Genomic DNA, 57,671 nt, shown 5'->3' with positions numbered 1-57,671 from the left:
TGGATACCACGATAAAAGACCTTAACCTCAATATGGAATCTTCCTACAAAGGATTTCAGACGCTGACCGGATCTTTAAAAGGTACCGCCCTTGAAGGACAGGGAACACGGGATATTTTCGAGGCGGTCGGAATTGCCGCCTCAGTAATGAATTTATCGGCAGAACAAAGTGAGGGCGCATTTTTGGCACTTTCTCAGATGGCTTCCAAAGGTAAAGTTTCAGCAGAGGAACTCAGGGGGCAATTAGGGGAAAGGATTCCGGGAGCACTCGGAATTGCAGCGCGGTCGATGGGGTTAACACAGGTGGAGTTTAACAAAATGCTAGACAGCGGCCAGATCATGGCAGAGGATTTCCTTCCAAAATTTGCAAAGGAGCTGAAGAGTACTTTTGAGGGCGGGTTACCGGCCGCGATGAATTCCATGCAGTCGGCGATCAACAGACAGGAAAACGCCTTAACACAGTTTAAACTCAAAACAGGAGAAACATTCCGACCGCTTATCATTGGGGTATTGGATGCCGGAAATTTCCTTTTCAGCTTCCTTTCTGATATGATGAATTATACCGAGCCGGTTAAAAATGCGCTCATGGGAGTGGCAGACGCTTTTCAGCCGGTTGTGGATGCGATCAAAAACAATGGTTTTATTCAGCTTTCCGGGGATACCAATCTCGCTAAACTCGCAATGGAAGGGATCGGTGGTGTTATTACCTTTTTAACCCCGCTTTTTGAGCTGATCGGAAAAATTCTTGGGGGGGTTACTCAGGCATTTAATTATGTCCGTATTGCACTCATGGAAAATATAATGGCCATGTATGAATCAGGAAATGTGGCTGGATTCCTTTCTAATGTCATCGGGATTTTAACATGGGCTTGGGAATTGATCTCACCGGCTATTGGCTATGCGGGACAAATACTGGGGGCAGTAATTGGCGTTGTTTTTAAAGCGGTTGATGCCATACTTGGCATTATTAACGCGGTGTTGGATTGGGGTAAAAAAACAATCTGGATACAGCGATTATTAAATTCCCTGGTGGGTGTAGTTCAGTCTGTATTTAAAAGTATCCGGAACATTGCCGTTAATATCCTTTCAGGGGTAGGCGATTTGTTGGTAGGAATTTTCACGCTTGATACGGATAAAATAAAGTCGGCTCTTTCCAAAGGTTTTAATGTGGTAAAAGACACCGCAAAACTGATACCGAATGCCGTGGGCGGGGCTTATGACGGCTGGAATAAGGAGCTTGAAAAACCCATTAAAAAAGCGGTTAAAATCACCACTAAAAACGAGGTCACTACTGCGGGCATTACGCCTCCGGCTGGTTTGGCACCGCCGGGCGGAAAACCCTCTGCGGGGTTAGCTCCTTCTGCGGGTGCAGATGCGAAAGCTAAAAAGGATAAGACAAAGAATTCCTTGTCAGGTTCGGGGGCCGGAGGCGATGGCAAAAAAATGATTTTCAATATTCAGTCTTTTGTAAAGGAGCTGACCATTAAAACCACCAATATCAAAGAAAACCCGCAGGAAATCAGAAAAATAATAGAAGAAATATTTAACGAGGCGATCGCCGACATAGAAATAAGAGCCAATGCCTAATAATAACGCACAGGAGTTTGACAGACTCAGAACAAAGTATAGGAATTTTCAAAGAACGATTCCGCAGAAAGCTGCCATTACTATGGTGAATTTCTTTAAAAGAAATTTTAAGGTGGGTGGCTTTGTAGACGTTCCCTTCCAACGATGGAAAAAAAGCACGTATCCCGGTGCACGTGCCACCATGGTAAGATCCGGAAACACGCGTCGGGAAATTAAAAAAATACAGGTTTCTCAGTCCCGTGTTACGGTGGGAATCGGAAATCACAACCATTATGCAAAGATCCATAATGAAGGCGGGAAAATCCTGATCACCCCCAAGATACGCCGGTTCTTTTGGGCAAAATATAAAGAGACCGGCAAAGAGTATTGGATGTGGCTCGCCCTTACCAAAAAAACGCATATAGAAATACCGCAAAGAAAATTCATCGGCGATTCAAAAGCTTTGGAAAAAACACTGGATCGTATGATCGTATCAGAACTTAAAAAAGCATTGTTATGAGTATAAAAGGAATTGTATTTAAAGAAATAACCGACCACCTGGAAATGCAGGTGGAGGAACTGATCTATATTGATAAAGACCGCGGACAGGCGGAAAAAGAAAATGTTCTGTTGATACCCAAACCGGCAGTTTTAATCGCTTTTATGCGCTTTGAGTGGTCAGACATCGGGAATGGAATTAAGGAGGGAAAAGGAGCCATTCGCGTGCGTGTCATTTGTGAGAATTATGCAGAAAGCTATACGGGAAGTATTGATCAGGATTTGGCGTTGGTTTTCTTTGATCTCAACGAAAAGGTAGATGCTGCGCTGGAGGGATTAAGCGGTACAAAATTCAGTGAAATGAAAAAAGTTGCCGACGAGGACGACCTGGATCATGGCAATGTTATTGTAACCGTTTATGAATATGAAACAACTATTATCGACGACACAAAAGCGAACTGCACTAAAATGATAAAGGTAGATGCTGAACCGATTATAAAATATATTACAAAAGAAAACCTGCCGGAAAGGCAGGTTAATATTGGGTCGGATTTTATTATTTAATACTAATGAGAACGGTATATTGGTCGTCTGACGAAAATAGTAAACAAAGATCATCCTTATAATTATCTTCTGTATAAAATGCCATAAATTCTTTTTGATCGCTAATTAATTGTGGGGCAATTATAAGTGTAGCGGCTGGCTGGCCTTCTTTTAATTCTCGTTCTGTTTCACGTTTTTCTGTTAAAGCTTCTTGGTACGTCATTGGTTTGTGTTTTTACTGGTTTTAAAAATTATTTATAATAGTCTTTTGCCGTAGTTACTACTATTTTTGACTGTCCATTAGTCCCCACTGACAACGAAGCCACATCAGATAAAAAACGTGTGGTAACTGTTTCCCCCGGCTTGGTGTCTTTAAAATTTAATGCACGGCTCCAAAAATTGATATAAAATTTGATAATATTTTCAGAGTCTCCCCAAATTTCCATCTTTGTAATAATAGGATATTTGTAACTAGGTGCCTTCTTATAACTTTCTTTAAAATAGATTAGCGATTGTTTCTCATTTCCAGATATTATACTTTTTAAATATCTTCTTTCCCAAAATTTCTCATTATGTAAATTAGCTTTATACTTATCATCATATATAAAACCCATTCGGGTTAAAAGCCCTTCATAACCAAGCCCTCCTTTATTTGAGGTGTCAACGTTTGTCATTAACCATTCAAAATCATTTCCGGCTGCGGCATAGATATCGTCATCCATTAATGATGTTTGAGAAAAGCATATGAAAGGAAATAATAAAAGGAATAGGAATTTTTTCATAATTAAAGATTTTTGTAGTGTCCGGTTCTTCTTATGATCAGCCAAATGGTCTCTCTTTCTAGTGGAAGATATTCGTCTGTTAACAAGTCTAAAGCGTAATCACTGTCATAATGTTTTGTGTCAGTATAAAAAGCGAAGCGTTTGCGAATACGATCGTTTCGCTTAATGATTTTGTCCTGTTTTGTTTGTTTTACTTCTGCCATAATACAAAAATAAAAAGTATTCTCATTGTGTGCAAGTTGGCGTTACCTATGTTCAATGAGTTCAATCATATAAAGTTACAGACAATTTAAAAAACACAATTGTGAATTACCGTAAAAATACGGTGATTTATATTCAAAAATAATTATTATTTTTGACCCATAATTTTAACGATAACACAAGCGTAAGCTATCGATTTGGACAAAGAAAACTGCGAATCTTCTAATGTATCCAAAAAAGATAGACTTACGCCCGTGCTCTAATAGGGCGTGGGCTGAGTCTTTCTGGATACAGGGTTCTTCGCAGTACCTCTTTGTCGGATTGTATTCAGTACCGCGCCTTTTGCATTCTATAATGTGATGGGTCTTGTCACTGAATTAAAATAGCTTATTTATTTTTTTGATATATCAAGTTTCATGGTTATGAAGTTTTGAAGTGTTTGGTGTGCCCCCTAATAAGGGGGAAATGGCAGAACTACCCAGTCAAGAATGATGAAAAAATGTCCGTATGGCTGACGGGTGGTTCTCCATTTTATCTTCACATGATAAATTTTATATGCCTAATCATAATGCTATAAAAAATAACTTAAGTTATTGTTATTCCGTATAACCCCCCTTGATAATATGGGTTTTTTACGGATTGCAGAAAAAATGAATAGGACTTAAGTTTACAAAAACATTGTAATGAGAAAAAAGAAATTATGTAACTCACGATACTTAATATCTTTACGTATGCACGATAAGATATTTTAACTTATTTCTTTCGTGTAGGGCTTTAAAAGCCTTAAGGTTTCAAAACTAACTGTACCAACTCCTGATTTTTTAATCAGCAAATATCACCATTTCTAAAAATAAAAGATATGTAACATTCTATCATTCGGGATATCCGTATCCTGTCGTCAAAAAAACGTGCCAATAGGCATTCTTTTTCCCTTTATTGGGACAACCAAATCTAATTTTAATATCAAAAACACATGGACCAAATTTATTGGGGTATACCTATTGAGTATACCACTCCGATCACCTTGATACGGAGGGCTCCTTTGCAAAAGGAGATAATATCATCAAAACAGGATTATACGATCCACCTATTCAATTTTTCACATGAGCACCAAGCTATTATAAGAAGGAAAAGCCTCCCCTTGTTATTTTTATTAATAGGATTTTGGGGATATTCCCAAACCGAAGTTTACTTTAAATATGACGAGGCAGGTAATCAAAGGTACCGGGGTCCCGATTCATTCGCTAAGCAGGCTTCTAACCAATCCAAAACCACTTTATTAGCAACTTCACAAGTGATGGATGAAAAAACATTTTGGAAACAGATCAGACTTTATCCTGTGCCCGTAAACGATGTTCTTACGATCGATTGGACTGAAGAGTCAGATAATCTTGTAGAATCCGTCTCGCTATATCAGCACAGTACGGCACACTGGAAATTCCAGCAACAGAATTTTCCAGGACTGAATCGTCAGATTAAAATTAATATGACAGGCTATGACTGGGGAGTATATGTGCTGCGTTTTACCTTAAAGGACGGACGAGTTTTCAGTAAAAACATCACAAAAAGATAATGCATCATGAAAAAGTATCACCATAAGAAAATACAATTTTTTTCATCCCTTATATTATCTTTTGTTTCTGTGTTTGGCTTTTCACAAACGACACCGAAATTTCACGATACTGAGGGCAATATTGAAGTCACACGGGGCGGAGAACTCCAGTTCTCATTACCCATCGACGTACCTCCGGGGATAAAAAGTGTAACTCCCAAAATTAATTTGGTTTACACAAGTGAATCTGGAAACGGCATTGCGGGATATGGATGGAGTATCTCCGGAATAACATCAATCAATAGAATTACGAAGAATTTAGAGACTGCCGAAGCTGTAAAGGGAATCCAACTGGACTACTCTGATTATTACAGTTTCAACGGGCAACGGTTGATTTTGAAATCCGGAGAATACGGCAGGGATGGAGCAGAATATGTGACGGAGAAATATTCCAATATCAAAATTAAATCGGTGGGATCCGTTATTGCTGCACAAGCCTGGCAAGGCCCGGATCACTGGGAAATTACTTTTGAGGATGGTTCCCAAGCCATATATGGCCAAGATTTGGCCGCAAAAACTTCACTTGAGTATAATATAAGCGAATGGAAAGATCCACAGGGAAACTATATTAGTTATAGTTATAGCATTGGAAATCAAATTACCATTCTGGATGCTATAAAATGGGGTGGAAATAAAAATCTAAATACGCCCCATATCAACGCAATTAAATTCAATTATACCGATAGGGATTTAAAAGAAGAATCTTATATCAAGGGAATTAAGTATTATCAAAGTAAAATTCTTTCTGAGATTAAGGTAACCACGAATAACAACCAATTCAAAAGATACAGTATAGGCTACACCAATAATGGAACAAGTTACCAGTTTGCTAATAAGATTACTGAGTACAATACCAATGATGAGCCGGCCAATGATGTTACTCTAAATTATCCAGCTATGGTAAGCTCTTCTTATGCAGAATATGCTGCCGAACCCGATCCTTTTGATAATGTAAAATTGGTAGGTGACTTTAATGGTGATTCTTATCTGGATTTCATAATGAATAACGGTACTATAAAGCTGGGGGCCTTCAATGAAACTTTTTCAAGCATTCCTACGGGTCAAGTGTTTGGCGCTAACGCTAAGGTGGCCAGCCCGCTAATAGATGAAGAAGGTCAGGTTTATAATGGTAATGGTGTTGTTGAATATAAAAACGGCAAAGTTTTAGGGTATATTTTTAGGAATAATGCTTTTGTAAAGGTATTTGAAAGAAATCTGAATATCCCCGGCTCCCCTTCAAATGATGACAGCTTCACTCTCGATGTTGGAGATATCAATGGTGATGGTATACCTGATCTTTTTATTAGAGATAATGCTCCCAACGGTTTCCAAACTGTATATCTGGTAGACCTTAAGTCTCCAAGTACACCATCTGGTTCTGTTGTTACAGCGATCAATGAGTTGTCATATCCTGATCAGAAATATACAGACATTGACGGAGACGGGAAAGTAGATATTATAAGTGTGTCGGGTTCTCAATATACCGTGTTTGAACTTGTTCCCTATGGTACTAACCAATATGAGAAGAAAATACGGTATTCCGGGAACCTGTTAGAAAATAAAGATCCTGAATTCCCAGTATTGTTTGGAGATTATAATGGCGATGGAAAACTTGATTTTAGCATTCCCATTACTGATTATGCCGTAGGAAAACCAGATGACTGGAGATTTTATATGGGAACAGATAACGGATTTGCTCCTTTCCTGAAAAAAGAATTTTTCACCTATAGAAAGTTTCAGAAAGAAATGACAGGTAATTATGCAAAATTTGCCAAACAATATTTCTTTTCTGTTACTGACATGAATAAAGATGGGAAATCTGATATAGTTCAGGTTTTCTCATACAATCAGATAAATCCTTTAAATGGAAATGGGTATAGAGATTTCGGATATATCGTAAGCGCTAAAATGGCCAACGGGTCTGAGTCTGACGGAACCCCAAATTTCACACCCAACTGGCTATTTCAAAGCCCAGTATATGGCACCCCGGATATGACAGACCTTACATTGTTTTCCCCTCTCACGAGTCCTATAAAATCAGGGAATAATTATTATAATGTCTTTTTATACTGGAAACAAAATCTAAAAAAAATAAAGGGTCCGACTCCGCTTTCCGAATTAGCCAGAGTGAGCTCAATTACCCAAGGTGGGGTCACCACTTCGGTAGACTATCAGGAGGTGATTCCCAATAATACCACTAATCCCAATTTTTACAATAAAGTAAAGAAAGAATTTTATCCTTATTATTCTTTAAGCAGAGTAGATCAGACCTATGCGGTATCACAGCTTCAGCAAGAAGGAAGGAAGCAGGACTTCCGCTACAGGGGACTGACTGGGACTTTACAAGGAAAAAGAGGGATTGGTTACCATCAGATCGCCCGTTCTTCATGGTATGCCAATGGATTTGAAAATACCAAAATCTGGTCGGGGTCAGAAATTGATCCTATTAATGAAGGACTTCCGGTAAAAGAATGGAGCATTAGAACGAACAATGAAAACAATATTTTCCCGTTAGATATTTCGGAGAACAATACCCAGCTATTAAGCTTTGAATCTGCCACATACAAGATAGATAAGCTGCTCAACGGGCAGGTAGTTGCATCTGTACCACAGGCATATAAAAGCAAAGTTGTTACTGCTGCTGTTCCTATAGCTACAAAAACAAAAGACTTTTTAACCGGAACTTTTACGCAGAAACTCACCACCTACGAAAACTATTATCTACCCTCCAAAACAGAAGTTAATACCAATTATGGGTATGGTGTCTCTACCACTGAGTTCGATTATGAGAACAATATAGGTGGTATAGGAGCAGATTACTATGTGGGAAGACCGGCAAACAAGCGTGAACAAATAGAGGCTTACGGTGACACTCAAAATAACTTTACGACATATGCCTATGAAAACAATCTTTTAAGTACCACTTCATTTTTTCCCGGATCTAATTCCGGCAATGCTATTGTAGAAAAATATTCTTATGATGGATTTGGAAATATTACAACAAAACAAACGACATCAGGATTCGATGGCAATTCAAAAACTGAGGTAGCTGAGTATGACCCACAGGGAAGATTTCTTGTTAAGAAAACGGATAACCTCGGGCTGCAAACTGGAATGACCTACAATACCTGGGGACAACTGCTAACCCAGACAGACCCTAATGGCAACACCATAACAAACACCTATGATGCATGGGGTAAGCTGTTGAGTGCTGCTTCCAGCCTGCTAGGCACTACTACCTATCAGTACGAAAAAGACAACCTGTATAATGTAACTCTTACCCGAAATGACTCCGATGGCGATGTCTCCAAGATTTTCACGAACAAACTGGGACAGGAATATAAAAGTTCTGCCAAAGCTTTTGGGCAGGGACAGTATGCATCTAAAGAAGTTCAGTATGATGTATTGGGCAGGAAAATTAAAGAATCGGAGCCCTATTTTGAAGGGCAGAGTGCCAGCCAGTGGAATACAATCACGTATGACGACAGCGTATTCCCTGCAAAAGTAAATGCCACAGCCTTTACCGGAAAGCAGACTGAGACTGTTGTTTCAGGTTTTACCACGACTCTAAAGGAAACAAATCCGGCAGACTATGGAAGAATAACCTCCCAGACGATGGACGCTTTAGGAAATACCATTTCATCTAAAGATAAAGGAGGAGAAGTGCAGTTCTCTTATAATGCGGCAGGCCAGCAGGTCAAAGCGCAGTATGAAGAAAATATTGTGACCACATTATATGATGAATGGGGAAATAAAGTACGGATGGAAGATCCTTCCAATGGAGTGTATGAGTACGAATACAAAGGCTATATGGGGACATTGTCCAAAATTATAAGCCCCAAGGGAGAAAAAAGATATGAGTATAATGCTCTGGGCCAGCTGATCTTCCAAGCTGAGAATTCTACAACTGGAAATGAAACTGAAAAAACAATAAACTTTTCTTATGACAATAATGGAAGGCTTATCCAGAAAATGGGAATCTCCAATGGGAAAAAATATAATAATACGAAAGGCTATGATCCTCAGGGAAGAGTTATTACCTCTACCCAGCAAACCCCTGAAGCTATCTTTTCCCACAAAAATGTAATTTATGACAACCAAGGAAGAGTAAGTTCTTATGAAAAAGAAATACAGTCTTCAGGGATAATAACGACAGTTTCTATTGAAAATCTTTATAACCCATGGAACGGTGAGCTCTATCAGGTGAAAGATCATAATTCAGGAAAAATTTTATGGGAACTTCAACAGACCAATGCCAGGGCTCAGGTACTGACATCACGACTGGGGAATACCGTGATAAATAATACCTATAATGATGCCACAGGGATGCTTCAGGAAATTAAGCATTTAACAGAGGGATCAATGCCTATGCTCAATATTCAGTATTCCTTTAATGCGATCAGAAATGAATTGAATTTTAGGAAAAACGTACTCTTTAACATAACTGAATCTTTTGATTATGATGATAATAACCGTCTGGTAAACTGGACCGACCCTGTAACAGGAATAAAACCACCTGTCAACAGAAATATCTATGATATCAAAGGAAGAATTATGGAAAATGATCAGGTAGGGGTTATTAAATATGATGATGCCAGCAAGATCTACCAACCTACCGGAATGACCCTAAATGCGGCAGGAACGCAGAACTACAATAATGATCTAATCCAGTCTGTTAATTACAATGAAAATAATGATCCTGTATTCATCGACGGTGAAAAAGGAGATGCCAGCTTCGAGTACGGGTTAACTGCCATGAGACAGAGAGCTACATATGGAGGGAATTTCAGCAGCGGAAGTGACGGAAAATTCACAAAATTATACAGTGAAGAAGGAACCTTTGAAGTAGTGAAAAACAATGCCACAGGCCAAGAAAAGCATATTATTTATATCGGGGATTCTCCATATGAATCTGATATTGTATATTTGAAAGACTTTACAGAAGCTACTGGTTCTTACAGGTTTTTGCATAAGGATTATTTAGGAAGTATTCTGGCTATTACTTCTGATAAGGGCAAGCCTATCGAGCGGAGGCATTACGATGCGTGGGGCAATTTGACGCACTTTCAGAAAACCAACGGGGCTATTGTAACAGATAAAAATATAATCAATAGTACGCTGCTATTAATAGACCGTGGATATACGGGTCATGAGTATTTTTCGGAAATAGGGATCATCCATATGAACGGAAGGCTCTACGATCCACTGCTCAGAAGGTTTTTAAATGCTGATGAGAACCTCCAAGCACCATTTAATACCCAAATTTACAACAGGTATGGGTATGTGATGAATAATCCGCTAATGTATAATGATCCGAACGGGGAGTTTTTCTGGATTGTTGCAGGAGCTGTTATAGGAGCCTATGTTACAGGTGTAAAAGCGAACGGATCATATAACCCTGCTAAATGGAACTGGGGAGCCACTTGGGGCAAAATTGCAATGGGTGGAGCCATTGGAGCATTTACCGGAGGTGTAGGTGCTGCTGTAGGTGCTTCTGCCGCCACCGCGGCAGCCGCTGCGGGAATACAAGGCGGTGTTTTAGGCGGGGCGATTGCCGGAGCGGCCGGAGGAGCCGCCGCTGGGGCAATCAACGGATTTGCAACCTCTGTAATGTTTGGTGAAGATGTAGTAGAAGGAACATTGGTAGGTGGCTTGTCAGGAGCAGTAGTGGGAGGTGTTGCAGGTGGAGTCGTTGGAGGAATTCAACAGGTTGCGGCCAATGTAAAAGCAGCTGCCACAGGCGCTCCACAAGGAACGATTTTAAAAAATGCGCCTATCCAAGCAGGAAGAAGTCAATGGACGCTGAACAATACTCCGAAAACGACCACTGTTGGGGTAACAGCGCCAAAGCCACAGATAGGGAATCTTATAATTGGAGATGTTAATGGTGGATATGCTGATGAAGTTATTGGTTACCAGCTTGCCGATGAAGGAGCAACCACAATACCAATCTATAAGGAAACACCTAAATTCAGCTATCAAGGTGAGTCTACGTTCACTAAATCATTAGTTCAATCTAATAGAGATGCTGGAAATGCCTTTAGAGATGAACTAGCCGCATCATTAAAAGCAGAAGGTAGAACTGTATCTACTGAAGTATACAAAAAAACGCCATATGGCAAACGTTTTATGGATATAGAAGTTAGAAATTCTGATGGAGAGGTTTTAGGTGGAATTGAAACTAAAGTTGGTAGTTCACGCTATCATACATTACAAAGATTGAAGGATGATTGGCTCAGAAACAATGGATACCCAGTACAAGTTGTTAGAAAAGCCACTAAATAATAAATATTATGGACATTTTAAAAGAAATTATAAAATCTATTACGCCATTTCTCAAGGAAAAAGGTTATAGTAAAAAAGGGAATAGTTTTCACTTAAAGTCAGATAACAATTTTGGAATTATAAATTTTCAAAAAAGCCAAGATGGTAATAAAGATGAAGTAAAACTCACAATTAATTTTGGTGTATATTCAGATCTTTTAGGAAAAGTTGTAGATTTTGATTATGATAATTCAAAAGTACCGGATGTATGGTCATCCCAATGGCAAGCTAGGATTGGAGATTTTCTGCCTGATGGTCATGATTTTTGGTGGAAGATTCAACCAGAAGGTAATTTATGTGAGATTATTTCAAATATAATAGATCTTATCCAAAATATTATTTTACCTGAAATTGATAAGCGCTTAACAGATGAAGGTCTTATGAAGAGTTTGATAAAAGGAGATTTTACTAGATCAACAGCTGTCGAAACATTTAAATATTTGACCATATTTTTGAAAGCTAAAGGAGATATTGAAGCCTTGAATGAAGTTGTTGAAAAATTTATGCAACAACCAGACGGTAAGAAATATCATAATATAGTTAAAGAACATTTGGAGGAAATAGAATACAGTAATTAAGTACTTAGCGATAGCACATTGATTTTTTCAATGTGCTATCCCTTTTTTTCTTATTTAAACTATTAAAAATTATAAAACCCATCTTATGAAAAAACAATTACTAAGCTTATGCATAGTCATCGGAACTATGACGTTTGCACAATCTACAGACGGACCAAGATTTGGCATTAAAGTCGGAGGTAACCTTTCTAGTATATCGGGAGGTGATACCAAATCTAAAGTCGGATTTTATGCCGGAGGATTTGTTAATGTCCCAATTTCTGACGCATTCAGTATTCAGCCTGAGGTGGTGTATAGCCAACAAGGAGCAAAAGCAAAAGGTGATTATGAATTGGCCACTTATGCAATAAAGAACATGCAGCAAAACCTTAGTTACATAAATATTCCTTTAATGGTGCAATACAATGCCACTCCTGAATTTTATCTGGAAGCAGGCCCCGAATTTGGGCTCCTTGTCAATGCCCAAGTGAAAGGTGATATTAATGGTCAAACTAATAAAGCAAATAATAAAGATTCATTAAAAAACTTTAATTTTGGAGCGGGGATTGGGCTAGGATACAGATTTACACAAAACATAGGAGTCAATGCTCGTTATATTGCCGGTATAACTGATACTTTAAAGTATGGACTGGGAGAAAATTCAAAAAACACTAATTTCCAATTAGGTATTAATTATCTTTTTTAGGTTCAGTGACCACAACATAGCTGTTAAAATTGACAACTTTTTTGAATGGACGAATTTATTACCCCAGATGTATAACTGGAGTTGCCTGAAAATTTAGGCAGCTCCTTTTAATTTCATGCAAAATATAAAAAGAATTTTTTATATTTGCTCTGATAGTTAGCAATATAACATTTTTAATATCAAAATCATCAGTTAGAAATGAAAACAGCAGTATATTTCAATCAAGCAAAAAAAGAAACTTACGAATTGGGAGGGATCACAAATATTCAACAGGCATACGATTTATATAAATTTGTTTGCAGTAGAAACAACTGGAACCCATCAATGTTTACTTATGATGTGATTGTAAGATTAAAATAAGAACATTCCGGATAAAAGTATAAAAAAAGAACTCCCTTATTAGTTTGAACTAATAAGGGAGTTTAATTTAAATCAACCATTATTTTTGTATTTAATTTATGGTATTTTTCATTTTGATAAATTCGGAATATTTCCGATAATAATAAACGTTAAAAATGTAGTACAATTACAGAGCCGAAAAATTAAGTTCTATTCGTTCAAATCTACCCTCAGGATTTTGTTTTTCGAAGTCGTATTGGTAACCCTTCAGAAAATTACTGTAACTCTGTTTTAAGAGCCTTAAACCCTCTTTCCATCTTGAGTCCTCGAAACGGGCTTCGTGGCTTAATAAATTCATTACACTGGCATAGTCCAGGTCACCCTTTTTGTTTTTAACTAAAAACCCGATCAACATTTCAAATAAATCTTTGTCGCGTTTTTTAACGGTATCATATAAAAATGAGTGGATCAATTCTAAAGCCTTTGTACTTCTTTCGTCCCATGTTGGCTGTGTATCCCTGCGGCGTTTAATTCTTATGGTTTTATCACTGTGCATTAGAGAAAATCCGCCTTTTGAGTTGCTTCGGATTTTTCCGTACTCATTTAATTTCTCCTGATGCTTTTCCATTTTGTCATGGGTAAGCTGCTTTAGTAAATTGGATTTATTTTCAATTTCCATCGCCAGTGCAATAAGTTCTCCCATATCGGTGTCGCGTTCCGCCTCATAAGCGCGTCTTTCTCTTTCCAGCTGGGCAGCTTCTAATTTTTTCTTGTGATTTGAAACGGCTTCTATTTCTCCCACCGTCAATTCGTTAATTGGTTTTCCCAAAAGGTCATCGATATTCATAATGTGTATTTTTAATTTTTTTGGATTAGGCTTTCTACTTTTTCTTTTTTACCATCTTTCTTGCCATCCCTATAACCATCATCACGGGATTTTTTTAATTCCCCAGACAGAAGTTCTATATTTTTTCGGTGCGCTTCTATTTGCATGGATATGGTATTGGCATTACTATAATTTTTTAAAATTTCGTCTAATATTTCTGTTACTTCCATTGTTAAAATTTTAGTTTGTTTAATTCCTCTTTATATTCCGGGAAATAGTTCAGATAATTTTCATTCTCCACCCACATATCCAGCTCAGGATCATGAAAATATTGAAATCGGTCTTCTCCGTAATGCATCACCGGTGGTTCCCAGCTTTCGTTGATTACCCACTCATACGCTGCCAGAATTTTTGGAGTTGTTGAGTTAAATATGCCTTCTCTGTACAAATGGATTCTTACCCGCTCGCCCCAGTCTAAAAACCTGACGAGACTGTCCAGTTGTAGAATTTTTAATAATATATCGTTGTTCATTTTAATTCTAATTTTTGTTATTTTCCGTTCCCCAATAAAGATTTGCTTTTTCTTCATTGATCATCAATGTTCCTCCGGGACATCTGCCGGAGATAATGGCTTTTAAGCCTTCCGCCTGTATAATGATTTTTGCCAGTTTCCTCCAAGTTGTTCCCAAAGCATTGTCCGGTAATCCTTTGGCCTCGTGACAAACCATTATAATTAATTTATTAGCGTGATTTTGCTTAAGTTCTGCAATCATCTTTCGGGTGATTTCGTCCCTGTAAACCGTTGAATTATCTATGAAGATAATTTTAGCGCATTTACGGGAGCTAAAACGAGCCTGAAGTTGTTCCCATGGCTCGTAATTCATAATGTTGAAATTTTTGTTTTTATCTGATATACCCGCAAATTTCATAGCGGCAATAATATCCTTTGATAATCCTTCTTCTGCGGATATATAAAGTACTTTTCCAAATGTGGTAAGGTATTTAGCCAGCATCATGGCAAAAGTTGATTTACCGTTCTTTTCTCCTCCTCCTAAGTACCAAAAACCGGTGATTTCCGGTTTTCCAAAAGCCTGAAGCCAAAGACCAGTAAATTCAAACAGTTTAAACACAATGGAAAACGCTTGTTTTACTGATAACGCTTTCATTATTTCCTTACTTTAACAATAGTTTTTAAATACCTCAGTGATTTTATTCTTCCGTCCTGCTGTCCTTGTGTGCTTTTGTATGGGGAGTCTACTTTCACCATACATCTTTTAACGATTTGGTTAACCTCTTTTTTATTTTCGAGATTAACAAAGGCCACATCCCCAAACAGCTTTACATAAAACTCTTTCCTTTCTTCAGGATTCCGGGGAACCAATGTCACAAAATCATCAGAAAAACGGCTGAATATTTCGGCAAAACCTACTTTGTGATTATTGATCCCTTTGGTAATCTTTGATCGTAAACCATCCGCACCAATCATAAACCATGCACAATTACCTTCTGTGGCATTGATAATTCCTTTAAGTTCCAAATAGGCATTATATTCCAAATCTCCGGCTTCATCAATGCAGATAAAAGGGTTTTCTAAAATGTTGATCGCATATTTTACGTTTTCCAGTACATCATAATATTTTCCGGTTGTATCACACCCCAAGACGGTGGCAAGTTGACGGATCAGTCGTATTTTAGTCTGAGATTGTGAGGCATCCAGATAAAAAGCATTTTTCATTTTACTGATTATAATTTTCGCGCAGAATGTTTTTCCGATACCACAGTCATCAACTAATATCATTGAGGTTTGATTTTGCTGGCAGAAATTGAAGTTGTCTTCCATTTCAATATAAACTTCTGTAATGGCTGCTTTCCACTCACTTTTATAGGTGCTCACCTGAAATTTACGGCCTATGTTGAGCCATTGCCCCGTAGAAATAACTTTTTCAATTTCTCCGTTTTCAATTTTGTTGTAAACCGATCCGTCAATGCCTAATGATCTTGCATAAGCAATATCGGAACCTCCGAAATTTTCTCTACCGCTAAGCATTGCGGTCCGTATATTTTCTTTTAATTCTTTTGTAATTTCCATCTTTTTGTATTGTGTTTTTTATCTAAAATTTGAACCCCAACGTCTTGATTTTGTGGAAGTCGTTGCATTATAATTATATTCTGTTTCCTCTATTTCCTGAACCACTTCTTTCGGGGTTTCCTTATTGGGAGTGTATCTTTTTCTTCCCGGAATCTGAAACTTGTTGTTAAGTGTTTTTTTGCGGTTATCGATAATGGTCACTTTTTCTATTTCACGCTTGCGAAGTCTCATAAAGTTGTTAACCGTATTTTCGTAGGCAGACATCAATTCCCTGTTATAATCTCCCTCTGCGTCTCTTTCGTGTATTGATCTTGAATATTTGGGGTGCGGTACCAGATCACAGAGCATTGTTTCATCATAATAAATCATTGCCTTTAAAACATTCCCGTCGTTTCCGTCAAGCCAGTAAATGGTAAATTCTTTTCCGTCAACATATTTCATCAATCTGATCAAGTCCTCGTCTAATGCAATCTCACCGTCTATTCCTAAAACAAATGTTGTATTCCTGAACTTGATAATTCCAGCTCTACAGCTTGAGGTCTCCACTTTTCCAATGTGAGGTAGAAAAGCCTCCCAGTTCGTTGGCTGTGTGTTTTTATTCTGCATTTCGCAAAATACTTCCCAGCGTGTTTTATCCGTATGTACTGAGTGAGGCATATTGTTCCATGTTTCAATATCACTTAAAGACTGATCTACAACTGCATCAAAAGGAATAACGACTTCTTTTTCTGCGCTTTTCTGATTATCTTCTTTTTTTGCGTGTGGTCTTGCCATCCACCCTAAGTGACTTTTTTCATGCCTGTATCTAAGCTCGCCGAATTTTCGCTCAACTACTTTTGATCTTGCCCGGTTGGCGTAAATATTCACATGGTCGAACATAGTCCCGTTACGCAGGAACGTATTTCTAAAACTGCTGTTCAATGAGCTTTCACATTCCAAGCCTAAAGGAAGGTTAAAGCCCCATTCCGTATAGTTTCTGACCATCTGACGGTAAAATTCGATGATGATCCCTTTTTTATCTTTGCCCCATACCCATGTAGTCCATGCCTCGCTTCCTACGTCAATACCCATATAAAACCAAACCCTACTCCTGTTTTCATCATATAAAAAAGGTGGTTGCCTATCGTCAATAGAGATTAGTGTTCCCGCTTCCTTAATTTTTTCCAGTTTATGCCAAGGAATAAATTCCTGCATTAACTTCTGACGGTCTCCAGATCTTTTAGCGTGAGTTCCGATCTTGTTTTCCCATTTGCCCAGCCACGCGATAATGGAACGGTCAGAAATGGCCCTAAATTTTGTCATTTCTGTGTGGTCGTATATTTCACCCGTTACATTAGAAATAACATCTAATTGACCACTTAAAAACGCTTTGTATTGCTGGGCAACCTCTGTACGTGTTGGCTTATGCTCCTGACCGGCAAACATATCGTTTAACAATGCGATCATATCATCCGTCATTACTTTTCGGTTCTGATTTTGAAGTCTTCTCGAAATAATACTTTCATAATTAAAACCTTCCTCAAATGAGTTAAAAAATGATTTCCACATAGTATCAAATCTTCTGTAGGAAGAAGGAATGGTATGTAAAGTATCAAACAACTTCGGCAGATATTCATTAAAAGTGGTGATGTCTACACAGATAGAGGGTAGCAGCCCGCGTCCATTGGTTTTATTTAGCTTTTTCCATTCCGTTAAGCGCGCAATCCTCAATTTTTCCGCGGCAATTAAGACACTGGCATTAATAATATACTCCTCTTTAAAATTTGTTTTCAGCGGGGTTCCATCCTCAAACCTATAATCTGTAAAATATCGAACTGCCTTAGGATCAAACTGGAAAAACTGAATTAAAGGATGGTGCATTTTTCGTGGATCACCGATACTGTCCTGTACATCTTTTGAAAGGCTATCAAAGTCAATATACATCTGTCTTCCGTTACCTCCCTTTTGAACTTTTTTGATTCCATAGGGTAAATCTTTATATCTATGGATTTCAGATTTTAAAGTACTCATGCAGTTATAATATCTTGGGATAAGTTCATCTTTTGTTACTACTAATATATTTCCCCAGTTGCGTGGCATAATCTTCTTTTTTTAACTCGTTAATACTCTCTTTAATGACCGGATTGTAAGCTTTTTCTGTAGCTTTCAATAAATTGTTTCCGGTTTTCTTGTATCATATACATTGCTTTTACTGCCTCACTTTCGTTTCGTTTGTATCTCTTACGTGCGGCATCTGAAGAGGCGCTTAACAACTCTCCAAGTAACTGGTAGTCGCCATAATTAATTTTTTCTTTTTCCTTATTTTCCATGATAAAATCAAATTTTTGTTATACTTTTGTTCAAATGTCCTGACAAATATATACAGATAATTCTGAATAAAAAAATTAAAATGGGAGAAAATACAAATATTTCTGAAAGATTACAGCAAATGATTGATTATTTGAATATTAAACCAAATGAATTTGCGAGAAGGCTGAAATACAATAGGTCACAGGCCATATATGATATTCTAAGCGGCAAATCCAAGCCAAGTTTTGATTTTTTTGATAAATTATACAATTCAGAATATTCTGAAATATTTAATTTTCGATGGATTATTGGAGGAGAGGAAGAAATGCTAAAACAGGAAAACTTAGTTATAACACCCTTGAATGTAAACAGGAAGACCAAAGATGGCATCATTGAAGATCAGGAAGTGCCTTATTATGATTTTTCAGCAGCGGCCGGGCTACAGGAACTATTTGACAGTGGTACTCCTCAAAAAGCCCTACAAACAATTAAAATTCCCAACTTACCAAAATGTGATGGTGCTATTAATGTAACTGGAGATAGTATGTATCCGCTTTTAAAGTCAGGCGATATCATTTTATACAAACAAATTACGGTTGATGATATATTTTTCGGTGAGATGTACTTATTAAGTATTCTTACTAAGGGGCATGAAGAATATGTAACTGTTAAATATGTTCAGAAATCAGATCTCGGAAATGAATATGTAAAATTAGTGAGCCAGAATCAACATCACCAACCAAAAGACTTTAAAATAAGTGAGATTTCTGCCATAGCAATAGTGAAAGCAAGTGTTCGATTTAATACAATGTTCTAAATTGCTGGTTACCAGAAGTCCGACTATAAAATCCGGTGTCCCTATACCCCTTTGAATAATTCAAAACTGATCTTTTTTGTGTGTTTTTCAGCCCTTATATATACCTGAAAGCGACTCAAAAAACCGGGTTTTGCAACCCCAAATGCAACCCCAACTGCAACCGCAACTCTAAAAAAGCACTTTTTTTGCTATTTTTAGGATAAATAAGAAGAAGTTGTGTTTTTCAGTGGATGCATTTATTATTCTGCTAAGCGTGGAAACACCAAAACCCTTTATTACAAGTATTTTGCAGAGAATAGTAATTTTATATATTCACTAAAACAAAAAGCCCCGAAAAGGGGCTGAATATCAAAAATAAACTTATTTCAATGGTAGTAAAATGGTAGCTAATAGTAAAACTCGGACGTTTGGAAATTTTTTAAATATCCGTCTTTTTTACCGGTTAACCTTTTATTAATGGGCATTTCAGCCCTTTTTTACTCACCCTTCAATTTGGCTATTTCGTATTGAGGGGGGTAATATTTTACAAAAAAAAATAGAATAAAAATATATTTTAATTTCTATACATATAGCCGGTACCTATTCAATACCATAAAAAGACTGAAAAGGTACCGGCAATGAGAAGCTTATATTCTTTTACTCAATACCAGCTATCAATGTATGAAAATATCTAATCAAAATAAGTCTCAGAGTTATTATAGGTGCTTACTTTTCCTACTGCTTCAGGCATTAAAAGAATGTAGCCCGCTGCAGGAGTATTGGTTTTAATAGACAGCATATTTTGGCTTATAATTCCCGAAATCAATCTACCCCCGTTATTCGAAACCATAATAATGGGTTCAGATTCTGAAGTTTGTAAGATACAGTTGTTAATTGTAAAAAACTGGGCATTATCAATATAAATACCTTGACGCGATTTTACATTATCTACGAATATATTGTAGGCATTTATATGAGTTCTTCCAATATCTCCTCCCGAAATATGAACTCTAGACCCTACTGTAGTATTAGGAAGGCTTAATACTCCATTGATATTTGAGTTTTTGATAGCAACATCTGAAATATTACTACTATAGAAAAAATCCGACATTATCGTAGAATTTTCTAAAATCATTTGTTTATAATCGACGATGGTGTTAAAATAATAAAAGGAAGATTCTTTAATTGAAATCTTATTAAATTGAGTGGAAATCGGTGAATGAAATTCAATTTTAGAAGTTGGGGCATCAATTTTTGACAGATTAACCTCACCCGTTCCCCAAAATAGCAGATTACCTTTTTCAATGATTCCTCCATTAAGGACCAGTTTACTTTTTAAGGGATATTCATCTTCAGCGAATTCCATAATACCATGAAATACAGCCTGATCCAGAAAAGCACCATCCATATAAAGATTATTTACAGTCACTGTACTATCATTACTATAACTTGCTCTTATCCCTTTTTTCAACAATATTGTATTTTTATCTGTTTTAATCTTCAGATTATCAATATACAATTCGGTATTAAACGTTTCAAGAGCTGAGCTGTCAAAAGCAAGGTCTCTACTTCCTCTTTTGCAGATATCTATATCCAGGTTGCTGATATAGGCATCACAGGTAGCTTCAAACCACATGGCTCCACTGGGATTATTAGATTCAAATTTATCGCAGTCATTGGATATATAAATGTTGTTTCCAAAGAATTTAGTATTTCTGTCAGAACAAACAGCAGAAGCACCATAATTTACCACTTGAATATTCTCTACATAAAACTCACCAAAAGATACAATAGCTCCATATCCCCATTGTATCATTCCCTCAGAATCAGCTCTGTTTCTTAGAACGAACTGTAAATCTGAATTCAATTTTTCCAAAATTTCATCTGCTAAATATCCACAATCTTTTGTCGTTATATTTTTAATAGACGTTTTACCAGACTGATTTTTACCATTATCAAACGAGTGATACACATGAAAAGGTTTCATTGAAATATTTTCAAAATGGCTATCCTCAATAGTAACATTCCCATGAGAATTAAAAGTAACGGCTGACATAGCGTGAATATTGACAGCTCTTAAATTTTTTATACTGGCATTTGATGCTCTATCACCTTGTATGAATAAAAAGACATCATCTAAACTTGGTATGATTGATGGTACAGAAGCATCTCCTGCCCATTGGATCCATTTTTCAATATTTCCGTTTTGATTTTTGTAAGTACCTCTTCCCCCATCAAGAAAAATATTTTCAAATACTATATTTTTCTTGACATTAAGTTTCCATCCACAATCTGACTCATAATTATCGTTTAGCCGAAAATTAAAGTTGATAAAATTAAAATAATCAACTTCCTGAATAATTTTGCTGAGTAAATGATAAGTCAGGCCATTACCATCAATAGTATATCCCATAGATGATATGGTCATCATTTTAGAGATCGCAGGACTATCATCGTTAATACCGTTGCAGAAAGGATTAAAAACTTTCGCATTCAATACTTTAGAGTTTTCCATTACTCTCTGGTAGAAGAAAGCGCCTTTTTTTCTGTAGATAACCTGATCTAAATTAGCATCAGTTATTGGTGATCCATCCTCCCAAACTGATGTCTTTTTAAAATTAACATTTTCGTTTGAGAAACTGTCTACTAATACCACTACATCATCTGTTGGATAGCTGCTTCCCGGAGAGAAAAAATCTTCAGTGTAAATCATAATTTTTGTTTTTTGGTTGTTATTATCAATTCCTTGCAAGAGATTGTAAAGCAAAAATAGATCGGCACAGCGTCAAATCCTGACGTATTAAAATAATGTATTCGTCATGAGTGGATAAATATGGAATGTTTAACGATTTAAAACTATTATTTCCAGCCACTCTCATCTTCAGGATCTTCTGTATCCAAACCTTATCGCTACACCTTTCAAGCTCAAAAATCTCCCTTCTAACTTCTGCTACCTGAAACCTAATTCGTATATTTGGAAGATTAAGAGAATTTATGCTAAAAACTTCATTACAGTTCGAAAAAGTTATTGGAGAGTGCCGTGCTCTTTTCAGCAAAAAAATGCAGGATTATGGTGCCGCCTGGAGAGTATTGAGACCGAGTTCCATCACCGATCAGATTTACATTAAAGTCAACAGAATCCGTACGTTACAGATGACCGACGTGAAAATGGTGAATGAAAGCGAAGAAGGTGAGTTTATCGCGATTGTGAACTACTCTATCATTGGGCTTATTCAGCTTGAAAAAGGTCTTTCTAACGATTTCAGCGAAAACAATGAGGAGATTTTACAACTCTATGATAAATATTCCAGTGAAGCCATGGCTTTAATGGAAAGAAAAAACCACGATTATGGCGAAGCGTGGAGAGATATGAGAATTTCGTCCATCACTGATCTTATTTATCAGAAAGTCTTAAGAACTAAACAAATTGAAGACAATCAGGGCAAAACGATCGTTTCCGAAGGATTGGATGCGAATTATTTCGACATGCTGAATTATGCCGTTTTCTGCCTGATCAAATTCTCTGAAAAAGAAAACAATTTCGAACCCAAAACTATTTAATATGATCAAAGGTTTATTACGTTGTATTGTTGCTGTTATCTTTATTTTATCAGGATTTGTAAAAGCAGTGGATCTGGTAGGTTTTTCCTTTAAAATGGAAGAATACTTCTCGCCTGTTGTTTTTAACATGCCTTTCCTGGAGAAATTTGCACTGCTGTTTTCAGTCATTGTAGTGGTATTGGAACTTTTCCTTGGGTTTATGTTGTTACTGAAGTTAAAGCTGAAATTCACTTTATCAGCATTAGTTGCCCTTTGTATCTTCTTTGGATTCCTTACGTTCTATTCGGCGTATTATAATGTAGTGACGGATTGCGGATGTTTCGGGGATGCTATAAAGTTTACACCATGGCAGAGCTTTATTAAAGATATTGTATTGCTAGCCGGATTATTACTTCTGTTCTTTCTGTATAGAAAAGAGTTTAAGAAAAAAGATGAATACAGCAGCAGCACTCCAAAAGATACTTCAAGCAAGTTTAAATATGCTGTTTTAGGGGTGTTCTCTTTGGTAATGATCTACATTATGGCACAGGGAATTATGCATGAACCGATTATTGATTTCCGTGATTACAAAATAGGAACAGATATTAAAGCAGAAAAGGAAAAAATCAATAAAAACCCTTCTGAATACAAGACTTTTTACTCTTTAAAGAATCAAAAAACTGGACAAGTGTTAAAAGTTAATCAGGATGATTATATCAAAGAAACAAAATACTGGGCAGAAGGTTCTCCATGGAAAATTGAGGAAGGAAAAAACGAATCTGTTTTAGTAAAAGAAGGCTATAAATCTGAGATCGTTAAATTTAAGATTGAAGATCCTACAGGACTTGAATTGACTGATGAGATCATCAAAGCTCCTAAATCTATTTTGGTGTTCTCTTACCATCCGAAAGAAGTGCCTGCGGAAATGCTTAAAGAGATTGAAGCTAAAGTAAATGCTCAAAAAGGTGCTCTTATCTATGGGGTTTCTACCGATCAGAACACCTTTAAAACCATTAAAAATGCAATGATGGACGGTACAGCCATCAAAACGATTGCAAGAAGTAATCCATTTGTATTGATCCTGGAAAACGGGAAAATTGTAGACAAACAGCCTGCAAAAGATTTTGTGAGATAGATTTCAGACATCAGACTTACAAATAAATAGATTTAATTAAAAAGACAAACACTAAACTTTAATCATATAATGCAAAAATCAAATAAATCCATCGCCGGTTACCACTTGTTAATGATTCTTTCTTCTGTAGACGGAGAATTTGCTCCTGAAGAAGGAATGCTTGTTCAGCAATATCTGGCAGATGAGTTTCCTTTCAAGATGAACCTGGATGACGAGCTTGAAACCATTGCCCTGCTTAAGCCGGAAGAATGGAATGCCCATTTTGAATTCCATGCCAACTGTTTTCATGATGATTCTACCGAGCAGGAACGTAAGAAATTCGCACAGTTTGCCAAGACACTTATTAAAGCGGACAATAAAGTAACTGACGAGGAACATACATACTACAAACACCTGAAAAACATCTGGAATCTGGAGTAATGCTCCACCACACCAAAAACAAAATATAACTATGAAAAGATTTTATTTAGGATTACTAATAATGAGTGCTTCAACAATTCAATCACAACAATTTCCTGCCCTGAAAGCACCTGTTGCCGACAAGCAGGAACATATCCGTGAAATACACGGCGATAAAGTCAATGATCCGTATTATTGGATGATTGATTATTTTAAAAAAGGGAAAGACTCAACGAAAGTTGTGAATTACCTGACTGCAGAAAACACCTACTGGGAAGGCATGATGAAAGATACAGAACCTTTCAGAGAAAAGCTTTATCAGGAGATGAAATCCCGCATCAAAGAAAAAGATGAATCTGTTCCCAGCTTCAAAAATGGATATTATTACTATACCCGTACTGAAACCGGAAAACAGTATTTCAAATACTGCAGAAAGAAAGGAAACCTGAATGCTCCGGAGGAGATTTTACTGGATGTAGATCAGCTTGCAGAAGGCCATGCCTACTATTCGGCTGCAGGATTCAGCATCAGTCCGGACAACACCAAGCTTGTGTACGGAGTGGATGATGTTTCCAGAAGGCAGTATAAGTTATTTTTAAAAGATCTTACCACCGGGAAAACAACCGATCTGGGTATTAAAAATACCACAGGTTCTGCTACCTGGGCCAATGACAATAAAACGATTTTCTACACTGGGAAAAATGCAGAAACGCTTTTAACAGAGAAAATTTTCAGACATTCCCTGGGAAAGGATGCCTCTAAGGATGTCCTGGTGTATGAAGAGAAAGACAAAACCAATTATATCGGGGTCGGAAAATCAAAGAATGAGAAATTCATCATGATTTATTCCGGTGCAACCACTTCTTCAGAGACAAGATATCTGAATGCAGACGATCCTAACGGAACATTCAAAGTATTCCAGCCGAGAATGAAGGATGTGTTGTATGATGTAACGCCTTTGGAAGATAAATTCCTGGTGACCACCAATAAGGATGCCCTTAACTTTAAAGTAGTGGAAACGCCTCTTGATAAAACAGGGGTTGAAAACTGGAAAGATTTCATTCCGCACAGAAAAGAAGTCTTAATGGAAGGGATCAGCGAGTTTAAAAATTATCTTGTTTTCAGCGAAAGACAAAACGGACTTTCACAACTGGTGATCTTTGACAGAAAAACAGGTAAAAAAGAGTTTCTGAAATTTGATGAGCCCACTTATATGGTGTCTGCATCAGGAAATCCTGAATACAATACTGATAATTTCCGTTTCGGATATACTTCTATGATCACGCCAAGCTCTCAATTTGAGCAGGATCTGAAAACAGGAAAAAGAACATTACTGAAACAACAAGAGGTTTTAGGCGGCTACAACAAAGATAATTATACTACGGAAAGACTTTTTGCCATTGCAAAAGACGGAACAAAAATTCCTATTTCTATCGTTTATAAAAAAGGATACAAGAAAGATGGAAACAGCCCGTTGCTGTTATACGCGTATGGTTCTTATGGAAACTCTATGGATGCGTCATTCAGCAGCACAAGGCTAAGTCTTCTGGACAGAGGTTTTGCCTTTGCAATTGCCCACATCCGTGGCGGTCAGGAAATGGGAAGACAATGGTATGAAGACGGTAAAATGATGAAAAAGAAAAACACATTTACCGATTTTATTGATGCCGGAGAATATTTGGTAAAAGAAAAATACACTTCCCCAAAACACCTGTATGCACAGGGAGGAAGCGCAGGAGGTTTATTGATGGGTGCTATCGTCAATATGAAACCTGCTTTATGGAATGGCGTTATTTCGCAGGTTCCTTTTGTGGATGTGGTGAATACGATGATGGATGAAACCATCCCATTAACTACCAACGAATATGATGAATGGGGAAATCCAAGTAACAAGGAAGCCTATTTCTATATGAAATCATACTCCCCGTATGAAAATGTAGAAAAGAAAAACTATCCTAATATGCTGGTAACAACAGGACTTCACGATTCTCAGGTACAGTATTTTGAGCCTGCAAAATGGGTGGCAAAACTGAGGGATATGAAAACCGATCACAATGTATTATTATTAAAAACAGATATGGCATATGGACATGGCGGTGCTTCAGGAAGATTTGATTATCTGAAGGATCTGGCTTTGGTGTATGCGTTTATGTTTAAATTAGAAGGGATAAATAAGTAATCTAAGAGGTCAGAGGTAAGACATTAGATATCAGAATTATAATCCGAATATTAGAATAAAAGACAATAAAAAATTCAGATAAAATTATGAGAAAAAAAATAGTTGCAGGAAACTGGAAAATGAACAAAAATGTAATTGATGCTCAGCAATTAATGATCCAATTACTAAGCTATAAAAATAACAACGCTACCCAGTGTGAAGTATGGATTGCTCCGCCGTCTATCTATTTAATGATGGCTAAAGACATTTTCGAAAAAGATGAGATCGGTGTATTCTCCCAGGATATGAGTGAGCATGAAAGTGGTGCTTACACAGGAGAATTGTCTGCAGACATGCTGGAATCTATTGAAGCAACCGGTTCTTTGATCGGTCATTCAGAAAGAAGACAGTATCACGGAGAAACAGATTCTCACTGCAACAGAAAAATAAAATTAGCATTAGATAAAGGGTTAATCCCTGTTTACTGTAACGGTGAAACGTTAGAGCAAAGAAAAGCAGGCCAACATTTTGAAGTGGTAAAAAACCAGACTGAAGTTGCCCTTTTCACACTTTCTGCTGAAGAGATCAAAAAGGTGGTTATCGCTTACGAACCGGTTTGGGCTATTGGAACAGGAGAAACGGCAAGCCCGGAACAGGCTCAGGAAATCCACGCTCACATCAGAAGCATCATTGCTGCAAAATACGGTCAGGAAGTGGCGGATGAGGTTTCGATCTTATACGGAGGTTCTGTAAAACCAGACAACGCTAAAGAAATATTCTCTCAACCGGATATTGATGGTGGTTTAATTGGTGGTGCAGCCTTGAAATTAGAAGATTTCTCTAAAATTATTGAAGGTTTTAATTCATAAAAACAAACGGGCTGGAGCCCGTTTCTATTGAATATACCATTAAAAAGGGCGGAATTTTTAATTCCGCCCTTTTCGTTTAAAAATCTAATTATTGAATATCGACTACATACATCGTTCCCTTATCTACTTTCCCTGTTTTAGGAAGAATTTTGGTCTTTGGATTTCCACTTCCGTCATCGACCACTCCAAAATCATCATCATTGAAAACAGCCAGTTTATTGTTTCCCAAATAAACAATTCCTTCAAACTTATCATGTTCGTAGCCCAGTTTTGCGACCAGATCTACAGCTAACGTCTTGGTAACAGGCTTTAATCCTGCTGTAGTAATCTCTACCCACGTAGACTGTTCCAAAGCTTTCCCGTTAATTTTCATTCCGTCCACCGCGGCAAGATCAGTTCCATTCACGTCAGAAGCTCCACTTATATTAATTCTGTATACTTTTTTAAGCCCTCCCTGCGAACCAAAATTCCCGTCTCTTTCAATCACCAGAAATTCTGTACTGCTCAACGCTGTTATGTCGCAGACAGAATCAGATGCACCGCCATCCTGTTTGTATAAATATTGTTTAGTCTGGCCGGTTGCAATATCAAAAGTTACAATTCTGGTCAAAGTGGTATTCGTAGCCAATGCCTTTGTCGGAACATACATCGTAGACTGCATCGTTCCTACCAATGTTTTTCCGTCCGGTGTGATGCAAAGTCCTTCCATCCCTCTGTTCGCTCTTCTTTTCGCCAATACGGCAGGCAGCTTTCGGGTTCCTGTATTCACCCCTATCGGACTAATTCTTTCCAGCTCCACTCCATCTGCACTGTAATGAACGATATGCGGGCCGTACTCATCGGATACCCAGAACGTCCCATCTACAGCAGCGACGATACTTTCACTGTCTAATCCATAAGTATCCGTTCCCAGTACATTTCCGGAAGCATCATAGGCAATTTCACCCGTACTTCCCATTCCTACCGGATTCGGAAGCCCTGTGATTAGCTGTCCTGAAGGGTTTTTAAGTTTGATATATTTAATGACCTCAATATTTCCGTCTGCATTGATCTTAAAATGCATAATGGTAGGCGTAAAATTGGGAGTGAGGAATTTTTTCCCGTTTAGATAATCCGTATTCGGACCACGGTCTGTAATTACATAAAATTCTCCTTTTCTGGTAGGATGGGCTGCCGCTCCGGAACCGAAACCTCCGTTAATAACATCAACGCCTCCAATAGTGGCCAGTTTTGAAAAAGGAAATTCCTGAGGAAGTTTAGCATAATTGATATCCTGACTGATCATGGTATCATCATCTTTACAAGCTGACACAGCAGCAAGTATAAGTGCAGAAAATAGTATTTTTTTCATAATTACTTTTATCGCAGCGAAAGTAAACATTGTATATAAACAGATCTTGAATGCAATGATAATTGTATTTTAAGAATCAGGTTGTAATATGAATACATGATCAACAGAAAATCAGATCCATCAATTCTATAAATCCATTGATCGGTCCGTTTGCTTAGTAAATAAAAAAATATTCATCCGGAAAAGTCCAATCACAAGCCATTTTTGAAGGTTAATGCCCATTTTTAACAAAATATCCTTCAAATAATTAAATAATATCTTTGCGACTGGTTAAGGTTGAACATCAGTTCAATAATAGGGAATCAGGTAAAAGAATAATAATCCTGAGCTGTACCCGCAACTGTAAGCTATTTCACTTGTAGTAAAAAATGCCACTGGATACTGATCCGGGAAGGTGTACTGTAAGATGCAAGCCAGGAGACCTGCCTTAGATGCTGTTTAATTTTTGGTACAACATTTATAAAAGACTCTTTTGTAGTGATGATATCCAAAGATCAAGTTTCGGGAATAAAACTTTAATTTAATTATATCATGAAGAAAAATTATCTTTTTTTCTTACTGCTCTGTATGCAGTTTTTATCCGCCCAATTCACAGAAAGTGATATTAAATTCTGGGTAGGCACCGGCTCCAAAAAAGCGTATTTCATCGCTGATTTTAATGATAACAATACTCCGGCTTCTTATGCGTGGGGATATCGTTTTGATGATGCTAATCTAACGATGGAAGACCTCATTAATGGCATTGCAGCAGCAGAACCTGGTATTGAGGCTGATATTCCTTCTGGGTTTTTATACAGTTTTAATTATAACCATCATATTCCAAGTCTGGATGATTACTGGTCTACCTGGTCAGGTCCGAATTCAGACAATATGGTGCTGAACAATGGGGTAAACAATGATCCGCTAGTTAATGGAAAATGGTACGGAATATCTTATGGATTCGATCCCGATTATACCTATCCTTCAACTCCTGTTGCAGCTTATCATTCTGTATGGTACAGTTCCAGTCAGATTGTCAACTGGATCGGGGCAGGCAACAATAGAAGCCTAGTGGTTATTGATTTTGGGACCAACAGTTCCAACGGAAATGCTGATTCTTTTGTTTTCGGGATCCAATACAACGGAAGTCTGAATGCAGCCCAAGCCTTAGAACTGATCAAAACCCAGGCTCCTTATTTCAATTATACAGTAAGCGGTAATCAGATTGCCGGATTGTCTTTAAATAATTTCAGCGGAACTCCATCGGGACAGCAAGCATGGAAATTATATAAAGGTAAGAACCTTTCAAGCTGGAGAGGACAGACCAGTTTGTCACAGATACAGCTCACCAATAATGAATGGTTAGGATTAAGTTTCGGACAAAGATTGCCATTTACGCCAACCGAGGCCACCAATAGTGTACTGGGAGTTGCATCTGCCCATAAAAATAACTTTAAAATCTATCCAAATCCTGCAACAAATTTTATCCAGATTGATAGTAACGAAAATATAAAAGAAATCAATATCTACTCAGTTTCCGGCCAGAAAGTACTGAATTCTCTGGGTAAAAAAATCAATGTCCAGCCATTGGAGAAAGGAATTTATTTTGTTGAGATTACAACAGATCATCAAACGATCATTCGGAAATTAATTAAACAATAAACATCACCATCTTTTATTGAAAAATATCCCATAAAAAAAGCGCACCGTCTGGTGCGCTTTCTTATTTTCATTACAGAAAATTATTTCTTTTCAACAGATCTTTGTAAAACCTCATCTACCATTCCGAAGCTTTTTGCTTCTTCAGAAGTCATCCAGTAATCTCTGTCTGATGCTTTCTCTACCCATTCGTAAGTTTGTCCTGAATGTTCAGCGATGATATCATACAATTCTTTTTTCAGCTTCAACATCTCTCTTAAGTTGATTTCCATATCAGAAGCCACCCCTTGTGCACCTCCTGAAGGCTGGTGAATCATTACTCTTGAGTGCTTCAGCGCAGAACGCTTTCCTTTTTCTCCTGCAACTAGTAATACGGCTCCCATAGAAGCTGCAATACCTGTACAGATCGTTGCTACATTAGGTTTAATGATCTGCATTGTGTCATAAATTCCTAATCCCGCATACACACTTCCCCCCGGAGAGTTAATGTAGATCTGAATATCTTTTGATGGATCCGCACTTTCCAGGAATAATAGCTGCGCCGTAATGATATTGGCAACCTGATCATCAATCCCTGTTCCCAGGAAGATAATTCTGTCCATCATCAAACGGGAGAAAACGTCCATCTGAGCAACGTTTAATCTTCTTTCTTCCATGATGTACGGGGTAAGATTTGTTGGACCATACATTCCCATATACTGATCGGTAGCTAAACCGCTGTTTCCTAAATGCTTTACAGAGAAATCTCTGAAGTCTTTTTTAATGTCCATATTTCTTGTGTGTTATTTTAAATTAAATAAGTTCGAAGTTTAAATTACAATTTTTATTCCTAAAATTTTATAGGACTTTTTGTCATAAGAAACCAGTCCGATCAACTCATTTTTTCCTGTTTATCTATCTTTTGCGATCTCCGTAAATCCCCTTTATCGGCGAATATTCAATAATATCACTCAACTTCATTGAGGCCTGCTTCAGCAAGGTGATTTTTTTGATGAGTTCAAAGTATTTTGTTTCATCCGTTGTGCTGTACTTACTGAGCTCACTTGCTGTTTCCTGTATTAAATAGTCGATATACCTGTATTTATGCAGCAATACATCCCCTTTGATCTGTTCGGCTATATTGTCTCCATAATTGGGTGGATAAATATTCCTGGATCCCCAGTTTTCGAGCTCATCCACAGGAAGCAGTGCATCAACAACCTTGGACGTGATTTCTTCATCCATAAAAGATATAAAGAAATTTCCACTTCTCAACTCATCTTTCTGAATACCTTCTTTCACCTGGTTGATGATCGTTTCATTTCCTTTTAATAAAAATATATATTGCTCTTCCTCAAAATGATGAAGTATTTCTTCTATCACCGTGATCTGGTATTCTCCATTTTTCTCATCTTCCCTTTTCAGCACAATATCCCCAAACATCAGCATGTGATCCACCAGTTTGCTTTCCATGAATAAAACATCATAGAGAAAAGGATCACCTTTTTCATTATCCAGAGGAACGATTTCCATCTTTACCGGAGCATGCTCTTTCTGCTGCTGAACATGCTGATGCTGGTTTTGGGTTATCTGCTTCTGAATATCCAGCTCATTGAATAAACTCTGCTCAGACAGTCCGAATTTATTGGAAACCTCCTTTAAATAGACTTCTTTCTTTAAAGCATTCTGTACAAAACCAACCGATTTTACAATATTACGGATGGCTTCAGCCTTCTTGATGGGATCATTTCCTGCATCTTTTAAAAGGATTTCCGCTTTAAAATCAATGAAATCCATCGCTTCATTCTCGATGAACTTTTCTACATATTCCTGAGGGTGCTTTCTTGCAAAAGAATCGGGGTCATCACCTTCCGGGAAAAGCAGAACCCGGATATTCATTCCTTCTGCCAATAACATATCAATGCTTCGGAAACTCGCTTTAATTCCTGCATTATCCCCATCAAACAGGATGGTTACATTTTCCGTAAGCCTTTTAATAAGCTTGATCTGCTCAGTCGTCAGAGACGTTCCGGAACTCGCCACTACATTCTCAATCCCCGACATATGAAGTGAAATCACATCCATATATCCTTCCACAAGAAGACAGACATTTTTCCTTGAAATAGCCTGTTTACTCTGGTTAAGACCGTATAAAACATTGGATTTATGATAAATCTCCGTCTCCGGCGAGTTAAGGTATTTCGCAGTTTTTACATTATTTCTGAGAATTCTGCCTCCAAAACCCAATACCCTTCCCGAAAAACTGTGGATGGGAAAAATAACCCTTTCCCGGAAACGGTCGATTCCGGCCGGTGCATTTTCAGGAAAAATAGACAGTCCTGATTTTTCAAGAATTTCTTTAGCATATCCTTTTTCTGAGGCATATTCCGTAAAAGCATTTTTCTTTTCCGGTGCGTATCCAAGCTGAAACTTCTTGATGATATCATCCTTAAGCTCACGCTCTTTGAAATACGCTAATCCTATATTTTTTCCTTCCTCTACTTCCCAAAGGAAATGCTGGAAATAATCATTGGCTACCTCATGGATTTTATACAGAAGATCCCGTTCTGACTGGGCATTTTTAGCTTCTTCAGAAAATTCACGCTGATCTTCTTCAATTTCGATTCCGTATTTCTTTGCCGCATGGCGAAGGGCTTCGGGATAGGTGAAATTTTCGATCTCCATCAGGAAAGAAATGGCAGTACCTCCTTTTCCTGTTGAGAAATCTTTCCAGATCTGCTTGCTTGGTGACACTACAAAACTGGGAGATTTTTCGTCATGAAACGGACTTAATCCCTTGTAATTAGACCCTGCCCTCTTCAACTGCACATATTCTCCCACAATCTCTTCTACCCTGATTGTGGAAAATATCTTATCTATGGTCTGTTTAGAAATCATGGTGTAAAAATAAGGAAATTCCGAATTTTAACCTTACAATCGGATGTACTTTATGCATATATTTCAAATGTTTTTATTCTTATTTTTGCAACAAATTACTTTTATGCAATTTACTATAAAAAGTATCGAAGACTGGCAGGGAATCGTAGAACAGATTCTTCCTGAACTACAACATAACATTCTCCTTCTGAAAGGAAACCTGGGCGCCGGAAAGACTACTTTCACCCAATTTTTATTAAACAAACTGGGAAGTGAAGATGAAGTGAATTCCCCTACCTACTCTATTGTCAACGAATACAACACACCCAACGGAAAAGTTTTTCACTTTGATCTTTACCGTTTAAAAAACATTGAAGAGGTCTATGATATTGGGATTGAAGAGTATCTGGATAATGCCTTTCTCTGCATTATAGAATGGCCCGAAGTATACGAAGAAGAGTTGTACGGCCTTAAATACCACACAATGAGCATCATCAATACCGGCGAAAACAGAGAAGTCTCATTCGACTAAATATTGTGTATCTTTGCTTATTAATTTTATTGTAGAATAATTGTCTGTAAGAAATAATTTAATTTAAAGAATGAGTACTACAAATATTTTTACTCCTTTTACTGAAGAAGAATTGATGCCGCAAGAGGAAAAATTGGAGGTTGTAAAGAAAGGAAAGCAATTCAGTATTGGAATTCCTAAAGAAACCTGTCTTCATGAAAGAAGAACGTGCATCACACCGGATGCAGTACAGGTATTGGTAGAGCACGGCCACGAGATCATCATTGAATCCGGAGCCGGAGAAGGTTCTTTTTTTGCAGATTTATCATATTCCGAGGCCGGAGCAAAAATCACGAATGATCCTAAAGAAGCTTTCGGGCAGGACCTTATTCTAAAAATCAATCCGCCTACAGAAGACGAAATTGATTATATGAAGCCGAATACCTATCTGGTTTCAGCACTTCAGATTAATCTTAGAGAAAAGGCGTATTTTCTGAAGCTGGCAGAGAAAAAAATCAATGCCATCGCTTTCGAATTTATTGTTGATGAGTACAAACAGCTTTCATTGGTAAGACTGGTGGGCGAAATCGCAGGAACGGTCTCTATTTTATATGCTTCTGAACTATTGGCATTGTCAAACGGCTTAATGCTGGGAGGTATTACAGGTGTAAGACCGGCAGAAGTCGTAGTTATCGGAGCCGGAATTGTAGGCGAATTTGCCACGAAAGCAGCTATTGGACTTGGTGCCAGTGTACGTGTTTTCGACAATTCTCTTTCAAAATTAAGAAGGCTTCATACCATTGTTGACAGCCGCGTGCCGACTTCAATCATCGACCCAAAAGAAGTAAGCAAAGCATTAAGACGTGCAGACGTTGTGATCGGTGCCCTCCCAAGATTGAACATGACCCCTGTAGTAACCGAAGATATGGTGATGAGAATGAAAAAAGGCAGTGTCATCATCGATATTACCATAGATAACGGTAAGGTGATCGAAACTTCCGAGCTTACCACCATGGAAGAACCTTACATCATCAAACACGGTGTCATTCATTGCGGGCTTCCGAATCTGACTTCAAGAATGCCAAGATCCACTACAAAAGCCATTTCTAATTTCTTCCTTTCCTATATTTTAAATTATGATGAAGAAGGCGGTTTCGAAAATATGCTGATCCGCAAAAATGAAATGAAGCAGAGCTTATACATGTACAAAGGAAGACATACTAAAAAAGTGATCTGCGATCGTTTTGGACTTACCTATCACGATATCAATCTTTTAATTTTCTAATGAAAAAACTTAAATTCTACGTAATCGGCCTTATACCAGGGCTTCTTCTTGTATTTTTTATCCTTAACAAAAAAGGAGCGAGCTGCAGTGGCTATTTACCCAACAGCCGTGTAATTGCTGAAACTCTTTCTAAAGAATTCCAGTATTCTGAAAATGCCAAAAGCGAGATGAGTACGTATAAGATCAATGAAAAATTCTTAAAGGACAGCATCATCACCAACGGAAAAGTAGATTTTGATAAAAGCAATGCTCAGAAAAAGCCTTGCCCGGACTATGTATTGGTATATCCAAAAGAGAATCCTACGTATGAAATCACTTTTGAAAAATGTGAGGAAACCGTAACGCTGAACAGCCTGAAAAAACTGAAATAATCCGCTTTCATTTTTTAACCCGTTAATAAATCTATTGGTATGGAAGGCAATTACTATATGATTCATGATTATCTGATATTCATTGGGGTTTTTGCTATTTTCTTTTTGCTGACGGTGGGTATCTATCTTTTTGGACAAAACAAAAAATTCAGGCAGAGAAATCTGAAACTGGCTGAAACCAACAGAATCATAGAACAAAGGCTGAATGAGGTACAGCTGGAGCATATCGGCACCAAACTGAATCCTCATTTATTCAAAAATATCCTTAATTCTGTGCAGTCGCATGCCTACCAGACGTATATGTCCCTAGATAAACTTGCGAATGTGCTGGATTATATTCTGTATGAGAGCAACAGTAAATTTGTAAGCCCTAAAGAAGAGCTCAACTTTGCCTTAAGCCTTATCGAGATCAATAAAATTAAGATAAATCCACTTTTTGATTTTAGAATTAAATCAAAAATCAATAAATCAGACGACGTTTACGAAGAAAAAATCTTTGCCCCGCTGCTTTCCGTCGACCTTATTGAAAATGCGTTCAAGCATACTGATTTTCTGGCCCAGGACTCTTTCATTTCGATCCACTTGGAGCTTGACAACCGGGTTTTCACGATGAAAGTAAGCAATAAAGCTTCTTTAAAAAACGTCCTTGAAAAGGAGAAAAGCGGTTTTGGCAGCCAGTCTCTGGACCAAAGGCTTAAAATGATCTACAACAATTACTACCAGCTTCAGAAAAGTTCAAAAAATGGTATCTTCACCGCAGAATTAACAATCAACTTAGGAGAATTCTATGATAAAATGCGTTATTCTTGATGATGAATTACTGGCGATAAGCTATCTGAAACTGCTGTGTGAACAGATTGAGAACGTGGAAGTAGTAAAAGCTTTTAATGATCCTAAAGTTTTTTTAAATGAAATCGGTACTATCGACTGCAACGTTTGTATTCTGGATATTGAAATGCCCGGGATGAATGGTCTTCAGGTAGCGGAACTGATTTCCAACTCTAAAAAGATCATCTTCACTACCGCCTATAAAGAATATGCAGCAGAAGCTTTTGACCTGAATGTGGTAGACTACGTCAGAAAACCCATTAAAAAAGAAAGATTGATCCAGGCCTTCGAAAAGGCTCAGGAACTGGTGGCCTCTTCACAAAAAAAAGGCTTCATCGAATGGAATACCAATATCGGTAAAACCGTTATTTTCACAGAACAGATTGCTTATATCAAGACCTCAGAAATCGACAGCCGCGACAAAGAAATCATTCTTTATGACGGAACCGCTATCGTTTTAAAAAACCTCAGCTTAAAAAACCTTCTGGAAATGCTTCCTCCGAAAGATTTTGCACAGGTGAACAAAAAAGAAATTGTTGCGTTATCATCCATCAAAGTATTTTCCACCAATGAAATCATTACCACCATTGCATCAGGCAGTGAAAATTTCCTTAAACTTCAGATCGGAGAAGCTTATAAAAACTCATTGATGGAGATGTTTGGAAAGTAGATTTTTCAAAGGTTTCCGGTTTCATTACAGAATCAGCCCATTTCATTACAACACCGTATTTGCAGCAGTAAATCACCCTATTTTTGCCGGTGATTAAATGATTTATAATGAAAAAACTGATGTATGCCGGAATCATTCTTCTATCCAGCTTTTGCTTTGCTCAGGAAACTACTCCCAAACTTAAGGTATCTTTCTTTGATGGGATTGTTGCTGCAGGGTATGTAGACCGTGGTGCGTTTATTAATTTTACAGGTCCAAACGTGAGCCTCACCCATAAAGGAACGAAATTCATGCTGGGAATGCTTCCTTCACTGAGAATCAAAGAAGACCGTTCACCCGGAACTAAAAATAGCGCCATCACCCCGAATCTGGGAGCAGGTCTCACAGTAGTTTACCGGAAAATTGCGCTTCAGGTGCCTTTGTACTATAATACCAAGACGGCCACTCAAAACGGAGCCTGGAAAATGGGTATAGGATTAGGTTATAGTTTCAAATAAATCTTTCATTACATTATTTATGGCATTGATTACATTTTCCAGAAAAAAATATCTGCCATTCACATATTCTTTAGAAATTTACACTAAAATAACGGACTTATGAACTTGGGGAAATACAGAAATATAATTTTTTACGTAGTGACCATCGCCTTTTTCTCCTGTCTGATGTATTGGTTCATTATTGAAGGCCAGACGTTAGAGGTGAAGGAAAATATCATTATAAAAACCACCGGCGGATCAACATGGGAGAATTTTGTTGATTCATTTAAAACCAATCTTCACCATCCACTGGCCCTGCTGCTCGCGCAGATCGTTACCATCATTCTGGTTGCAAGACTTTTTGGATGGATCTGTATGAAAATAAAACAGCCCACCGTTATCGGAGAAATGATTGCCGGTATTGTGTTAGGCCCTTCCCTCTTGGGAATGTACTTTCCGGAATTTTCAGCTTTTCTTTTCCCGAAAGAATCTCTTGGGAACTTACAGTTTTTAAGCCAGATAGGATTGATCCTGTTTATGTATATCGTAGGAATGGAACTGGACTTGAGCGTTTTAAGAAAAAAAGCTCATGACGCCGTGGTGATCAGCCATGCCAGTATCATTATTCCTTTTGCCTTAGGAATCGGGCTTTCATATTTTGTCTATCAGGAATTTGCCCCGGAAGGTATCCAGTTTACTTCTTTTGCTTTATTTATTGCTATTGCGATGAGTATCACCGCATTCCCGGTATTGGCAAGAATTGTTCAGGAGAGAAATCTTCAGAAAACAAAACTGGGAACCGTAGTCATTACCTGTGCGGCGGCAGATGATATTACCGCATGGTGTATTCTTGCAGCCGTAATCGCTATTGTAAAAGCCGGATCTTTTACGAGTTCTATATATGTGATCATCATGGCGATTACTTATGTATTTTTAATGATCAAGATTGTAAGACCTTTCCTGAAAAGAATTGGAGATCTTCAGGCCGGCAAAAATACCATCAACAAACCAATGGTGGCTATTTTCTTCTTAACGCTTATCCTTTCTGCTTATGTTACAGAAGTGATTGGAATTCATGCATTATTCGGAGCTTTTATGGCTGGAGCTATTATGCCTGAAAATGCTAAATTCCGTACGATGTTCATTGATAAAGTAGAAGATGTGGCGTTGGTGCTTTTACTTCCGCTATTCTTCGTATTTACGGGTCTGCGTACACAAATCGGACTATTGAATGACGGTCATCTTTGGATCACGGCAGGGTTTATAATTTTAACAGCAGTATTAGGAAAGTTTGCCGGAAGTGCGCTGGCTGCAAAATTTCTCGGGATCAACTGGAAGGAAAGCCTCACGATTGGAGCTCTTATGAACACAAGAGGTCTGATGGAGCTTATCGTCTTAAATATAGGGTACGATCTTGGTGTTTTAAGCCCTGAAATTTTTGCCATGCTTGTGATTATGGCATTATTTACCACTTTCATGACAGGACCGGCCTTAGATTTTATCAATTTTATTTTTAAATCGAAAAAAAATGATGAGGAAAAGGATCATGACGAAAACGATCCCAAATACCGTGTACTTCTTTCGTTCGATAATCCGGAATCCGGAAGTACCTTAGTAAAACTTGCTCATGATTTCACCAATAAAATGAACGGCAACAAAAGCATTACCGCAATGAATATTGCTCCTGTGGAAGAAATGCATGCGTATGAAATCAATGAATATGAAAATGAACAGTTTAAAAATGTAATAGAAACCTCCCACGAACTGAATCTGGAAGTAACTACCCTTTTCAAAGCTTCAACAGATATTGAAAATGATCTTACCAATATTTCCAACAAAGGAAACTATGACCTCTTACTGATCATGCTTGGAAAATCAATGTATGAAGGAAGTCTTCTGGGAAGATTACTGGGTTTCACCACCAAAATTATCAATCCTGAAAAGCTTTTAAACACCGTAAAAGGGAAAGGAAATATTTTCAACAATTCTCCTTTTGACGATTTTACCCTTCAAATCTTAGATAAAACCAATATCCCTGTAGGAATTCTGGTAGAAAAGGATTTCAAATCTGCAGACCGGGTATTCGTTCCGATTTTCAATTTGAGCGATTTTTATCTGCTTGAATATGCTAAAAGGCTGATCAATAACAATAATTCCCAAATTATTATTCTGGATGTCGCCGGACAGATCCGCAGTAATATCGAGGTAAAGGAACTGATCAGAAGTATCGAACAGGTAGCACCCAATCACATCACGCTATACAACGAAAAGAAGATCGAAAAAGAATTCCTGGATGCCCAGGACTTAATGCTGATCAGCAGTAAAAGCTGGAAAAGCCTGATCGATACCAAGAGTCTTTGGCTTTCTGACATTCCTTCAACGCTGATTATATCCAATCCATAAATTTGTTTTCAGATACGATCCACGTAGTTTTTTCATTAGGATATTTGATAAGGCCGGGCTTTAAAAGTCCGGCCTTTTTGTATCCCTAAAAATCATGAATATCGTACTTCTACTACAATTTTCACATTTTATCATTAAAAATGAAATTTAAAAATTGTTTTTTTATAGATTTATCCTATTAATTCACAAATGATAGAAATGGATTTTTTCCCTTATAAAATCCGGAACGGAGATACGCTGTACTCAATTGCTTCACGGTTAGGCATTACCGAAGAAGAACTGATGCGTTTTCATAATGCCCACTGCGAAAAGATGGAAAAGGTCTGGTTTACCAATCTTCACGGGGTGAAACACCTTCTTATTCCTGTTCATTATAACAGGGAAATACAGGGAGTGGCCGAGAAACACAACAATCCTTCTTCTTCACAACTTCCTTATCTCTTTTTTGCCGGAGAATATAAGGTTCAGGAAGTTTTCGAGTATCCACAAAAACCTTCTTTAACCATAGAATATACTATCAGTTTAAACAGTAAGGAAAAGAACGAAAATGTACAAATTATCACTTTCAGCCGGAAAGATGTTAAGACCAATGGTGAAGTACCTGAAGATAAAATCAGCATGCTTACCCTTGCCTGTATGGAAAGTATACAGCCTGTAGATTTTATCCTCCATCATAACGGAGCAATTGCTGGCTTTCAAGATCATAAAACAATCAAGCATCGTTTTAATGAAAAACGAAAGGATCTTGATGACTATTTCACTGGAGAAACCAACAGAAATTACATCGATTTATTTCAGGAGAGTATTGCTGATGAAAATTTTCTTTTACAGCAGTTCCGTTCTACCTTGCTTTTCCAGACTTTATTCCCAACCATAGATTGGTTTCAGAAGAATACTCCCTGGAACGAAAGTTTTTACTTTTTTCAAAACTCATTTCCTGCTAAATGCAAGATGGAAGCAGGACATCACGTTAAAAACATAGATCTGAAAGAAATAAATTTCGTAGGAAAAATTATAGAAGCCTGTAGTCTTCAGGAGCTTAAAAGGGGGATCAGATTTCATGAAACTGCCGAAGAAAATGTTTCAGGAGAAATTAGGTTACAATACACAACCGACGGAGAACATAACAACATCATCCAGGCGGAAGCATTGCTGATACTCTGGCATCAGGAAGTAGTATATCAAAAACACCACCTCACCATAACACAAAAGATCATATGAAAAATTATGTAGTACAGCAGGGCGACACTTTTGCTTCGCTCGCAAAACAATTCAACCTTAAAGATGAAGGTATGCTCAAAACCTTTCATAATCTATACTGTCCCGCCGAAGATGTGATGCAGGAACCTGTTCCCGGAAAAACCATCATCATTCCGGAAGACCCGAAATTTTTACAGGAAGAAAATACAGAGCAAGATAGTTCTCCGGACAGTCAACAGGATACAGATACAGAAAGCAGTAGCAACGAGAATCAAGAACAAAACTCATCATCTGAAAATACAACAAAGGAGCAAAAAAAAGAAGAAAATAATCAGCAAGGTAAAGACAGCTCTAGTCCTCATGACAACAAATATTTCATTGTACAGAAAGGAACCGTACAGTGTAATCAGGGATTTACGTTTCCGAAATTTAAAGTTACCAGCCATCAGAAGCATTACTGGAATGACGCTGATGGAAATGCGGACTATTTAGCGGTTACCGAAGATGATGTACAGCTTGACCCAAGCGCACAACCATTCGGACAGTGTAAACTGAGACCTACATCCGGCGGATATCTTCCCTGTGTATATGCACCCGCCGGAAAATGGCAGAAAACGTATGAAAAAGTAAAGGTAATGGACAAAAATTGCCTCACTGAAATTTCAGAACTGATGTGCAGTACGGGCGGAAAGATCACCATCCTGAAACATGGACAACAGAGCGAAACCAGCAAAAGCCAGGTTAATAATGCCAATACACAGGAACAGCAGGTCTACAATCCCATCGTGGATTTTGAGACATTTAAAGAGAATGTCAACGATCAACCTTATTATAGTTAAGCCATGGCAGGAAATATTATAGGAACCCAGAACCCCACCGTTGGAACGACTGCTTATTACGAAGTAAGCATTTTCAGCACCCTTGGTAGTTTTTCTGCCCAATATGAATGGCATCTGTTCAAAAAACAGAAAAACAATACATGGAAAGATATTACAGGAACTCCGAAAACAGGAAAAAGAGTTCCTTACACTTTTGGTGAAATCGCTGCAGGCGTAGCGTTTGAAATAAAAGTCAATGAAATACCGCAAAACATTTTACCGGATATAAAATCCTCAAAAAAACTGTTGGGAACACTTGAACTCCTTCCTAACAGCAGTAAAGTTTCCAAAATAGAGAAAGTGGTACTCTTCAACAGGGGAGCTAAAGATTCCAACAAGGCAGGCTACCGCGACACACTCATAGCGCAGGCCCATTGTATTGCTTTATTTAATCAGGAAATAGAATTCCATCTTTGGGAAGATGATGCTCCCGGAAAAGGACATAATGCAGCCATCAATAAAAATAACCGTCATACAAGAGTCTACAAAGCAGTAGTCAATGAAAAAGGAATTGCAGAAGTAAAAATTCCTTTATCCACAGACGAAAGGATTTTAAGACAAATGGCCAACCAGTACCTGATGCGAGGAGATAAAAACGAAGGAGCGAATCATGAATACTATGTAACAGCAAGCTATGCCGGAAAAATTCAAGGTGCCAGTCAGGTGAATGTGAGCGTGGTTAACCCGGATTATAAAAGCAGTCCACCCACATCAACCCCTAAAAAAGACAGTCCTAAATTTCCAACCGGCCAGGGAGGAAAAAAGCAACCTGATCCCAAGGGTAATATTGTAGATGCTGTTTTTATTAATGATCAGGGAAAAGAGCTTTCCAAAGTTACAGTAGGAAACCGCGTCCGGGTAAGAATCCATTCTAAAAACCTGGTGGGAAAACATATCCAATATGTAGTCTGGGAATACGATGCAGGTTCGAATGATGAAATCTACCGAAGTGAGAGCATAAAAATCACGGCAGACCTTTATGATTCATCAGGTTTTATCATTACAAAAGGTATTTTTGATAAAGGAATAGATCTTCCGTTCGGAGACCCGGATGCCGATAGTCAACACTATTTTATAGAAATCATCACCCTTGATATCGGTGCTGAATCTGTAAAATTTGGAGTACATTCGGAAGGCTTAATGGAAGTGGAAAATGTGAAGAGTCCTGCGGTGGTGAAGGGTGAAAAAGAACCGAATAAACAAGAAAAGGGAAAATGTTTTTGTAATAGAAAAATAAATGGTGAGGAGCTAAAAGAAATGGTAACAGCAATGAGAAAAGCTACTTTTGATGATGCTGGAGAAAATTTTTATAAATGGAATAAAGATAATTTATTTACTGGTGGACATGAACAATTTACAGTTAAAACCTATGATAAATTTGCTGAAGTGTTAAATAAAACATTTGAAAATTATGATATAAATACATGTATAAGAAAAATTCATTTCTTAGGCCAATGTTATCATGAAACAGGTGCTTTTATGAAAAGTGTTGAGGGTAAAAAAAGTCAAGATTACTGGTATGATCCGTACCGAGGAAGAGGCTTTATACATCTAACATTACGAGGAAATTATCAAAAATTTAAAGATAATTCAGGGTATGATGTTGTTAATAATCCCCAACTAGTCTCAACAAATATTGAAGTAGCAGCTATGTCAAGTGGTTGGTATTGGAAATATAATGACATGGGAAATATTAACCCTTTTGCAGATAAAGATAGTATTTTTGATACATCAAGATTAGTAAATAAACCTAATGCTACTAAATCATCTTCAATAAATGGCTACACTCAAAGGGTAAATGCGGTGAATGCTCTTAAAACCGTCTTCAAATATCCGCAAGAGTGTATTAGCTTAGGAAAAAAGGAAGAAGCTAAAGAGAAAACACCTTGTCCTAGTGGATTAAAAGATTGTATTTGCATTGATACATTTAATGTCGAAGATGGTTTTATAAAACATTCAAGAGTTACACAAAATCACATAAGTATTATTGAACACGGAAATTTCAAAGATCCCAAAAATAATATTCAAAAAGTAATATTACATCGAACAGCAGGAGGAACAACACAAGCATGTATAAATGCATTTAAAAGTGGAAGAAAAAATAAAAAAGGTGATATAGATCATTTTGGAACCCATTTTGTGGTCGGAAAAGACGGATTAATAACTCAAACAGCTAACTTATCAAAGATAACCTGGCATTGTGCCGGATGGAATTCCAAATCTATTGGAATAGAAGTTGTGGGCTTCGCTACAGATAAGGATGGCAAACCTACACTGGGACTAAAAGGCCAAAATCCAGTAACTGGCTGGGAGAATTTAACTGAAGAACAATCAAAATCAGTAGCATGTCTCGTCAAGGCACTATTAAATTATTATAGCTTAGATAAAAGCAAAATTGATTGTCATGAACATTTAGCTCCGAAAGAAGTTGGGGAAGGCCAAATAGTGTATAATGCCATTAAAAAATATTTATAAATTTAATTATGAAAAATATTCTTATAAATTTCTTAATATTAGTTCTATTTATTGCGTCTTGTAAAGGACAAGATAAAGATGAGAAAAAACAATTAGAAAAAACAGTTTACATAGCAACGTGTAAGGGAAAATATTCTACGGGAGAGGAATTAACGGACAAAGATAAAACCTGGACTCTTAATAAAAACGAAATAGATAAAATGATGATCTTATCTCATCCTATTACAGAAAATGAATGGCATTTTTCCTATCCTGTTACCCCATGTAATATCGATGTTAAAAATTATGTATACAAAGGAAAAAAATATAATTTGCAAATTAATGGTGGATCATATGTATCTCTCTTTGATGGAAAAGATAAAATTCTATTAGGTTGCGACTTGCCAGATTGTAAAAAATATTTTCTAAAAACAGTGGAGAATATGGAAGAAGAGGATGCAAAAACTTCCTTACCCACAAAAAAAGACGAACAATCTGTACAAATCAAAAGTTATAAGGTAGAATTTAATAAAAATAAGATACAAGATATTTTACTTGTAGAAAAAAAAGACAATGGTTTCATTTTAGAAGCAAAGTCAGATAATACAGCTTTTTTTAATAAAAATTTCGTTTGTGATTTTATAGATATTGAAACTAATACGAAAAACAATCAGGCATTCAATTTAACATTAGGATATACAGACCAATATCAAAAAACATTTAGAAAAGTAGTAATCCCTGTTTTCTATAATAATAACGATTTATATATCGAAAAAATATTCATAACAACTCTTGGTACCAGTGCAAAAACCGGTGATGAAGAATGGATCAGAAAAGAGATTTCTAAAAAAACATCTCTTAAAGAGCTTGATCTGGATGACATTCTATAAAAACTACAGGAAATTCATTTATAAACCCCATTGAAAAGAGAGAAATATTTTCTATTAAATATTATACAACTCAAAGAGGAAAATGAAAAAAATAATTCTCATACTATTAGCTGCTACATTACAATCTTGCAACGGCCAGGAAAAAAATAAAAAACAAGAAGCAAAAACAACTATTGTACCTCATAAACCTGAAACTTCAAATGAGAAAGAAGATTCTATTAACTTTTTGGATATAAAATATCAATCAAATGGTTTTTTTATCCCTGATAATCTAGATCCTTATCCAACCTATTCTTTTTCAGACAAAAAAACAGGAGTTTTCAGTGTAGATTTCATAGGAAAGACAAATGAAATCCAAAACTTCTGGAATAGCAGTAATAAAAATGGATACTTTTCAAAAACTGATAACCCTGAAAAAGAGGCACAAGACTCAAAGGCAATAAAAACTCGAATAAATGAAAAAGATTATTATATAGTAGCATCACACTTACCAACTCAGTTCATTAATTATACTGGCGGAGAAGACGGTGAGTTTGAACCTAAAGAGAATGCTAAAACAACATTTTACTTATTTAAAGATAATAGTTGGAAACAAATAGGAGAAATAGAAACATCTAAAATTCCGGAAAATGTAATTGCATTTGAAACCAGCTTAATTCAAAAGGAAATTTTTAAAACTACAACAAGTAATCTTACTGCCTATGAGGGATCTCATTCTGTATCAGTAGAAACAGAAGCAACAACTACTGGTATGGCTTCTATTTCTTATAATTTCACCATCACAAAAAGCAATGTTTCACTATCCTTAAATACTTATAAAGAAACTACTTTATGTGAAGGAAAATATATGGGTATTGAAAAAAACAATCAATTGGAAATATATTATTGGGGAGAAGAATTATCTTGTGTTTCTATTAACCCTAAATTCATTATAAAAAAAGATAAAAATCAATTGTATATTAAAGGAATTGGTGGAGAAGCTACTTATAATAAATGGATTTTAATGAATTAAGATAAATGCAAGAAACACTACTAATACAAATTCCACTATGAAAAAGTATTAAAATAAGTATTAAACACAAATGAGAATAATATTAAAATTCATCTTTTTTATAGCTATTTTAGTTCCACTAATGATATCCTGTCAAAAAGAAACCTATAAAATAGAAGCACCCTACAACATAGTTGATGAAGGTGATGGTAAAAAATTCAATTTTGATAATTTATCCACTGATATTAAGACATTTGGAACTACATCATTAAAAAACTTCAATTATAAATTTCCTGATTATAATTTATTTACAAAAAAAATTCAAGAAGTTTTTGAAATTAACATCAACGATTATAATAATACCATCATTGCATTAAGAATATCAGATTTTCCGGAAATTGTACTGAAACAGAATAAATACATTTTGATACAAGATAGCGATTCAGAAAACAAATATTCAATAAACTCAGAAGTACTATATCACTTTAATAAATATATTTTTTATGATGATCCAACCTCATTAAATATTTTAAAACTTAAAGACCCATATCTTTTAAAAGACCTGGTAACGTATTACGGTTATAATACAGATAAAAATTTAATGAGCTTTGTATTTAAAGATTTTGATTTTGAAAACAATGTTTCATTTCATGAATTATTATTTGGAAGAAAAAATCAAAATAAACAATATGTACTCAGAAAAAGTATTGTTAATGATATTGAGCAAATTATTTATGGCGGTAAAACTAAAGATATTCTTTCCGAAACGAAAGAAGGGAAAGGGTATGATTCAATTTCAAATATTTTAGAAACGATGTCTAGTCATCCAAATGAGTATAATAATTATTTGGAAAATATTGCTTTTTTATGTGAGAAGGCACTGAATGTGGGATATTTAGGTGATGTTCAAAGCTTTCTACATAAAAATAAAAAAATCCTCGAATCCTTTAAAAAAAATAACTATTTCGGAAATGAAAGACTTAAGATATTTAGTGAGAATCTGAATGTTATTGATAAAACTGAAGAAAAAGTAAGTAATTTTTATATTAATGACCCTGATGGTTATACTAACTTAAGAAAAGATAGAAGTACATCATCCGAAATTTTACAGCAAGTAAAAACTGGTGAGCAAATAGAAGTACTCAATGACAAAGGTGATTGGTTTTTAATCAAAACAAAAGAAGGTAAGGAAGGGTATATTCATAAGAGTAGGATTGAATCCAAATAATAATGATTTTTTTAAACAAATGATAAAAAAAGCAATAACAATTATTATTTCATTCTTTTTATTATCATGTCAAGAACAGAAAAAAGAAGAAAAAGCTGAGAATAAAGAGTATAGTAATAATATAAATAGAGCATTACCGGCTTTATTTGATAAAAAATATTTTCATGGTTATCAATTAAGCCCAGATTCGGATTATCCTATTTATTCACATACCGATAAAAATGTTGGAGAGCTAACCATAAGTTTTATTAATAAAGATATTGACAAACAAAAAGAATGGTTACAATTTGATTTTAATAATAATTTAGAACCTGGTGATGATCCGGATGATAAATATTTTGATAATTTAAACAAGGTAATTAAAACTAAATTAGAACCAAATTTAAATACTTATGAAATAATTGCTGAGCATATTCCTGCAAAATATTTGGAAAGCAAAACACTTGATTACATCTATCCATACACAAAAACTTATTATCTATATAATAAAGAAAAGAAATCTTGGGATTTTATTAAAGAAAAAATTATTAGCGATGGTGCAAATGAAAAAAATATAACCAAGTTGACTGAATTAAATGCAATGATTACTATTAGCTCTACTAAAAATGCTCTACTAAACAAAGATTCATTAAAACAAATTAAGGACACAACTCTTTTTGTTAATTCATCCCAAGGAGAAAGTGTTAAACTATTGATAAATACAAAAACTAATGATTCAATTTTTGAAAGTGAAATATTTGGAGAAACAGGGAAATCTACTTATAAGTTTGTTTTCAATAAATTTTTAAAAAAAGCAGAATGTACAACATACAGATATACAGAACCTATTTCTGTAAACTCAAACCCTAAAATAAAATCAGAAAAAAAAGAAAATCTATTATCCTCTAAAGTATCATCAACTAGATTAACTAATATTTTTAATAGTTATCTCAAAGCATTTATTCATGCTAATATTTCAAATGGTAAATGATCTGGTGTATATCATTAATTACGACAATAATTTAAAGAAGAAATCATCCGATTTAAAAAAATATTTTATACCTTCGCTTGGTGATTACCAAAAAAGGAACATATTATTATAGAATTTTCAACTCAAATCTGGGCTAGGAATTCTTATGAACATATCATACAACCTCGTCCCAGGACGGGGTTTTCTATTTTACAAAAATTGACAAAGATGAAAATAAGCATCATAGGGGTTGGTCTTATCGGAGGCTCAATCGCTTTAAAATTAAGAGAAAAAGGCATTGCAGATTTTATTTACGGAATTGATAACAGTACCCGGCACCTTGACCAGGCGCTGGATTTAAAGATCATTGATGCAAAAGTAGATATGGAATACGGAATTAAAAACTCCGATCTGGTTATTATTGCCATTCCTGTAGATGCTGCCCGCAAACTACTTCCATCCGTTCTCGATCTCGTGTCCGATACTCAGACCGTTATGGATGCCGGATCTACAAAAGCCGGAATCGTAGCAGGGGTCAAAGATCATCCTAAACGTTCAAGATTTGTAGCCTTTCACCCGATGTGGGGTACCGAAAACAGTGGTCCCGAATCTGCTATAGCCCAAAGTTTCTCAGGAAAAGCAGGCGTAATCTGTAATAAAGAAGAATCTGCATCCGATGCATTGGCTCTGGTCGAAAAAATCGTGGAAAGTCTCGACATGCACCTGATTTATATGAATGCGGAAGCACACGATATCCACACTGCCTACATCTCCCATATTTCACATATTACTTCTTATGCCCTGGCTAATACTGTCCTTGAAAAAGAACGAGAGGAAGACACTATTTTCCAACTGGCAAGTTCCGGTTTTTCCAGTACTGTACGTCTTGCAAAATCCCATCCTGAAATGTGGGTTCCTATTTTCAAGCAAAATAAAGAAAATGTACTGGATGTCCTGAACGAGCATATTACCCAACTTAGAAAATTCAAGGCTGCTCTGGAAAAAGAAAACTATGAATACCTGGGAGAATTAATCACCAATGCCAATAAAATAAGGGGAATTCTGGATAAATAAATCCTTTTACAAATAGATTGATGTAAGATACAACACCAATCAAAAAAACAAAGTGCACAGATATTGAAATTTATTTTTCATTTTTGTGCACTTTTTGAATGTATCCATCTATAATTACAAACCTTTGTGGTGTAAATTTATACTATATCCTACTGCTCTTTATACTACTGTCATTCAGAATGTAACGAAGTGAAATGAAGAATCTAATCTATGGATGAGATTCCTCCTTCGTCGAAGAACAATACCTGTACAACCGTATATGATAACCGTTATTTTATAACCACAGATTGGCATAGATGAAATGTTTCTGTTTTCAACCACCCCGTCAAATCAAAGATTTGACACCCCTCCGAAAGAGGGGAATGTGATCCGACGAATTAAAGTTGATTCAACTGATATTCTTAAAGACTTAAAAATCTTAATGGTTATATTGCGCAGATCATGCTAATTAAAAAGATGTTTTACCTTATGTGAAATTACTTATAGACAAGTACTTAACTTAAAAAACTAAAGTATTCAAAAAACTTTGTGGCTTTTGTAGTTAAAAACGAACCAATCCTAAAATCAAAAGCTCCCCAGATGCATTCATCCGGGGAGCTTTTATTTTTAAAACAATTACTTTTTATCTTAACATTCCGGAACATTGACCGCTATGGCCAATCCGCCTTCAGACGTTTCTTTAAAACGGTCACTCATTGACAAAGCGGTTTCCCACATCGTCTGAATCACCTCGTCCAGAGTAACTTTTGCTTTTGCAGGATCACTTTCCAATGCAATATTAGCTGCCGTAATCGCTTTTATAGCACCCATCGTATTTCTTTCAATACAAGGAATCTGCACCAAACCTTTAATAGGATCACACGTTAAACCTAAGTGGTGTTCCATTGCAATTTCTGCGGCCATCAATACCTGACCTACACTTCCACCCATAATCTCTGTAAGACCTGCCGCTGCCATCGCAGACGACACCCCCACTTCTGCCTGGCATCCGCCCATGGCTGCAGAAATAGTTGCATTCTTCTTAAATAAAGTTCCGATCTCGCCGGCTACCAGTAAAAAGCGTGCAATGGCATCTTTACTTTTAAAAGGTGTAAATGCCTGGGAATACATTAAAACAGCAGGAATCACCCCGCTGGCTCCATTGGTAGGAGCCGTAATGATTCTTCCAAAGCTTGCATTTTCTTCATTAACCGCTAATGCGAAACAGGAAATCCATTTATTGATGTTGGTGAAATTTTCTTCTGCATCCACCACCATCTGAAACCATTCTTTTTTATTTTTATAGATCTTATCATCGCCTAAAAGCTTTCTGTTCATTCCTGCCGCTCTCCTGGTAACATTCAAACCTCCTGGAAGAATTCCTTCTTTATTAACGCCTTTATACACACATTCTTTGATCTGTTTCCAGATATACAGTGCTTCTTCTCTCGTTTCTTCCTGAGATCTCCAGCTTTCTTCATTAATTAAAATTAAATCTGAAATTCTGCTAAAGCCCAGTTTCTGACAGTATTTTGCAATATCCGAAGCTTTATGGCAAGGATATAAGGTACGTACACATTGCTTTTCTATGGAATTTTTTTCCTGGCTGGCAATAAAACCTCCGCCCACAGAATAAAAATCCTGAACAAGCTCGGTACCGTCTTCAAAAACAGCCCTAAAGATCATTCCATTCGGATGGAAATCAAGTGATTTTGACATATTTAAAATCAAATGATGCCCGTAGATAAAAGGAATTTCCTTTTCACCTCCTAAATTAATGGTCTCACTTCTTTTTATATATTCTATCTTTTCATCAATTTTTGAAGTATTAATCGTTTTAAAATCTTCACCGTTCAACCCAAGCATTCCTGCGATATCTGTTCCGTGTCCGATTCCCGTTTTTGCAAGTGAACCAAAAAATTCAACAAAAACTTCTTTAACTTCAGCGATTGATCTTTCTCTTTTTATAATTCTGATAAATGCAGATGCTGCATTCCATGGTCCCATGGTATGTGAACTGGACGGGCCTATTCCTACTTTAATAATCTCAAAAACCGATATTGATTCCATAAATGATTCTTCATTTTCCTCTAAAAACAAAGATACATGATAAATCTTTATAACAATAAGCCTTGCATAGGATTAATGATTATTTAAGCTACCATTTCAGGCTCTCTTCATGCTGGGAAAGATCAAGTCCCTTATCCTCAGACTCCTCGGAAACCCGTAAAGTGATGATTGAATCTGTAATCTTATATAAAAGAAGTGATCCGAAAAATGCAAATATGGAAACCAGCAACAAAGCCATCATATGATGAGCGAAAACTTCAACTCCTCCATGAAGAAGGCTTGCATTTTCTCCATGGGCGAAAATAGCGGTCAGAATCATTCCCATAATACCTCCTACCCCATGGCAGGCAAAAACATCCAAAGTATCATCGATTTTCTTTAAGGCTTTCCAGTTGACCATCAGATTAGAAACAATAGCAGCAATAAAACCGATAAAAAGACTTTCAGGAATACTCACAAAGCCACAGCCCGGAGTAATTGCAACCAATCCAACTACTGCTCCAATACAGGCTCCCAACGCAGAAACACTCCTCCCATTGATCCTATCAAAGAATATCCATGTCATCATAGCCGAAGCAGAGGCAATCGTAGTCGTTCCAAAAGCAACGGCTGCTGTGGCATTGGCACTTAGCGCTGATCCAGCATTAAAACCAAACCACCCGAACCAAAGCATTCCCGTTCCCAACAGTACATAAGAAATATTCGACGGTTCATGGTGCGGATTTTTTCTGTTTCCCAATACCAGGGCTCCTGCCAGAGCTGCAAACCCGGCACTCATATGCACAACGGTTCCGCCTGCAAAATCTTTGACTCCAAAATATTTATTCAAGAGTCCATCGGGATGCCATACCATGTGACAAAGCGGAGCATAAATAAAGATACTGAAAAGTACCATAAACAGCAGATAAGAAATAAAACGTACCCGTTCTGCAAAAGAACCGGTAATCAGGGCCGGAGTAATCACAGCAAATTTCATTTGGAATAAAGCAAACAAGACAAAAGGAATCGTGGAAGCCATCGCTTTGTGAGGCAGAACACCCACCCTGCTAAAGAACGGATAACTTAACGGATTTCCAATAATCCCATAATGTTCTCCATTGATGTCAAACCCTAAAGAATCACCGAACGAAAGAGAAAATCCAACGACTACCCAAAGAAGGGAAATAACACCCAGCGCAATAAAGCTTTGCAGCATTGTAGAGATTACATTTTTCCTGCCCACCATTCCACCGTAGAAGAATGATAAACCCGGTGTCATCAGTAAAACAAGACCGGCCGCAGATAATACCCATGCCACATCTGCTCCTACTATTTTATCTTCGCTCAGAAATTCCCCGGTATTGGGGAAATCGGTAATCGGGCTCCAGAACAAACCCCCAAATGCTACAAGAGCGATCATAGAAAAGGAAACAATCCATTTTAACCCTACTTTCATAAAATTTAAATTTAACCCCATCAAAAATAGGTATAAATTTTATAAAAACATATAAATTTTGAATTAACCCCCTATTAATTCTTAAATATTTAAAATAAAATTACAAATCACGAAAGAACTTTGCTTAATATTTTTGAAACTTCTTTATATTTTGTTGCAGGAAAAAGATGTGTTCCTCCCTTTATAATATAGTTAGGTTTTGAATATTTTACGGGAAAAACAATATCACGGTCTCCCAATATCTGGATCACCTCAGGATTTTCGTCAAACTTCCATTCAGAAACTTTTTCTACAGACCATTTCAGATAATAAGGGTCTCTTACTTTGAAATATTGAAGAATTCTTGGATTTTTGGGATCAAAAAGTTTTCTGACCACTGAATATACATTAGCTGCTTTATCATTAAATAAGCTTACAGGAAGTATCCTTGGAATCTTCGTTACCTCTCCGGTTCTTATAAATTTAGACTTCTCTTTATCTGATTTTATACTTCCTAGGATAACGACTTTTTGTGCCGGTTTCAGTTTATTAATTTCCTGCACAATAATTCCCCCGAAAGAATATCCCAACAGACAAAATGGTTCCGAATCGTCTACCTTTTCAGCCATTCTTTTGACATATGCATCAAATGACTCGTTTTTTTCAGGAATCAGCCAGTCTATAAAAACCAATTCATACTGATCGGGAAATTCCAGTCTCTCAAGTACTTTAAAGTCTGCTCCAAGACCACTTACAATATACAGTTTCATCCTGCTAAAATATAAAAAAAATGTAGATTGATGTATTGAATTCAGATAGGAGTATTTAACAAAAGATGAGCGGTTTATACAAACCGCTCATTTTAATAGTATATCAATAATAGTACTTATTTTTTCTTTTTAGGAACTCTGTTTTCATTATCCAGTACTTCAGTAGATAATTTGAACTGAATATCCATCTCATTTTTAATGAAATAATCTTTTAGTGAAGACTGATAGAAAACTTTAAAATCTCTTCTGTTCAATGAGAACTTAGCAGATTCGATCACTACTGTAAACTGAGTAACGTATGCGTTGGCAGGAAAAGAGATTGTTTTTCTAACTCCTTTGATCGTCAGGTCTCCATATATCGTAGAGTTATACTCACTGTTTGCTAAAGGAATAATTTTAGTCAGGTGGAATATGGCAACAGGATATTTCTTAACCTCAAAAAAGTTTGTGCTTTTAAGATCATTTGTAAGCTTGATCTGATCCTCTTCGGAAACATCTCCAGCCATTAAACTTCTCATATCTATTACAAAATCACCGTCTACTAAAACAGTTTTATCAAAGTTGAATTTCCCGCTTTTCAATTTCACGGTTCCCGAATGTGATGAAGCTTCAGTTTTTACAACCTTATATCCCCACCATCTGATCTCTGATGAAGTTACTTTTGAAACCTTATCAAATTTCTTTTGGGCAAAAACAAATGACATGCTCGCACACATCATCGCAAACAATAGTAATCTTTTCATTCTTTTTTATTTACAATTCAACAAAAATAAAAAAAAGTGTAGAACTTCTACACTTTTAACAATCTTTTTTTGTTTAAATTATTTAGCAGTCACTTTTACAAGCATATCGATATCATCTTTCACAAAAACATCCTGCATGGTAGATTTGTAAGCAACATCAAATTTTTGTCTGTCGAAAGAGAATTTATTAGATACCAAACTCACTACTCCTTTGCTGTAAGAAATTTTTGCAGGGAAAGAAATGGCGTTTGTTTTTCCTTTTACCGTTAAATTTCCAGTTACCAGACTGCTGTAGATTTTATCACTGTTTGGTTTCACAGAAGTGATTTTAAAACTAGCTGTAGGAAATTTTTCAACTTCGAAGAAATCACCATTCTTAAGGTGTCCGTTTAATTTCCCCTGGTATTCTCCTGAAAGGTCAGTTGAGTTGATCGTTGTCATATCTAAAACGAAGTTTCCTCCTACCAATTTGTTTCCTTTCATCACAAGATCACCGGATTTTACTTTTACCGTACCATCGTGAGAACTTGCTTCAGATTTCGCTACTTTATATCCCCACCAGTGAACATCAGATGCTACTACTTTTTTTGACTGTCCGAAAGCTAAACCTCCTGCTAATACCGCTAATAATAATATTTTTTTCATTTGAATAAAGTTATTTACTTATTTTAACGATACAAATGTAGCTATCTTAAGTGATAGATTTCATTGATGTATATCAATAAAAGCAATTATTTTTATGAATAATATCATCCATAAAAAAACTCCGAATTTCTTCGGAGTCCTTTTTTTATTCTTGGTAATAAGCGGTGTACAATGCGGCACCTTTCAATCCTGTATGATTATGCTTGATTAAATATATTGGAATATTTTTCAGCATCTCTTCCATTTTATCGCTTATCTTAAACTTCTCGTAGAATTTATCTTTGTCGATGTATTCCCTGATCATCTGAACTATGTCTCCGGAAATCAGCAATCCACCTGTTGCTTTGAGCTTCAGTGTTAAGTTATTAGCCTCTCTTGCAAGGAATTCAAGGAAAGTATCCAATGCGATCTTGCAGATCAATACATCTTCCTCTACCGCTGCTTTATACAGCTCCTGTACAAAATTACCTCCTGCAAAGCGTTCTGCAAGCCATTCCGGCTCAGGATGTCTTTTTACATCTCTTAAAAATCTATAGATATTGAACAAGCCGGTCTTAGAAAGTACATTCTCCCAGCTTACAATTCCGTAGATATTATTTAAGAACTGATAAAATTCAACTTCAACGTTTGTTCTCGGTGAGAATTCAGAGTGACCTCCTTCTGTTGCAAACGGTCTTAAATATTGTCCGTCAAAAAAATATCCGGCTTCTCCAAGCCCATTTCCTGGTGCTAGAATAGCTACATTTCCTTTTTCTAAATGACCGCTTGTATAGATTGCATCAAGATCGCTATCTTCAAGAAGTGCCATTCCGTAGGCCGAAGCTTCAAGGTCATTCAGCATATCGACTTTCTCAAACCCGAAATCTCTGGTATATTCTTCAACATCTAAGCTCCATCCTAATCTTGCAGGGTTACTTTTCCCGTCAAGTACAGGTCCCGGAACTGCCATTCCTAAACGCTTCACGTTTTCCAATTGATTATCCTGAATAAACTTCTTTAAGATATCTGAAAAAGAAGGATACTCTTTGGTGGGATAGTCATTTTGTAGTTTTATCTCAAGACCTCCGTTACTAGAAACAAAATAGCCTAAAGTTGTAATATCCTCGCGAAGGTTTGCCCCAATGATAGAAACATTATCATTATTACTGTTTTTTACTCCTGGTAAATAAAGCGGAAACTTTGGATTCAAAATCATAATCACAAATTTTATCAAATATAATAATTGTTTTGGTAAATTCTACAGGGAAGGAAAAAACCTTTTCATAAAATTGAAAAGGTTTGGTTAATAATTGCTTATATATAAATCTAACTACTTTCCTAATGGAATATTGTACCCGAATCCTACTCCAATGTTCCCCACATTGTAGTCTTGACCGGCTAAATCACCTTTACTTCCTACAAATACTTTTTGGTATTGTACAAAGAAATTCCAGTCTCTGTTATGATATCCGATTTCCGGTTTGATGTAGAAACCTCCGTCTGGTCTGTCAACCGTAGTATTAGAAGCTACTTTGCCATTCCCAACAAGGAATCCGTATCCTAAGTCAGTTCCGAAATAAAATCCGGTTTGTTTTGGATATATTCTGATCAATGCTCCTACAGGGATTACTCCTACGTCATTGTTATCATAACCGTTATTACTTTTTCCAAAATAATGAGTATAACCTGTAGCAATACCTAACCCAAATCCTGGAGTGATCAGGTTTTGATAAGATACGTCTACTCCGGCAGCTGCCGATACGTTATCTGAAGGAACCGCTAAACCAACATTTGCACCTACTTTAATCATATTGTTCATTTTTGAACTCTGTGCGCTTGCTATTCCTGCTGTTAAAATTCCAGCCAGTACTACTGCTTGTTTAAACATTTTCATACCTCTAATTTTTAAAATTTTACTACCGTACAGGATGTAAAAATCGTGCCAAGGAGTATATTTTGACCCATTTTAACATTTGAAAACCTCATAAACGGATGAAAATCAATATATTAAAATATGTTAAAATTAAATGATTGTTTAAGTTAAAATTATTAAAAAGTAATATTAAAGATTCTTAACCGTTATCTTTTTAACTTTTAGTATTTAAAAGCATCCAAAAATTAAATTCATTCATCATGGCTGATTCACTTTTACATAACAAACATCTTCTTTGGCGCGCCGGTTTCGGAGCAGGAATCAATGAACTGGAAGACCTGAAAAATAAAAACACAAAAACCTTATTGAATGAATTATTTAAAGAACAACCTTTTGCGGACATCAACTATGATACTCCTGATGTAGAAATCGTCGATTATATGAACGACAAAACGCCTGCAGAAAAGAAAAAAGAAATCCAAAAGATCAATCGTGATCAGAATAATGAGCTTAATCTTAACTTTCTCGACACGATTGTAAACAGCAAAGAACAGATGCGGGAAAAGATGGCTTTTTTCTGGCACGGCCATTTTGCATCGAGGGTGATCAATCCAAGATTCAGCAAACAGATTTTAAATACGATCAGGAAGAATGCACTGGGAAATTTCAAAGATCTGCTTTTTGAAGTAAGCCAGACTCCTGCTATGCTGAATTTTCTCAATAATCAACAGAATAAAAAAGACCATCCCAATGAAAATTTTGCCCGTGAAGTCATGGAATTATTTACGATGGGAAGAGGAAATTACACCGAAAAAGATATTCGCGAAGGAGCCCGTGCCTTTACCGGATGGGGATATGATAAGGAAGGGAATTTTAAGGAACGTAAAAATCTGCATGATGAAGGAGTGAAAACCTTT

At 36.5% G+C, this 57,671-nt stretch carries 51 protein-coding genes and 1 riboswitch (2 of these 52 running past the window's edge); of the genes, 31 read left to right on the top strand and 20 right to left on the bottom strand.

Going from position 1 to position 57,671, the window contains the following annotated elements; all coding sequences use genetic code 11:
* The 3 genes in view from IW15_RS09765 to IW15_RS09755 are tightly spaced (each overlapping or abutting the next) and all read left to right on the top strand, a layout consistent with a single transcriptional unit that may run on beyond the window.
* On the top strand, positions 1 to 1,586 hold the 3' portion of the coding sequence (locus tag IW15_RS09765) for a tape measure protein (RefSeq protein WP_034710871.1). The gene continues 328 nt to the left of window position 1, outside the view; only the last 1,586 of its 1,914 coding nucleotides appear in the window; its start codon lies off the left edge, out of view; its stop codon occupies positions 1,584 to 1,586.
* Complete coding sequence (locus IW15_RS21975; protein ID WP_051881890.1) at positions 1,579 to 2,085, top strand: phage virion morphogenesis protein; 507 nt, start codon at positions 1,579 to 1,581, stop codon at positions 2,083 to 2,085. Before IW15_RS09765 ends, IW15_RS21975 begins: the two co-directional genes overlap by 8 nt.
* Positions 2,082 to 2,627 carry a hypothetical protein gene (locus tag IW15_RS09755; RefSeq protein WP_034710869.1) on the top strand — a complete coding sequence of 182 codons (546 nt, stop codon included), beginning with the start codon at positions 2,082 to 2,084 and terminating at the stop codon, positions 2,625 to 2,627. The genes IW15_RS21975 and IW15_RS09755 overlap by 4 nt, the downstream gene beginning before the upstream one ends.
* Here the strand turns inward: IW15_RS09755 and IW15_RS09750 are convergent.
* Positions 2,620 to 2,829, bottom strand: coding sequence for a hypothetical protein (locus IW15_RS09750; protein WP_034710868.1), 210 nt, complete (start codon positions 2,827 to 2,829; stop codon positions 2,620 to 2,622). The genes IW15_RS09755 and IW15_RS09750 overlap by 8 nt on opposite strands.
* 28 nt (positions 2,830 to 2,857) lie before the next feature.
* On the bottom strand, positions 2,858 to 3,388 hold the full coding sequence (locus IW15_RS09745) for a hypothetical protein (protein ID WP_131368536.1): 531 nt from the start codon (positions 3,386 to 3,388) through the stop codon (positions 2,858 to 2,860).
* A 1,342-nt stretch (positions 3,389 to 4,730) separates the two neighbouring features.
* On the opposite strand from IW15_RS09745, the gene IW15_RS09735 reads away from it, so the two are divergent.
* The 5 genes from IW15_RS09735 (at position 4,731) to IW15_RS22760 (ending at position 13,148) form a co-directional block, all read left to right on the top strand.
* Complete coding sequence (locus IW15_RS09735) at positions 4,731 to 5,162, top strand: hypothetical protein (protein WP_228384336.1); 432 nt, start codon at positions 4,731 to 4,733, stop codon at positions 5,160 to 5,162.
* A gap of 6 nt (positions 5,163 to 5,168) precedes the next feature.
* Positions 5,169 to 11,486 (top strand): RHS repeat-associated core domain-containing protein, encoded by a 6,318-nt coding sequence (locus tag IW15_RS09730; protein WP_051881888.1) that lies wholly within the window; start codon positions 5,169 to 5,171, stop codon positions 11,484 to 11,486.
* An 8-nt stretch (positions 11,487 to 11,494) separates the two neighbouring features.
* Complete coding sequence (locus IW15_RS09725) at positions 11,495 to 12,103, top strand: DUF4304 domain-containing protein (protein WP_034710863.1); 609 nt, start codon at positions 11,495 to 11,497, stop codon at positions 12,101 to 12,103.
* Between the two features lie 85 nt (positions 12,104 to 12,188).
* Positions 12,189 to 12,788 (top strand): porin family protein, encoded by a 600-nt coding sequence (locus IW15_RS09720; RefSeq protein WP_034710862.1) that lies wholly within the window; start codon positions 12,189 to 12,191, stop codon positions 12,786 to 12,788.
* 198 nt (positions 12,789 to 12,986) lie between these two features.
* Positions 12,987 to 13,148 carry a hypothetical protein gene (locus tag IW15_RS22760; protein WP_165585177.1) on the top strand — a complete coding sequence of 54 codons (162 nt, stop codon included), beginning with the start codon at positions 12,987 to 12,989 and terminating at the stop codon, positions 13,146 to 13,148.
* A gap of 166 nt (positions 13,149 to 13,314) precedes the next feature.
* Here IW15_RS22760 and IW15_RS09715 read toward each other — a convergent pair whose 3' ends face one another.
* From IW15_RS09715 to IW15_RS09685, 7 genes are read right to left on the bottom strand one after another with little or no spacing between them, the layout of a single operon-like run.
* On the bottom strand, positions 13,315 to 13,974 hold the full coding sequence (locus IW15_RS09715) for a DUF3164 family protein (protein ID WP_034710861.1): 660 nt from the start codon (positions 13,972 to 13,974) through the stop codon (positions 13,315 to 13,317).
* Positions 13,975 to 13,985: 11 nt separating this feature from the next.
* Positions 13,986 to 14,183, bottom strand: a complete 198-nt coding sequence (locus IW15_RS09710; protein WP_034710860.1) for a hypothetical protein — start codon at positions 14,181 to 14,183, stop codon at positions 13,986 to 13,988.
* Positions 14,184 to 14,185: 2 nt separating this feature from the next.
* On the bottom strand, positions 14,186 to 14,485 hold the full coding sequence (locus IW15_RS09705) for a hypothetical protein (protein WP_034710859.1): 300 nt from the start codon (positions 14,483 to 14,485) through the stop codon (positions 14,186 to 14,188).
* Between the two features lie 7 nt (positions 14,486 to 14,492).
* Positions 14,493 to 15,119, bottom strand: coding sequence for an ATP-binding protein (locus IW15_RS09700; protein ID WP_034710858.1), 627 nt, complete (start codon positions 15,117 to 15,119; stop codon positions 14,493 to 14,495).
* Positions 15,119 to 16,042 (bottom strand): AAA family ATPase, encoded by a 924-nt coding sequence (locus tag IW15_RS09695; protein WP_034710857.1) that lies wholly within the window; start codon positions 16,040 to 16,042, stop codon positions 15,119 to 15,121. Before IW15_RS09695 ends, IW15_RS09700 begins: the two co-directional genes overlap by 1 nt.
* Positions 16,043 to 16,060: 18 nt before the next feature.
* Positions 16,061 to 18,121, bottom strand: coding sequence for a hypothetical protein (locus IW15_RS09690; protein ID WP_034710856.1), 2,061 nt, complete (start codon positions 18,119 to 18,121; stop codon positions 16,061 to 16,063).
* A gap of 32 nt (positions 18,122 to 18,153) precedes the next feature.
* Entirely contained in the window at positions 18,154 to 18,351 is a 198-nt protein-coding gene (locus tag IW15_RS09685) for a hypothetical protein (RefSeq protein WP_034710855.1), read from the bottom strand.
* An 80-nt stretch (positions 18,352 to 18,431) separates the two neighbouring features.
* On the opposite strand from IW15_RS09685, the gene IW15_RS22485 reads away from it, so the two are divergent.
* Positions 18,432 to 19,148 carry a LexA family transcriptional regulator gene (locus IW15_RS22485; protein ID WP_034711090.1) on the top strand — a complete coding sequence of 239 codons (717 nt, stop codon included), beginning with the start codon at positions 18,432 to 18,434 and terminating at the stop codon, positions 19,146 to 19,148.
* A gap of 670 nt (positions 19,149 to 19,818) precedes the next feature.
* Here IW15_RS22485 and IW15_RS09675 read toward each other — a convergent pair.
* Positions 19,819 to 21,840: a hypothetical protein gene (locus IW15_RS09675; protein WP_131368535.1), complete on the bottom strand. Its 2,022-nt coding sequence runs from the start codon at positions 21,838 to 21,840 to the stop codon at positions 19,819 to 19,821.
* Between the two features lie 281 nt (positions 21,841 to 22,121).
* On the opposite strand from IW15_RS09675, the gene IW15_RS09670 reads away from it, so the two are divergent.
* The 5 genes from IW15_RS09670 to tpiA all read left to right on the top strand — a co-directional run bounded on the left by IW15_RS09670 (position 22,122) and on the right by tpiA (position 27,228).
* Positions 22,122 to 22,688 (top strand): DUF1599 domain-containing protein, encoded by a 567-nt coding sequence (locus IW15_RS09670; protein ID WP_034710852.1) that lies wholly within the window; start codon positions 22,122 to 22,124, stop codon positions 22,686 to 22,688.
* A gap of 1 nt (position 22,689) precedes the next feature.
* Positions 22,690 to 23,802 (top strand): BT_3928 family protein, encoded by a 1,113-nt coding sequence (locus IW15_RS09665; RefSeq protein ID WP_034710851.1) that lies wholly within the window; start codon positions 22,690 to 22,692, stop codon positions 23,800 to 23,802.
* A gap of 69 nt (positions 23,803 to 23,871) precedes the next feature.
* Positions 23,872 to 24,222 (top strand): hypothetical protein, encoded by a 351-nt coding sequence (locus IW15_RS09660; RefSeq protein ID WP_034710850.1) that lies wholly within the window; start codon positions 23,872 to 23,874, stop codon positions 24,220 to 24,222.
* Positions 24,223 to 24,253: 31 nt separating this feature from the next.
* Positions 24,254 to 26,380 (top strand): S9 family peptidase, encoded by a 2,127-nt coding sequence (locus IW15_RS09655; RefSeq protein ID WP_034710848.1) that lies wholly within the window; start codon positions 24,254 to 24,256, stop codon positions 26,378 to 26,380.
* Between the two features lie 86 nt (positions 26,381 to 26,466).
* Positions 26,467 to 27,228, top strand: coding sequence for a triose-phosphate isomerase (tpiA, locus tag IW15_RS09650; protein WP_034710846.1), 762 nt, complete (start codon positions 26,467 to 26,469; stop codon positions 27,226 to 27,228).
* An 88-nt stretch (positions 27,229 to 27,316) separates the two neighbouring features.
* Here the strand turns inward: tpiA and IW15_RS09645 are convergent, their stop codons facing one another.
* Complete coding sequence (locus IW15_RS09645) at positions 27,317 to 28,579, bottom strand: esterase-like activity of phytase family protein (protein ID WP_034711089.1); 1,263 nt, start codon at positions 28,577 to 28,579, stop codon at positions 27,317 to 27,319.
* A 256-nt stretch (positions 28,580 to 28,835) separates the two neighbouring features.
* Positions 28,836 to 29,023: riboswitch (cobalamin riboswitch) on the top strand.
* A 123-nt stretch (positions 29,024 to 29,146) separates the two neighbouring features.
* Between IW15_RS09645 and IW15_RS09640 the strand changes: the two genes are divergently transcribed.
* Positions 29,147 to 30,220 (top strand): T9SS type A sorting domain-containing protein, encoded by a 1,074-nt coding sequence (locus tag IW15_RS09640; protein ID WP_034710845.1) that lies wholly within the window; start codon positions 29,147 to 29,149, stop codon positions 30,218 to 30,220.
* An 80-nt stretch (positions 30,221 to 30,300) separates the two neighbouring features.
* On the opposite strand, the gene clpP is transcribed toward IW15_RS09640, so the two are convergent.
* Both clpP and dnaG read right to left on the bottom strand, forming a co-directional pair.
* Complete coding sequence (gene clpP / locus IW15_RS09635) at positions 30,301 to 30,987, bottom strand: ATP-dependent Clp endopeptidase proteolytic subunit ClpP (protein ID WP_034710843.1); 687 nt, start codon at positions 30,985 to 30,987, stop codon at positions 30,301 to 30,303.
* 124 nt (positions 30,988 to 31,111) lie between these two features.
* A complete protein-coding gene (dnaG, locus tag IW15_RS09630; protein ID WP_034710841.1) occupies positions 31,112 to 33,094 on the bottom strand; it encodes a DNA primase in 1,983 nt (660 codons plus the stop codon).
* A 103-nt stretch (positions 33,095 to 33,197) separates the two neighbouring features.
* Here dnaG and tsaE point away from each other — a divergent pair, with 103 nt between their 5' ends.
* From tsaE to IW15_RS09555, 15 genes are all read left to right on the top strand, one after another.
* Complete coding sequence (gene tsaE, locus IW15_RS09625) at positions 33,198 to 33,605, top strand: tRNA (adenosine(37)-N6)-threonylcarbamoyltransferase complex ATPase subunit type 1 TsaE (RefSeq protein WP_034710840.1); 408 nt, start codon at positions 33,198 to 33,200, stop codon at positions 33,603 to 33,605.
* 70 nt (positions 33,606 to 33,675) lie between these two features.
* Complete coding sequence (locus IW15_RS09620; protein ID WP_034710839.1) at positions 33,676 to 34,869, top strand: alanine dehydrogenase; 1,194 nt, start codon at positions 33,676 to 33,678, stop codon at positions 34,867 to 34,869.
* Positions 34,869 to 35,240, top strand: a complete 372-nt coding sequence (locus tag IW15_RS09615; protein WP_034710837.1) for a hypothetical protein — start codon at positions 34,869 to 34,871, stop codon at positions 35,238 to 35,240. Before IW15_RS09620 ends, IW15_RS09615 begins: the two co-directional genes overlap by 1 nt.
* Before the next feature lie 39 nt (positions 35,241 to 35,279).
* On the top strand, positions 35,280 to 36,050 hold the full coding sequence (locus tag IW15_RS09610) for a sensor histidine kinase (RefSeq protein WP_084681397.1): 771 nt from the start codon (positions 35,280 to 35,282) through the stop codon (positions 36,048 to 36,050).
* Positions 36,028 to 36,738: a LytR/AlgR family response regulator transcription factor gene (locus IW15_RS09605; RefSeq protein WP_034710835.1), complete on the top strand. Its 711-nt coding sequence runs from the start codon at positions 36,028 to 36,030 to the stop codon at positions 36,736 to 36,738. The genes IW15_RS09610 and IW15_RS09605 overlap by 23 nt, the downstream gene beginning before the upstream one ends.
* Before the next feature lie 107 nt (positions 36,739 to 36,845).
* Complete coding sequence (locus tag IW15_RS09600; protein WP_034710834.1) at positions 36,846 to 37,235, top strand: hypothetical protein; 390 nt, start codon at positions 36,846 to 36,848, stop codon at positions 37,233 to 37,235.
* A gap of 99 nt (positions 37,236 to 37,334) precedes the next feature.
* Complete coding sequence (locus tag IW15_RS09595; RefSeq protein ID WP_034710833.1) at positions 37,335 to 39,617, top strand: cation:proton antiporter; 2,283 nt, start codon at positions 37,335 to 37,337, stop codon at positions 39,615 to 39,617.
* A gap of 198 nt (positions 39,618 to 39,815) precedes the next feature.
* Positions 39,816 to 40,838 (top strand): LysM peptidoglycan-binding domain-containing protein, encoded by a 1,023-nt coding sequence (locus tag IW15_RS09590; RefSeq protein ID WP_165585176.1) that lies wholly within the window; start codon positions 39,816 to 39,818, stop codon positions 40,836 to 40,838.
* The gene (locus IW15_RS09585; protein WP_034710829.1) at positions 40,835 to 41,656 is read left to right on the top strand and encodes a DUF4280 and LysM peptidoglycan-binding domain-containing protein; all 822 of its coding nucleotides are present in this window, start codon (positions 40,835 to 40,837) and stop codon (positions 41,654 to 41,656) included. The genes IW15_RS09590 and IW15_RS09585 overlap by 4 nt, the downstream gene beginning before the upstream one ends.
* Before the next feature lie 3 nt (positions 41,657 to 41,659).
* Positions 41,660 to 44,170 carry an N-acetylmuramoyl-L-alanine amidase gene (locus IW15_RS09580; RefSeq protein WP_034710828.1) on the top strand — a complete coding sequence of 837 codons (2,511 nt, stop codon included), beginning with the start codon at positions 41,660 to 41,662 and terminating at the stop codon, positions 44,168 to 44,170.
* Positions 44,171 to 44,178: 8 nt separating this feature from the next.
* Positions 44,179 to 45,039 (top strand): hypothetical protein, encoded by an 861-nt coding sequence (locus IW15_RS09575; RefSeq protein WP_034710827.1) that lies wholly within the window; start codon positions 44,179 to 44,181, stop codon positions 45,037 to 45,039.
* 82 nt (positions 45,040 to 45,121) lie between these two features.
* Entirely contained in the window at positions 45,122 to 46,051 is a 930-nt protein-coding gene (locus IW15_RS09570; protein WP_034710826.1) for a hypothetical protein, read from the top strand.
* A 70-nt stretch (positions 46,052 to 46,121) separates the two neighbouring features.
* Positions 46,122 to 47,258 carry an SH3 domain-containing protein gene (locus IW15_RS09565; RefSeq protein WP_084681396.1) on the top strand — a complete coding sequence of 379 codons (1,137 nt, stop codon included), beginning with the start codon at positions 46,122 to 46,124 and terminating at the stop codon, positions 47,256 to 47,258.
* A gap of 19 nt (positions 47,259 to 47,277) precedes the next feature.
* A complete protein-coding gene (locus tag IW15_RS21970; RefSeq protein WP_051881884.1) occupies positions 47,278 to 48,228 on the top strand; it encodes a hypothetical protein in 951 nt (316 codons plus the stop codon).
* Between the two features lie 207 nt (positions 48,229 to 48,435).
* Complete coding sequence (locus IW15_RS09555; protein WP_034710823.1) at positions 48,436 to 49,281, top strand: prephenate dehydrogenase; 846 nt, start codon at positions 48,436 to 48,438, stop codon at positions 49,279 to 49,281.
* Between the two features lie 627 nt (positions 49,282 to 49,908).
* Here the strand turns inward: IW15_RS09555 and IW15_RS09550 are convergent.
* The 7 genes from IW15_RS09550 to IW15_RS09520 all read right to left on the bottom strand — a co-directional run bounded on the left by IW15_RS09550 (position 49,909) and on the right by IW15_RS09520 (position 56,775).
* On the bottom strand, positions 49,909 to 51,330 hold the full coding sequence (locus IW15_RS09550; protein ID WP_034710822.1) for an L-serine ammonia-lyase: 1,422 nt from the start codon (positions 51,328 to 51,330) through the stop codon (positions 49,909 to 49,911).
* An 88-nt stretch (positions 51,331 to 51,418) separates the two neighbouring features.
* On the bottom strand, positions 51,419 to 52,765 hold the full coding sequence (locus tag IW15_RS09545) for an ammonium transporter (protein ID WP_034711085.1): 1,347 nt from the start codon (positions 52,763 to 52,765) through the stop codon (positions 51,419 to 51,421).
* A gap of 107 nt (positions 52,766 to 52,872) precedes the next feature.
* Positions 52,873 to 53,514, bottom strand: a complete 642-nt coding sequence (locus tag IW15_RS09540) for an alpha/beta fold hydrolase (protein WP_034710821.1) — start codon at positions 53,512 to 53,514, stop codon at positions 52,873 to 52,875.
* Positions 53,515 to 53,630: 116 nt separating this feature from the next.
* Positions 53,631 to 54,257, bottom strand: coding sequence for a YceI family protein (locus IW15_RS09535; protein WP_034710819.1), 627 nt, complete (start codon positions 54,255 to 54,257; stop codon positions 53,631 to 53,633).
* A gap of 78 nt (positions 54,258 to 54,335) precedes the next feature.
* Positions 54,336 to 54,902: a YceI family protein gene (locus IW15_RS09530; protein WP_034710818.1), complete on the bottom strand. Its 567-nt coding sequence runs from the start codon at positions 54,900 to 54,902 to the stop codon at positions 54,336 to 54,338.
* A gap of 145 nt (positions 54,903 to 55,047) precedes the next feature.
* Positions 55,048 to 56,097, bottom strand: a complete 1,050-nt coding sequence (locus IW15_RS09525; protein ID WP_034710817.1) for a glucokinase — start codon at positions 56,095 to 56,097, stop codon at positions 55,048 to 55,050.
* A gap of 114 nt (positions 56,098 to 56,211) precedes the next feature.
* Entirely contained in the window at positions 56,212 to 56,775 is a 564-nt protein-coding gene (locus IW15_RS09520) for a membrane protein (protein WP_034710816.1), read from the bottom strand.
* Positions 56,776 to 57,014: 239 nt separating this feature from the next.
* Here IW15_RS09520 and IW15_RS09515 point away from each other — a divergent pair, with 239 nt between their 5' ends.
* Positions 57,015 to 57,671 carry the 5' portion of a DUF1800 domain-containing protein gene (locus tag IW15_RS09515; RefSeq protein WP_034710814.1) on the top strand. It continues 720 nt past the right edge of the window, so the window shows 657 of its 1,377 coding nt (coding positions 1-657); the start codon lies at positions 57,015 to 57,017; its stop codon lies off the right edge, out of view.

The sequence above is a fragment of the Chryseobacterium soli genome, from assembly GCF_000737705.1.
Lineage (GTDB): Bacteria > Bacteroidota > Bacteroidia > Flavobacteriales > Weeksellaceae > Chryseobacterium > Chryseobacterium soli.
The sequence above is the reverse complement of the archived record's forward strand: the minus strand, read 5'-3'. Positions and strand labels throughout refer to the sequence as shown.

Excerpts from the sequence above, each read along its gene's own strand:
- IW15_RS21970 (WP_051881884.1), top strand. The coding sequence starts at position 47,278 with ATGATAAAAAAAGCAATAACAATTATTATTTCATTCTTTTTATTATCA.
- IW15_RS09540 (WP_034710821.1), bottom strand. The coding sequence starts at position 53,514 with ATGAAACTGTATATTGTAAGTGGTCTTGGAGCAGACTTTAAAGTACTT.
- IW15_RS22760 (WP_165585177.1), top strand. The coding sequence starts at position 12,987 with ATGAAAACAGCAGTATATTTCAATCAAGCAAAAAAAGAAACTTACGAA.
- IW15_RS09600 (WP_034710834.1), top strand. The coding sequence starts at position 36,846 with ATGAAAAAACTGATGTATGCCGGAATCATTCTTCTATCCAGCTTTTGC.
- IW15_RS09720 (WP_034710862.1), top strand. The coding sequence starts at position 12,189 with ATGAAAAAACAATTACTAAGCTTATGCATAGTCATCGGAACTATGACG.
- IW15_RS09535 (WP_034710819.1), bottom strand. The coding sequence starts at position 54,257 with ATGAAAAGATTACTATTGTTTGCGATGATGTGTGCGAGCATGTCATTT.
- clpP (WP_034710843.1), bottom strand. The coding sequence starts at position 30,987 with ATGGACATTAAAAAAGACTTCAGAGATTTCTCTGTAAAGCATTTAGGA.
- IW15_RS09755 (WP_034710869.1), top strand. The coding sequence starts at position 2,082 with ATGAGTATAAAAGGAATTGTATTTAAAGAAATAACCGACCACCTGGAA.
- tpiA (WP_034710846.1), top strand. The coding sequence starts at position 26,467 with ATGAGAAAAAAAATAGTTGCAGGAAACTGGAAAATGAACAAAAATGTA.
- IW15_RS09695 (WP_034710857.1), bottom strand. The coding sequence starts at position 16,042 with ATGGAAATTACAAAAGAATTAAAAGAAAATATACGGACCGCAATGCTT.
- IW15_RS09570 (WP_034710826.1), top strand. The coding sequence starts at position 45,122 with ATGAAAAAAATAATTCTCATACTATTAGCTGCTACATTACAATCTTGC.
- IW15_RS09530 (WP_034710818.1), bottom strand. The coding sequence starts at position 54,902 with ATGAAAAAAATATTATTATTAGCGGTATTAGCAGGAGGTTTAGCTTTC.
- IW15_RS09520 (WP_034710816.1), bottom strand. The coding sequence starts at position 56,775 with ATGAAAATGTTTAAACAAGCAGTAGTACTGGCTGGAATTTTAACAGCA.
- IW15_RS09665 (WP_034710851.1), top strand. The coding sequence starts at position 22,690 with ATGATCAAAGGTTTATTACGTTGTATTGTTGCTGTTATCTTTATTTTA.
- IW15_RS09710 (WP_034710860.1), bottom strand. The coding sequence starts at position 14,183 with ATGGAAGTAACAGAAATATTAGACGAAATTTTAAAAAATTATAGTAAT.
- IW15_RS09690 (WP_034710856.1), bottom strand. The coding sequence starts at position 18,121 with ATGCCACGCAACTGGGGAAATATATTAGTAGTAACAAAAGATGAACTT.
- tsaE (WP_034710840.1), top strand. The coding sequence starts at position 33,198 with ATGCAATTTACTATAAAAAGTATCGAAGACTGGCAGGGAATCGTAGAA.
- IW15_RS09595 (WP_034710833.1), top strand. The coding sequence starts at position 37,335 with ATGAACTTGGGGAAATACAGAAATATAATTTTTTACGTAGTGACCATC.
- IW15_RS09705 (WP_034710859.1), bottom strand. The coding sequence starts at position 14,485 with ATGAACAACGATATATTATTAAAAATTCTACAACTGGACAGTCTCGTC.
- IW15_RS09610 (WP_084681397.1), top strand. The coding sequence starts at position 35,280 with ATGGAAGGCAATTACTATATGATTCATGATTATCTGATATTCATTGGG.
- IW15_RS09545 (WP_034711085.1), bottom strand. The coding sequence starts at position 52,765 with ATGAAAGTAGGGTTAAAATGGATTGTTTCCTTTTCTATGATCGCTCTT.
- IW15_RS09750 (WP_034710868.1), bottom strand. The coding sequence starts at position 2,829 with ATGACGTACCAAGAAGCTTTAACAGAAAAACGTGAAACAGAACGAGAA.
- IW15_RS09725 (WP_034710863.1), top strand. The coding sequence starts at position 11,495 with ATGGACATTTTAAAAGAAATTATAAAATCTATTACGCCATTTCTCAAG.
- IW15_RS09660 (WP_034710850.1), top strand. The coding sequence starts at position 23,872 with ATGCAAAAATCAAATAAATCCATCGCCGGTTACCACTTGTTAATGATT.
- IW15_RS22485 (WP_034711090.1), top strand. The coding sequence starts at position 18,432 with ATGGGAGAAAATACAAATATTTCTGAAAGATTACAGCAAATGATTGAT.
- IW15_RS09655 (WP_034710848.1), top strand. The coding sequence starts at position 24,254 with ATGAAAAGATTTTATTTAGGATTACTAATAATGAGTGCTTCAACAATT.
- IW15_RS09580 (WP_034710828.1), top strand. The coding sequence starts at position 41,660 with ATGGCAGGAAATATTATAGGAACCCAGAACCCCACCGTTGGAACGACT.
- IW15_RS09585 (WP_034710829.1), top strand. The coding sequence starts at position 40,835 with ATGAAAAATTATGTAGTACAGCAGGGCGACACTTTTGCTTCGCTCGCA.
- IW15_RS09700 (WP_034710858.1), bottom strand. The coding sequence starts at position 15,119 with ATGAAAGCGTTATCAGTAAAACAAGCGTTTTCCATTGTGTTTAAACTG.
- IW15_RS09640 (WP_034710845.1), top strand. The coding sequence starts at position 29,147 with ATGCAGTTTTTATCCGCCCAATTCACAGAAAGTGATATTAAATTCTGG.
- IW15_RS09590 (WP_165585176.1), top strand. The coding sequence starts at position 39,816 with ATGGATTTTTTCCCTTATAAAATCCGGAACGGAGATACGCTGTACTCA.
- IW15_RS09715 (WP_034710861.1), bottom strand. The coding sequence starts at position 13,974 with ATGAATATCGATGACCTTTTGGGAAAACCAATTAACGAATTGACGGTG.
- IW15_RS09565 (WP_084681396.1), top strand. The coding sequence starts at position 46,122 with ATGAGAATAATATTAAAATTCATCTTTTTTATAGCTATTTTAGTTCCA.
- IW15_RS09575 (WP_034710827.1), top strand. The coding sequence starts at position 44,179 with ATGAAAAATATTCTTATAAATTTCTTAATATTAGTTCTATTTATTGCG.
- IW15_RS09645 (WP_034711089.1), bottom strand. The coding sequence starts at position 28,579 with ATGAAAAAAATACTATTTTCTGCACTTATACTTGCTGCTGTGTCAGCT.
- IW15_RS09745 (WP_131368536.1), bottom strand. The coding sequence starts at position 3,388 with ATGAAAAAATTCCTATTCCTTTTATTATTTCCTTTCATATGCTTTTCT.
- IW15_RS09685 (WP_034710855.1), bottom strand. The coding sequence starts at position 18,351 with ATGGAAAATAAGGAAAAAGAAAAAATTAATTATGGCGACTACCAGTTA.
- IW15_RS09525 (WP_034710817.1), bottom strand. The coding sequence starts at position 56,097 with ATGATTTTGAATCCAAAGTTTCCGCTTTATTTACCAGGAGTAAAAAAC.
- IW15_RS09730 (WP_051881888.1), top strand. The coding sequence starts at position 5,169 with ATGAAAAAGTATCACCATAAGAAAATACAATTTTTTTCATCCCTTATA.
- IW15_RS21975 (WP_051881890.1), top strand. The coding sequence starts at position 1,579 with ATGCCTAATAATAACGCACAGGAGTTTGACAGACTCAGAACAAAGTAT.
- IW15_RS09555 (WP_034710823.1), top strand. The coding sequence starts at position 48,436 with ATGAAAATAAGCATCATAGGGGTTGGTCTTATCGGAGGCTCAATCGCT.
- IW15_RS09550 (WP_034710822.1), bottom strand. The coding sequence starts at position 51,330 with ATGGAATCAATATCGGTTTTTGAGATTATTAAAGTAGGAATAGGCCCG.
- dnaG (WP_034710841.1), bottom strand. The coding sequence starts at position 33,094 with ATGATTTCTAAACAGACCATAGATAAGATATTTTCCACAATCAGGGTA.
- IW15_RS09675 (WP_131368535.1), bottom strand. The coding sequence starts at position 21,840 with ATGATTTACACTGAAGATTTTTTCTCTCCGGGAAGCAGCTATCCAACA.
- IW15_RS09605 (WP_034710835.1), top strand. The coding sequence starts at position 36,028 with ATGATAAAATGCGTTATTCTTGATGATGAATTACTGGCGATAAGCTAT.
- IW15_RS09620 (WP_034710839.1), top strand. The coding sequence starts at position 33,676 with ATGAGTACTACAAATATTTTTACTCCTTTTACTGAAGAAGAATTGATG.
- IW15_RS09615 (WP_034710837.1), top strand. The coding sequence starts at position 34,869 with ATGAAAAAACTTAAATTCTACGTAATCGGCCTTATACCAGGGCTTCTT.
- IW15_RS09670 (WP_034710852.1), top strand. The coding sequence starts at position 22,122 with ATGCTAAAAACTTCATTACAGTTCGAAAAAGTTATTGGAGAGTGCCGT.